The organism is Micromonospora sp. NPDC047738 (genome assembly GCF_040642675.1).
Classification (GTDB): Bacteria; Actinomycetota; Actinomycetes; order Mycobacteriales; family Micromonosporaceae; genus Micromonospora.
Map to the genome: position 1 here is coordinate 1 of NZ_JBEYSO010000019.1, position 56578 is coordinate 56578.

Annotated in this window: 51 protein-coding genes, 1 tRNA gene and 2 pseudogenes (1 of these 54 cut by a window edge); 27 read left to right on the top strand and 27 right to left on the bottom strand. The window is 72.2% G+C overall.

What is annotated here, in order from left to right; translation table 11 throughout:
- Positions 1-89: 89 nt before the first annotated feature.
- The 4 genes from ABZ783_RS25115 to ABZ783_RS25130 form a co-directional block, all read right to left on the bottom strand.
- Positions 90-2063, bottom strand: a complete 1974-nt coding sequence (locus ABZ783_RS25115) for a zinc ribbon domain-containing protein (RefSeq protein WP_357442131.1) — start codon at positions 2061-2063, stop codon at positions 90-92.
- Positions 2060-2677, bottom strand: a complete 618-nt coding sequence (locus tag ABZ783_RS25120; protein ID WP_357442132.1) for an IS607 family transposase — start codon at positions 2675-2677, stop codon at positions 2060-2062. The genes ABZ783_RS25115 and ABZ783_RS25120 overlap by 4 nt, the downstream gene beginning before the upstream one ends.
- Positions 2678-2821: 144 nt before the next feature.
- Entirely contained in the window at positions 2822-3400 is a 579-nt protein-coding gene (locus ABZ783_RS25125; protein WP_357442133.1) for a hypothetical protein, read from the bottom strand.
- A 172-nt stretch (positions 3401-3572) separates the two neighbouring features.
- Positions 3573-6086: a DEAD/DEAH box helicase gene (locus ABZ783_RS25130; RefSeq protein WP_357442300.1), complete on the bottom strand. Its 2514-nt coding sequence runs from the start codon at positions 6084-6086 to the stop codon at positions 3573-3575.
- 168 nt (positions 6087-6254) lie between these two features.
- Here ABZ783_RS25130 and ABZ783_RS25135 point away from each other — a divergent pair, with 168 nt between their 5' ends.
- From ABZ783_RS25135 to topA, 6 genes are all read left to right on the top strand, one after another.
- Entirely contained in the window at positions 6255-6611 is a 357-nt protein-coding gene (locus tag ABZ783_RS25135) for an STAS domain-containing protein (protein ID WP_046565834.1), read from the top strand.
- Positions 6608-7048 (top strand): ATP-binding protein, encoded by a 441-nt coding sequence (locus tag ABZ783_RS25140; RefSeq protein WP_198940586.1) that lies wholly within the window; start codon positions 6608-6610, stop codon positions 7046-7048. The genes ABZ783_RS25135 and ABZ783_RS25140 overlap by 4 nt, the downstream gene beginning before the upstream one ends.
- A 318-nt stretch (positions 7049-7366) precedes the next feature.
- Positions 7367-9751 carry a sodium-translocating pyrophosphatase gene (locus ABZ783_RS25145; protein WP_357442134.1) on the top strand — a complete coding sequence of 795 codons (2385 nt, stop codon included), beginning with the start codon at positions 7367-7369 and terminating at the stop codon, positions 9749-9751.
- Between the two features lie 124 nt (positions 9752-9875).
- Positions 9876-10415, top strand: coding sequence for a hypothetical protein (locus tag ABZ783_RS25150; RefSeq protein ID WP_357442135.1), 540 nt, complete (start codon positions 9876-9878; stop codon positions 10413-10415).
- Complete coding sequence (locus tag ABZ783_RS25155) at positions 10406-11014, top strand: hypothetical protein (protein WP_357442136.1); 609 nt, start codon at positions 10406-10408, stop codon at positions 11012-11014. The genes ABZ783_RS25150 and ABZ783_RS25155 overlap by 10 nt, the downstream gene beginning before the upstream one ends.
- Before the next feature lie 325 nt (positions 11015-11339).
- Positions 11340-14162, top strand: a complete 2823-nt coding sequence (gene topA, locus ABZ783_RS25160) for a type I DNA topoisomerase (RefSeq protein WP_357442137.1) — start codon at positions 11340-11342, stop codon at positions 14160-14162.
- A gap of 84 nt (positions 14163-14246) precedes the next feature.
- Here the strand turns inward: topA and ABZ783_RS25165 are convergent, their stop codons facing one another.
- The gene (locus ABZ783_RS25165; RefSeq protein ID WP_357442138.1) at positions 14247-15557 is read right to left on the bottom strand and encodes a D-arabinono-1,4-lactone oxidase; all 1311 of its coding nucleotides are present in this window, start codon (positions 15555-15557) and stop codon (positions 14247-14249) included.
- A gap of 225 nt (positions 15558-15782) precedes the next feature.
- Between ABZ783_RS25165 and ABZ783_RS25170 the strand changes: the two genes are divergently transcribed.
- Entirely contained in the window at positions 15783-16358 is a 576-nt protein-coding gene (locus ABZ783_RS25170; RefSeq protein ID WP_357442304.1) for a TetR family transcriptional regulator, read from the top strand.
- 221 nt (positions 16359-16579) lie between these two features.
- Here ABZ783_RS25170 and ABZ783_RS25175 read toward each other — a convergent pair whose 3' ends face one another.
- A complete protein-coding gene (locus ABZ783_RS25175; RefSeq protein WP_357442139.1) occupies positions 16580-17788 on the bottom strand; it encodes an amino acid deaminase/aldolase in 1209 nt (402 codons plus the stop codon).
- Between the two features lie 218 nt (positions 17789-18006).
- On the opposite strand from ABZ783_RS25175, the gene tmk reads away from it, so the two are divergent.
- The 6 genes from tmk to ricT all read left to right on the top strand — a co-directional run bounded on the left by tmk (position 18007) and on the right by ricT (position 24109).
- Positions 18007-20157, top strand: coding sequence for a dTMP kinase (gene tmk / locus ABZ783_RS25180; RefSeq protein WP_357442140.1), 2151 nt, complete (start codon positions 18007-18009; stop codon positions 20155-20157).
- Positions 20157-21488, top strand: coding sequence for a DNA polymerase III subunit delta' (locus ABZ783_RS25185; protein WP_357442141.1), 1332 nt, complete (start codon positions 20157-20159; stop codon positions 21486-21488). Before tmk ends, ABZ783_RS25185 begins: the two co-directional genes overlap by 1 nt.
- Before the next feature lie 122 nt (positions 21489-21610).
- Positions 21611-21940, top strand: coding sequence for a YbaB/EbfC family nucleoid-associated protein (locus ABZ783_RS25190; protein ID WP_357442142.1), 330 nt, complete (start codon positions 21611-21613; stop codon positions 21938-21940).
- A 1-nt stretch (position 21941) separates the two neighbouring features.
- Positions 21942-22247 (top strand): type VII secretion target, encoded by a 306-nt coding sequence (locus ABZ783_RS25195; RefSeq protein WP_357442143.1) that lies wholly within the window; start codon positions 21942-21944, stop codon positions 22245-22247.
- Entirely contained in the window at positions 22247-22915 is a 669-nt protein-coding gene (locus tag ABZ783_RS25200; RefSeq protein ID WP_357442144.1) for a hypothetical protein, read from the top strand. The genes ABZ783_RS25195 and ABZ783_RS25200 overlap by 1 nt, the downstream gene beginning before the upstream one ends.
- 354 nt (positions 22916-23269) lie before the next feature.
- Complete coding sequence (gene ricT, locus ABZ783_RS25205; RefSeq protein ID WP_357442145.1) at positions 23270-24109, top strand: regulatory iron-sulfur-containing complex subunit RicT; 840 nt, start codon at positions 23270-23272, stop codon at positions 24107-24109.
- A gap of 98 nt (positions 24110-24207) precedes the next feature.
- Here the strand turns inward: ricT and ABZ783_RS25210 are convergent, their stop codons facing one another.
- Positions 24208-25944: a metallophosphoesterase gene (locus ABZ783_RS25210; protein WP_357442146.1), complete on the bottom strand. Its 1737-nt coding sequence runs from the start codon at positions 25942-25944 to the stop codon at positions 24208-24210.
- 134 nt (positions 25945-26078) lie between these two features.
- On the opposite strand from ABZ783_RS25210, the gene ABZ783_RS25215 reads away from it, so the two are divergent.
- Positions 26079-26152, top strand: a tRNA-Thr gene (locus tag ABZ783_RS25215).
- A 559-nt stretch (positions 26153-26711) separates the two neighbouring features.
- Here ABZ783_RS25215 and ABZ783_RS25220 read toward each other — a convergent pair.
- From ABZ783_RS25220 to ABZ783_RS25240, 5 genes and pseudogenes are all read right to left on the bottom strand, one after another.
- Positions 26712-27224 carry an NUDIX domain-containing protein gene (locus tag ABZ783_RS25220; RefSeq protein ID WP_357442147.1) on the bottom strand — a complete coding sequence of 171 codons (513 nt, stop codon included), beginning with the start codon at positions 27222-27224 and terminating at the stop codon, positions 26712-26714.
- Between the two features lie 380 nt (positions 27225-27604).
- A complete protein-coding gene (locus ABZ783_RS25225) occupies positions 27605-27952 on the bottom strand; it encodes a hypothetical protein (protein WP_357442148.1) in 348 nt (115 codons plus the stop codon).
- A 411-nt stretch (positions 27953-28363) separates the two neighbouring features.
- Positions 28364-28813: pseudogene (locus ABZ783_RS25230) on the bottom strand (SRPBCC family protein); the annotation flags it as partial.
- Between the two features lie 76 nt (positions 28814-28889).
- Entirely contained in the window at positions 28890-29564 is a 675-nt protein-coding gene (locus ABZ783_RS25235; RefSeq protein ID WP_357442149.1) for a hypothetical protein, read from the bottom strand.
- Between the two features lie 133 nt (positions 29565-29697).
- Entirely contained in the window at positions 29698-30315 is a 618-nt protein-coding gene (locus ABZ783_RS25240) for a pyridoxamine 5'-phosphate oxidase family protein (protein WP_357442150.1), read from the bottom strand.
- A gap of 163 nt (positions 30316-30478) precedes the next feature.
- Here ABZ783_RS25240 and ABZ783_RS25245 point away from each other — a divergent pair, with 163 nt between their 5' ends.
- Genes ABZ783_RS25245 through ABZ783_RS25255 form a run of 3 tightly spaced genes read left to right on the top strand, consistent with a single transcriptional unit; the run spans position 30479 to position 32353 of the window.
- Entirely contained in the window at positions 30479-30703 is a 225-nt protein-coding gene (locus tag ABZ783_RS25245) for a DUF2231 domain-containing protein (protein ID WP_357442151.1), read from the top strand.
- Positions 30700-31239: an Hsp20/alpha crystallin family protein gene (locus ABZ783_RS25250; RefSeq protein ID WP_357442152.1), complete on the top strand. Its 540-nt coding sequence runs from the start codon at positions 30700-30702 to the stop codon at positions 31237-31239. The genes ABZ783_RS25245 and ABZ783_RS25250 overlap by 4 nt, the downstream gene beginning before the upstream one ends.
- A gap of 7 nt (positions 31240-31246) precedes the next feature.
- Positions 31247-32353: a glycosyltransferase family 9 protein gene (locus tag ABZ783_RS25255; RefSeq protein WP_357442153.1), complete on the top strand. Its 1107-nt coding sequence runs from the start codon at positions 31247-31249 to the stop codon at positions 32351-32353.
- Between the two features lie 58 nt (positions 32354-32411).
- On the opposite strand, the gene ABZ783_RS25260 is transcribed toward ABZ783_RS25255, so the two are convergent.
- Both ABZ783_RS25260 and rfaE2 read right to left on the bottom strand, forming a co-directional pair.
- Positions 32412-33296, bottom strand: a complete 885-nt coding sequence (locus tag ABZ783_RS25260) for a glycosyltransferase family A protein (RefSeq protein WP_357442154.1) — start codon at positions 33294-33296, stop codon at positions 32412-32414.
- Positions 33293-35149 carry a D-glycero-beta-D-manno-heptose 1-phosphate adenylyltransferase gene (gene rfaE2 / locus ABZ783_RS25265; RefSeq protein WP_357442155.1) on the bottom strand — a complete coding sequence of 619 codons (1857 nt, stop codon included), beginning with the start codon at positions 35147-35149 and terminating at the stop codon, positions 33293-33295. Before rfaE2 ends, ABZ783_RS25260 begins: the two co-directional genes overlap by 4 nt.
- Positions 35150-35281: 132 nt before the next feature.
- On the opposite strand from rfaE2, the pseudogene ABZ783_RS25270 reads away from it, so the two are divergent.
- Both ABZ783_RS25270 and ABZ783_RS25275 read left to right on the top strand, forming a co-directional pair.
- A pseudogene (locus ABZ783_RS25270) lies at positions 35282-35664 on the top strand (DJ-1/PfpI family protein).
- Positions 35665-35781: 117 nt separating this feature from the next.
- Positions 35782-37458 (top strand): MDR family MFS transporter, encoded by a 1677-nt coding sequence (locus tag ABZ783_RS25275; RefSeq protein WP_357442156.1) that lies wholly within the window; start codon positions 35782-35784, stop codon positions 37456-37458.
- A gap of 89 nt (positions 37459-37547) precedes the next feature.
- Here ABZ783_RS25275 and ABZ783_RS25280 read toward each other — a convergent pair whose 3' ends face one another.
- On the bottom strand, positions 37548-38039 hold the full coding sequence (locus ABZ783_RS25280) for an NUDIX domain-containing protein (RefSeq protein WP_073839077.1): 492 nt from the start codon (positions 38037-38039) through the stop codon (positions 37548-37550).
- An 83-nt stretch (positions 38040-38122) separates the two neighbouring features.
- On the opposite strand from ABZ783_RS25280, the gene ABZ783_RS25285 reads away from it, so the two are divergent.
- Positions 38123-39772: a fatty acid--CoA ligase gene (locus tag ABZ783_RS25285; RefSeq protein ID WP_357442157.1), complete on the top strand. Its 1650-nt coding sequence runs from the start codon at positions 38123-38125 to the stop codon at positions 39770-39772.
- A gap of 184 nt (positions 39773-39956) precedes the next feature.
- On the opposite strand, the gene ABZ783_RS25290 is transcribed toward ABZ783_RS25285, so the two are convergent.
- The 5 genes from ABZ783_RS25290 to ABZ783_RS25310 form a co-directional block, all read right to left on the bottom strand.
- Positions 39957-40970, bottom strand: coding sequence for an NADPH:quinone reductase (locus ABZ783_RS25290; RefSeq protein WP_357442158.1), 1014 nt, complete (start codon positions 40968-40970; stop codon positions 39957-39959).
- Positions 40971-41171: 201 nt separating this feature from the next.
- Entirely contained in the window at positions 41172-41921 is a 750-nt protein-coding gene (locus ABZ783_RS25295) for a MerR family transcriptional regulator (RefSeq protein WP_357442159.1), read from the bottom strand.
- A gap of 93 nt (positions 41922-42014) precedes the next feature.
- Positions 42015-42668 (bottom strand): HAD family phosphatase, encoded by a 654-nt coding sequence (locus ABZ783_RS25300; protein WP_357442160.1) that lies wholly within the window; start codon positions 42666-42668, stop codon positions 42015-42017.
- 31 nt (positions 42669-42699) lie between these two features.
- On the bottom strand, positions 42700-43557 hold the full coding sequence (locus ABZ783_RS25305) for a hypothetical protein (protein ID WP_357442306.1): 858 nt from the start codon (positions 43555-43557) through the stop codon (positions 42700-42702).
- Between the two features lie 139 nt (positions 43558-43696).
- A complete protein-coding gene (locus ABZ783_RS25310) occupies positions 43697-44359 on the bottom strand; it encodes an FKBP-type peptidyl-prolyl cis-trans isomerase (RefSeq protein ID WP_357442161.1) in 663 nt (220 codons plus the stop codon).
- A 239-nt stretch (positions 44360-44598) separates the two neighbouring features.
- On the opposite strand from ABZ783_RS25310, the gene ABZ783_RS25315 reads away from it, so the two are divergent.
- Positions 44599-44991: a PPOX class F420-dependent oxidoreductase gene (locus ABZ783_RS25315; RefSeq protein ID WP_357442162.1), complete on the top strand. Its 393-nt coding sequence runs from the start codon at positions 44599-44601 to the stop codon at positions 44989-44991.
- Between the two features lie 213 nt (positions 44992-45204).
- On the top strand, positions 45205-46170 hold the full coding sequence (locus ABZ783_RS25320; RefSeq protein ID WP_357442163.1) for a zinc metalloprotease: 966 nt from the start codon (positions 45205-45207) through the stop codon (positions 46168-46170).
- Between the two features lie 59 nt (positions 46171-46229).
- On the opposite strand, the gene ABZ783_RS25325 is transcribed toward ABZ783_RS25320, so the two are convergent.
- Positions 46230-47264, bottom strand: coding sequence for a Ku protein (locus ABZ783_RS25325; protein ID WP_073839084.1), 1035 nt, complete (start codon positions 47262-47264; stop codon positions 46230-46232).
- Between the two features lie 86 nt (positions 47265-47350).
- On the opposite strand from ABZ783_RS25325, the gene ligD (ABZ783_RS25330) reads away from it, so the two are divergent.
- Complete coding sequence (gene ligD, locus ABZ783_RS25330) at positions 47351-48292, top strand: non-homologous end-joining DNA ligase (protein ID WP_357442164.1); 942 nt, start codon at positions 47351-47353, stop codon at positions 48290-48292.
- Entirely contained in the window at positions 48282-49196 is a 915-nt protein-coding gene (gene ligD, locus ABZ783_RS25335) for a non-homologous end-joining DNA ligase (protein WP_357442165.1), read from the top strand. The genes ligD (ABZ783_RS25330) and ligD (ABZ783_RS25335) overlap by 11 nt, the downstream gene beginning before the upstream one ends.
- A 31-nt stretch (positions 49197-49227) precedes the next feature.
- On the opposite strand, the gene ABZ783_RS25340 is transcribed toward ligD (ABZ783_RS25335), so the two are convergent.
- Entirely contained in the window at positions 49228-49599 is a 372-nt protein-coding gene (locus ABZ783_RS25340; protein ID WP_357442166.1) for a DUF4267 domain-containing protein, read from the bottom strand.
- A gap of 88 nt (positions 49600-49687) precedes the next feature.
- Here ABZ783_RS25340 and ABZ783_RS25345 point away from each other — a divergent pair, with 88 nt between their 5' ends.
- Positions 49688-50260, top strand: coding sequence for a TetR/AcrR family transcriptional regulator (locus ABZ783_RS25345; RefSeq protein WP_357442167.1), 573 nt, complete (start codon positions 49688-49690; stop codon positions 50258-50260).
- A 76-nt stretch (positions 50261-50336) separates the two neighbouring features.
- Entirely contained in the window at positions 50337-51098 is a 762-nt protein-coding gene (locus ABZ783_RS25350) for a TIGR03089 family protein (protein ID WP_357442168.1), read from the top strand.
- Between the two features lie 6 nt (positions 51099-51104).
- On the opposite strand, the gene ABZ783_RS25355 is transcribed toward ABZ783_RS25350, so the two are convergent.
- The 3 genes from ABZ783_RS25355 to ABZ783_RS25365 all read right to left on the bottom strand — a co-directional run bounded on the left by ABZ783_RS25355 (position 51105) and on the right by ABZ783_RS25365 (position 52540).
- A complete protein-coding gene (locus ABZ783_RS25355) occupies positions 51105-51695 on the bottom strand; it encodes a hypothetical protein (protein WP_357442169.1) in 591 nt (196 codons plus the stop codon).
- Entirely contained in the window at positions 51692-52189 is a 498-nt protein-coding gene (locus tag ABZ783_RS25360) for a sigma-70 family RNA polymerase sigma factor (RefSeq protein WP_357442170.1), read from the bottom strand. The genes ABZ783_RS25355 and ABZ783_RS25360 overlap by 4 nt, the downstream gene beginning before the upstream one ends.
- A gap of 123 nt (positions 52190-52312) precedes the next feature.
- The gene (locus ABZ783_RS25365) at positions 52313-52540 is read right to left on the bottom strand and encodes a hypothetical protein (protein WP_357442171.1); all 228 of its coding nucleotides are present in this window, start codon (positions 52538-52540) and stop codon (positions 52313-52315) included.
- A 252-nt stretch (positions 52541-52792) separates the two neighbouring features.
- On the opposite strand from ABZ783_RS25365, the gene ABZ783_RS25370 reads away from it, so the two are divergent.
- A complete protein-coding gene (locus ABZ783_RS25370) occupies positions 52793-53668 on the top strand; it encodes a GNAT family N-acetyltransferase (RefSeq protein ID WP_357442172.1) in 876 nt (291 codons plus the stop codon).
- Between the two features lie 114 nt (positions 53669-53782).
- On the opposite strand, the gene ABZ783_RS25375 is transcribed toward ABZ783_RS25370, so the two are convergent.
- Together ABZ783_RS25375 and ABZ783_RS25380 are read right to left on the bottom strand one after the other, a co-directional pair.
- On the bottom strand, positions 53783-55099 hold the full coding sequence (locus tag ABZ783_RS25375) for a lysyl oxidase family protein (RefSeq protein WP_357442173.1): 1317 nt from the start codon (positions 55097-55099) through the stop codon (positions 53783-53785).
- Between the two features lie 639 nt (positions 55100-55738).
- A protein-coding gene (locus ABZ783_RS25380) for a DNA repair helicase XPB (RefSeq protein ID WP_357442174.1) crosses the window boundary here: on the bottom strand, positions 55739-56578 show its end. The gene runs 840 nt beyond the window's last position; the window shows 840 of its 1680 coding nt (coding positions 841-1680); its start codon lies off the right edge, out of view; the stop codon is at positions 55739-55741.

The following is a 56578-nucleotide window of genomic DNA, read 5'->3' on the forward strand; positions in this document are numbered from 1 at the left end:
ACCTCCCAAGAAGCTGGCGACGTCAGCGGGCGACCGGACCACCATTTTCACGCCTGCGTGGCGTCCGGAACAGGTCGGAATGACTCTGATCAGCTGAGCGATCCTGAGTCGGATCGGGTTTCCGGGATCGTTTCCCATCGTGGTGGGGTCGCGTGGGCATTCAGGTGGAATCCTGCGCCCAGTGCGGCTCCTCGTGGCCGGTGGCCGGCGGTGGTGGGTGTGCTGATCGTGTTCACGCCCTGGTGCCGGTGGGCTGCGCGAGGCAGCCGGGTCCGGTCCGTTGGTGCGTGTCCCTCCGGACGCTTGCCCGCTCGACCATGGGGCCGAATGGGGGAGGGTGCCCTGCGTCGCCTGGGCGCGGGGCGTGAGGTGCGGGGCCGGGTGGGGCCGGTCTTCGACCGATCCCTCCGGCTGGCATTAGAGGTGCTGGGGGTGACGACGGCGCCGGCTTCGAGGGTGTCCACGACCGAGCGGACCAGCATCTCGCTGGTCTTGTCGGTGACGGTCTTGCCCTGATGGGTCAGGCCACGGGCGGCGATACGGCGCCAGGCGCCGTGGTCGCGGTCGCCTTGCCAGCCGCAACTGGTGTTGGGGCAGATGGCCCACTTCCAGCCGGCCACGGTCGGCTTGTCGGGGGCTTTTCGGTGCCGTAGCGGGCTCAGGCACTGTGGGCAGTGTTTGGACGTGTTTCGGGCGGGGACGGTGACTACGGCGACACCGTGCTCGGCGGCGAGGTGCCGCATGCGGTCGCTGATCTTTCCGCAGACCTGCTGGGACAGGCGCGTGTTCAGGGTGGCGCCCATGCCCCGTGCTTCCATCGACCGCAGGTCTTCCAGGTAGATGACGGTCGCCCGGGCGGAGATGGCCTGGTCGACGGCCCATCTGGCGGCGGCCCAGGCGAGCGCGTTGTTCAGGTTTTGGCGGCGCTGAGACACGAGGCGGATTTCGGAGCGCAGCACCTCGTGTTGCTCGGTCAGGTGCTCGTCGGGGCGGCCGCCGAGCAGCCGCGCGTAGTGGTCGGCCTTGGCGTGCAGCCGCTCGCTGTGGCGGCGCAGGCGGTGCTGCTCGGCCAGGACCCCGGCGGCCCGGAACTGAGCCCCAGCCCCCAGCGCGGTGATCCGGCCATCCTTATCCAGTCGCAGGGCTCCGGCGGACAACAGGGTGTTCACACCCCAGTCCACACCGAGCGCCACCGTGTGACCGGCGCGTCGGGCCTCCGGCACTGGGTGGCTGTATGCCAAATCGGCGTACACCGTGCCGCCTGCGATACGCAGGGTCGGCAAGTGCAACACCGCGCCCGGGGGAACCGTGGGCGGCAGGATGATCGGGCACTCGACCCATGTCCAGTCTCGATACGCTCGGGGATCTGGGCGGGTGGGCAACTGCAGGCGGAGCAAAACCCTGCCCCGGTTGGTCTCGCTGCGTTCGATGGTGGCCTGCTGCTTGTCACATGCGGCCAGCAGCAGCATCCGCGGGACCTTCGGGACGCCTTCGAGTTCGAAGACGTCAACCGGCAGCCGGCCATGCGCGGCACGGAACTTGACGACCTGTCGGGTTCGGCCTTCGATTAGACTCGATGGCAGATGCCTGCCGCCAGGGATCGACGCCCGAACGTGCTCCCACTCGGCGTGGGTGCGATGACGTGGTTCGGCCGGCCAGGTCGCCAGGACACCGGCGGTCACGTCGGCCCGCCATTTCACCGAGCGGAGAGCACGCCCCGCCTGTTCCTGCGCCATCCGCGCGATCCGGTCATTGACCTTCACACCCTCCGGGGCGGTGGCCCAGCCCAGGCGCCGCAGCGCCATCCACGCGTTCGATGGAAGCTTCCGGCCACCAGCGTCCACGCCGCAAGCGAGCACCTCCACGTCCGCGGTGTTCCAGTGCTCGCTGATCAGCGCACCCACCATGCCCGCCACCAGGTCGGCACACCAGCCGACCCGTTGCACAAGCACCCCCTGGGACAGGACCTCGCCGGTCTCCTCGTCCACACCCGCGCGCACCAGGCTGCGGGCGCACACGGTACGGCAGGCCCCGCCCTCGGCCAGCGGCAGCCTCCGGCTCACCGGTCGCTGGCCTGGCATTGCCCGGACTCGGCCAGCAGACGACGCCGGTTCTCCGCCGACCGCATCCCGTAAAGGCGCCCCGCGAACGTCGTGACCACCGAAACAAAGTCCTCCAGCAACTCCTCCCGTCCGCCGAGCTTCTTCGGATGGAGCACTTCCAGGGTGGCGCCGTGCACGGCCAGCAAGTGTTTGAGCCAGCCGACACCGAAGCGCGCAAGCCGGTCCTCATGCGTCACCCGCACCACGGTGACACTTCCGTCGGCGACGGCTCGCAGCAGCCGGTTCAGGCCAGGCCGGTCCTCCCGCAGGCCCGACGCCCGGTCACGGAACACCTTCACGACCTCGCCGGTGGACGTAGCCCGCAGCTCATACTCCTGCGCCTCCCACGAGGACTCCTGCCCACTGGAGTCAGAGACCCGCACGTACAAGCCCTCCAACCGAAGGCGTGCACCGCCGCCGGTGGAAACCTTCATCGCCTCGACATCGATCGAGGAGAACCGACGCTCACGGCCCACCCACGTCACCGGAATCTTCCCCGAATCAGCCCACAGACGAAGCGTCACCGGGTGAACACCAAGACGCTTTGCGGCCTTCGCAAGCCGAAGAAGTTCCACGCGATCATCCTATGATCAATGAGGATTCTTAATCAATTGGTCAGTTTGCTGGCCGCGCTGATCCCCGAGCCGCGGCTGGGCTGGGCGGTACGGGAGCACCCGGGCCGCCCAGCCCGACGTCGCTCGACAGCCGGCGAGGCGGCGTCAGCGGGACTGCAGGGCGTCCAGGCCGACCGCCATGGCGATGACGAGCCGCCGGTCGATCTGCGGGTGCTGGATGTCGACGACGTACCGGTCGCGCAGGCCCCACTTCTTGTCGACCGAGAACACCGGCTGGCCACCGGCGACGAAGTCGAAGTGGTACGGCAGCCAGGAGAGCGAGTCGACGAACCGGCGCAGCAGCGCCACCGGCATGCTGCGCTCCTGCCCGGTGATCGGCGGCAGGCCGGGCTGCTCCACGTGCCAGGTGGACCGCAGCAGCGACTGGGCGAAGTCCTTGCGGAACAGGCCGATCGGGGTGCCGGCGTGGTCCGTCACGTCGTACGTGGCGCCGAGGTCGAGCCGCTGGCGGGCCTTGAAGCCGAGCAGGGGGTGCTGCTTGGCGTCGTCGGTGTAGATGGTCACCTGCTCCTTGAACGCGAGCCGCTTCTGCTGCGCGAAAGCGAGCAGCTCGCCTTCCGAGCCGTCCGGGGCCATGGCGTGGACCTCGTACTGGTTGACCATCATCCGGATCCGCTGCCGGACGATGAACTGGTGCTGGGTCTGCAAGCGGTCGAGCTGCACGTGATCTCCTTCAATAAGCAACGCCGGAGTCTCGCACAGCTCGGCCCTCGGCGTCCGCCCTCGCCGGGAGCGGCTGCGCGAGATCGCCAGTGACCCGGTGATCGCCGGCGTCTCCACCCCTGGCGCCCGACCGGCTGTGGTCGACCGCCACGAGGAGGCCAGGGCCGACGGGTTACCGCTGACCAGCCGCCGACCGCTCGTCCTGCCGAGGAAGGCCCACCCCGACGCCGCCCCGGCTCCCACCGGCCGCCGTCTCGGGCACCGCCTCGGCACCCGACTCAGCCGCAACGGCAGGTGAGGCACCGGCCTCATCAGAGGATCCAGCGACCGCCGCCAGGTTGGCGAGCACCACGTCGAGGACCTTGACGGCGTCCGGCTTGGAGAGCGGGTTGTTGCCGTTGCCGCACTTCGGGGACTGGACGCAGGACGGGCACCCCGCCTCGCAGCCACACTCGGCGATCGCGTCCCGGGTGGCGCGCAGCCAGGCCGCCGCCGTCCCGTACGCGCGCTCGGCGAAGCCCGCGCCGCCCGGGTGGCCGTCGTAGACGAAGACGGTGGGGGCCTCGGTGTCCGGGTGGACGGCGGTGGACAGGCCGCCGATGTCCCAGCGGTCGCAGGTAGCCATGAGCGGCAGCAGACCGATCGCGGCGTGCTCGGCGGCGTGCAGCGCGCCCGGGACGTCGGCGGCCTCGATCCCCGCTGCCGCCAGGGACTCGGGGGACAGGGTGAACCAGACGGCGACGGTGCGCAGTTCCCGGGCCGGCAGGTCCAGCGGCCGGGTGTCGATCACCTCGCCGGTGGCGATCCGCCGCCGCTGGTACGACACCACCTGGCTGGTCACGTCGACCTCGCCGAGGAAGAGCCCGACCGGCCCGGCGTCCACGTACGACCGGACCGACACCACGGACAGCGAGGTGGCGTCCCGGGCGTGGGTGGACCAGTCCGGCTCCTCGGCGTGCACCAGCGCGCACCCGTCCGCCAGGTCGAGCGCGTCGACCACGTACGAGACGCCCTGGTGCAGGTAGACCGCCCCGGAATGGAGGAGGAAGTGTGCGGAGCTGCCGTCGACCGTGCCGAGCAGCCGTCCGGTGGACTCCTCCACCACGCAGACCGGTGCCCCGTTCTCGCCGCGCAGGTCCACCTCGGGCCGCTCCCGGTGCCGCCAGTACCAGCCGGTCGGCCGCTGCCGCAGCGCCCCAGCGGCCACCAGGTCCTCGATCGCCTCCTTCGCGCCCTCCCCGAAGAGTTCCAGGTCGGCCGGGGTGAGCGGGGCCTCGAAGGCGGCGCAGGCGAGCTGTGGGGCGAGCACGTACGGGTTGGCCGGGTCGAGCACGGTCGCCTCGACGGGCCGCCCGAACAGCGCCTCGGGGTGGTGCACCAGGTAGGTGTCGAGCGGGTCGTCCCGGGCCACCAGCACCGCGAGTGCCTCGTCGCCGGAGCGTCCGGCCCGGCCGGCCTGCTGCCAGAGTGACGCCCGGGTGCCCGGCCAGCCGCAGATCAGCACCGCGTCCAGGCCGACCAGGTCGACGCCGAGTTCGAGGGCGTTGGTGGAGGCGAGCCCGAGGAGGTCGCCGTGCAGCAGGGCGCGTTCCAGCTCGCGCCGTTCCTCGCGCAGGTAACCGGCTCGGTAGGCGGCCACCCGGTCGCCGAGCCCGGGCACCGCCTCGTCCAGGGCGCGTCGGGCGTTGGCGGCGACCACCTCGGCACCGCGTCGGGACCGGACGAAGGCGAGGGTGCGGACCCCCTCGACGATGCTGTCGGCGAGCAGGTCGGCGGTCTCCCGCAGCGCGGAGCGGCGGACCGGGGCGAGGTCGGCGACATCGGAGGACGTATCCGAGGGGAGAAGCGGCGGCTCCCACAGCGCGAAGGTCACCCCGCCGCGCGGCGAGGTGTCCTCGGTGACGGCCGCGACCGGCAGCCCGGTGAGCCGCCCGGCCGTCGTCGCCGGGTCGCCCGACGTCGCCGAGGCCAGCACGAACACGGGAGTGTTACCGAAGCGGGCGCACTGTCGGCGTAGCCGGCGCAGCACGTGCGCCACGTGCGAGCCGAACACGCCCCGGTAGGTGTGGCACTCGTCGACCACGACGTACGCGAGCCGGCGCAGGAACCCGGACCAGTTCGCGTGCCCGGGCAGGATGCCGTGGTGCAGCATGTCCGGGTTGGTCAGCACGAACCGGGAGTGCCGCCGGATCCATTCGCGTTCGGCGCGCGGGGTGTCCCCGTCGTAGCAGGCGGGGCGTACCCCCTCCAGTTCGAGGCCGGCGACGGCGCGTAACTGGTCGGCGGCGAGTGCCTTGGTCGGAGCCAGGTAGAGCACGGTGGCACGGGGGTCGGCGAGCAGCGTGCCCAGCGCCGGAAGCTGGTACGCCAGCGACTTGCCGGACGCCGTGCCGGTGGCCACCACCACGTGCGTCCCGGCGTACGCCAGCTCGGCGGCCTCGGCCTGATGCCGCCACGGGGCGGTGACGCCGCGCCGGGCGAACGCCGCCCGCAGCTCCTCGGGGGCCCATGCCGGCCACGGCGCCGGCTCCCCGGCCCGGGCCGGCACCCGCTCGACGTGGGTGACCGGGTCGGCGGAGTGCCGGGCGCGCAGCCGGTGCAGCAGCTCGGCGGGCGGTCGCCCGGGGCCGCTGCTCGCGGACACGGTGGCTGCGGACGACGGCTTCTGGTCGTGGCGCGGCGGCACACGCGCCGAGCTGAAGCTGTCGTAGGTCACGGCCTGCACCTTCCGAACACGATCGGGAAATGAAACGCGGGGGGCCTGGGTAAGGGGGTTGAGCCTCGGCCGGTGACCCACCGGGGCGTTCGGGCGGGGATGGTTAGATGCCGTGGAGAGCTTACCGAGGAGGGACCGATGGAGCTGTCGCTGGCGACCCGCGCCGTGGGGGAGCACACGGTGCTCGAGGTCGGCGGTGAGGTGGACGTCTACACGGCGCCTCGCCTGCGGGAACGGCTCCTCGAACTGATCGACGGCGGGGCCCGCCGGGTCGTGGTGGACCTGGGCCGGGTGGACTTCCTCGACTCGACCGGGCTCGGCGTGCTGGTCGGCGCCCTGAAGCGGCTCCGCTCGGCGGGCGGCTCCTTCGCCCTGGTCTGCGACAAGGAGCCGCTACTCAAGATCTTCCGGATCACCGCGCTGGACCAGGTCTTCCCGCTGCATCCCACGGTCGACGCGGCGATCAGCGCCGATCCGACCGGCGCCGGCGCATGATGGCGACCGTCAAGCTCTCCTTCTCGCCCGCCCCGGTGCACGTGCGCACCGCCCGCCTGGTCGGCGTCGCGGTGGCCCGCCGGGCCGGCGTACGGGAGGACCTGCTCGACGAGGTGCGCCTGGCGATCGGCGAGGCGTGCACCCGGGCGGTGGCCCTGCACCGGCAGTACGGCCTGGCCGATCCGGTGCTGGTGGAGATGTCCGACAACGGGGCGTATTCGGTCCGGGTGGTGGACCGGGCCCCGATCGAGGCGGGCATCGGTCTCGCCGCGCTGCCCCCGGACGAGCTGGCCAAGGAGTCGCTCAGCGAGGACGCACTGACCACCGGTGTCGGCTTCGCCCTGCTCGCCGGCTTCGTGGAGGACCTGCAGGTGCGCCCGGTCGAGGAGGGCGTCGGCACCGAGGTCCGGATGGTCTGGCCGGTCGGCCGCTCCTGACGTTCGCACCCCCGCAGGCCGCGTTCCCGCCCAGGGAACGCGGCCTCGTCGTGCTGGCCGCCCCATATATCAGATTTTTTCGCATAGCACAGCGACGAAGATCATCGCGAAAGGGTGCCCCCTCGGTGTGAGCCGCAACACGTCGGAGGGCTACAGTACCCGGGTTGTCAGCAAGTGATCCGTCCCGCAGCCAGCGGGAATGGGTGTTCATCGCTGGTCCGCCGGGGTGGGTTGGCGCGCGCTTGCGAGTCCGCATCCAGGCGTCGGTCCGTGCGTCTCCACGGATCGGCGCGAGTTGTTCGGTACAGGAGGACATAGATGTCCGGGACCTTGGCCGCCGACGGCGGCGCACTGTCCCTTACCGGAGCCAACGTGACGTACGTCGTCATCGCCGCGGTCATCGCGCTGGTGGCGCTCGTCTTCGCGGCCGCCCTGACCAGGGCGGTGCTGGCAGCCGGTACGGGAACCACCAACATGCAGGAGATCTCCGGGGCGGTGCAGGAGGGCGCGTCCGCGTACCTGCTGCGGCAGTTCCGCACCCTGGCGATCTTCGTGGTGATCGCCGTCGTGCTGCTGTTCCTGCTGCCGGTGCACGACACCGACGGCAACCAGACCCTGGTGAAGATCGGCCGGTCGGCGTTCTTCGTGGTGGGCGCCCTGTTCAGCGCGTTCATCGGCGGCGCCGGCATGTGGCTGGCCACCCGGGCCAACCTGCGGGTCGCCGCGGCCGCGCGGGAGCGCGAAGGCGGGCGCGAGAGCGCCATGAAGATCGCCTTCCGCACCGGCGGCGTGGTCGGCTTCCTCACCGTGGGCCTCGGCCTGTTCGGTGCGGCGCTGGTCGTCCTGCTCTACAAGGGCGACGCCCCGACCGTGCTGGAGGGCTTCGGCTTCGGCGCCGCGCTGCTCGCCATGTTCATGCGGGTCGGCGGCGGCATCTTCACCAAGGCCGCCGACGTCGGCGCCGACCTGGTCGGCAAGGTCGAGCAGGGCATCCCCGAGGACGACCCGCGCAACGCCGCGACCATCGCCGACAACGTGGGCGACAACGTGGGCGACTGCGCCGGGATGGCCGCCGACCTGTTCGAGTCGTACGCGGTCACCCTGGTCGCCGCGCTGATCCTGGGCCGGGCCGCGTTCGGCAACGAGGGCCTGGTCCTGCCGCTGATCATCTCGACCATCGGCGTGCTGGTGGCGATCGTCGGCGTCTTCATCACCCGGCTGCGCGCCTCCGACCGCAACGGGCTGACCGCGATCAACCGGGCCTTCTACCTGTCCGCCCTGGTCTCCGCGGTGCTGGTGGCGATCGCCGTGTTCGGCTACCTGAAGCCGACCTGGGCGGACCTGCTCGGCGACAACTGGCGGGCGGCGCTCAACGTCACCGACGGCGAGCCGCCGTTCGGCCCCCGCGGGCTGGCCATCGGCGCGGTGGTGATCGGCATCGTGCTGGCCGCCGCGATCCAGGCGCTCACCGGCTACTTCACCGAGACCAACCGGCGCCCGGTGCAGGACATCGGCAAGAGCTCGCAGACCGGTGCGGCCACCGTCATCCTCGCCGGCATCAGCGTCGGCCTGGAGTCGGCGGTCTACTCGGCGCTGCTGATCGGCGCCGGCGTGTTCGGCGCGTTCCTGCTCGGCGGCAGCTCCATCACGCTGTCGCTGTTCGCCGTCGCGCTGGCCGGCACCGGCCTGCTCACCACCGTCGGCGTGATTGTCGCCATGGACACCTTCGGGCCGATCTCCGACAACGCCCAGGGCGTGGCCGAGATGTCCGGCGACATCGACGAGCACGGCGCGCGGACGCTGACCGAGCTGGACGCGGTCGGCAACACCACCAAGGCGATCACCAAGGGCATCGCCATCGCCACCGCGGTCCTGGCCGCGACCGCGCTGTTCGGCTCGTACACCGACACGCTGAAGACCGCGTTCGGCGACGCGAAGGTGGAGAACGTCGAGAACGCCATCACCAACCTGCTGAACGTGGCCAACCCGCGCAACCTGGTCGGCCTGATCGTCGGCGCGGCGGTGGTCTTCCTCTTCTCCGGCCTGGCCATCAACGCGGTCTCCCGCTCGGCCGGCGCCGTGGTGATGGAGGTACGCCGGCAGTTCCGCGAGCTGCCCGGGATCATGGACCGCACCCAGCGCCCCGAGTACGGCAAGGTGGTCGACATCTGCACCCGGGACGCGCAGCGCGAGCTGATGACCCCCGGCCTGCTGGCGATCATGGCGCCGATCGCGGTCGGCTTCGGCCTCGGCCCCGGCGCGCTGGCGTCGTACCTGGCCGGTGCCATCGGGGCGGGCACGCTGATGGCGGTCTTCCTGGCCAACTCCGGCGGCGCCTGGGACAACGGCAAGAAGCTGGTGGAGGACGGCGCCTACGGCGGCAAGGGCTCCGAGTCGCACGCCGCCACCGTCATCGGCGACACCGTCGGCGACCCGTTCAAGGACACCGCCGGTCCGGCGATCAACCCGCTGATCAAGGTGATGAACCTGGTCTCGCTGCTGATCGCGCCGGCCGTGGTGGCCTGGAGCGTGGGCGAGGACAAGAACACCGGCCTGCGGATCACGATCGCCGTGGTGGCCGCGCTGGTCATCGTGGCGGCCGTGGTGTTCAGCAAGCGCAAGGGCGTCGCCATGGGCGACTCCGACCGCGACGGCGACGCCGCGGGCAGCCCGGAGGAGCGGGCGGAGCCGGTCCGCGCCTGAGCGGGTACGAACTGGTGCCGGTTCCCGGTCGGCCTCGCGCCGGCCGGGAACCGGTCCGTTCGGAGGTCCCGGGCCGGAAACCTGACCGGTGGCACTTCCACCGGGAGGCCGTACGCTGCTTCGCATGCGTACCCGCGGGGCGGCAACCGCCGGAAAGCTCACGGTGGTCCTGGCCACGCTCAGCCTCGCCGTCGCCGGGTGCGGCGGTCCCAGCCCCCGGGCCTGGGCCGCGTCGGTCTGCCAGGCGCTCACCCCGTGGCGCGCGGAGATCAACAAGCTGACCAGCAGCACCCAGCAGCAGATGACCGCGCAGACCACCCCGGCGCAGGCCAAGGAGAACCTGGTCCGCCTCTTCGCCGGGGCCGAGCAGGCCAGCGAGACCGCCCGACGCAAGGTCGAGCAGGCCGGCGTGCCGGAGACCGACCACGGCGAGGAGATCTCCGCCGGGTTCCGCGCCTCGCTGAGCAAGATGCGGGACGCGTACGGCCGGGCCCGGGGCACCATCGACGGGCTGGACACCGCGCAGGCCGGGCCCTTCTACGACGGGGTGCGGGCCGCGGTGGACACGCTCAACAAGGAGTACGACGCGAGCGCGCTGGACACCAGCAAGCTCAACTCGTCCGAGCTCAAAGAGGCCTTCGACGAGGTCCCGGAGTGTCGCTGACGCACCCTCCCCCCGACCCGGTCCGCCAGCCCTCGCTGTTCTCCACCGAGGCGGCGGACCCGGCCCTGGCGGACCTGGCCGGTCTGCTCGCCGGACCGGGAGAGGTGGTGCGGATGGGCGGTACCGCCCGGGTCTCGGTGGTGGTGGACGCCGCCTGGCGGGTGCACGCGCTGGTGGCCGAGCTGGCGGCGCGGCGCGTGCCGGCGAGCTGGGAGCCGACCGAGGACGGGCGGCACCTGGTGCGCACCGCGTACGCGACCACGCTGGCCCCGCTCGCCACGGTCTGGCTGCGCGGCACGACGAAGCAGGTCCCGGCCGGCTTCCACCTCAACGGGCGCCGGCTGCGGCTCTGGCTCGCCGCCGCCGGGGCGGTCGACCCGGCCGGCTGCCAGCTCGGCCTGGGCCCGGCCGACGAGGAGTGCTGGCCCCGGGTACGCGCCGCGCTGGCCGCGGTGGGGCTGCCGGCGGCGTTCGTGGAGCCGGCCGACGGCGGACCCGCGTACCGGATCGCCGGCCGGCGGCGGATGGCCCGGCTGGCCGAGCTGGTGGGTGACCGCCCACCGGCGGCGCCGGCGGCCGGATGGCCGGCCGCCGGCTGAACCGGTGGCGCGCAACCCCGCCGGCTGTCCGATCCCGGACACCTCCGCGCGGTCGTTCGCACAGGAAAACGGAGGGTGCCTCCTCCGCCGTGGGTGCGTGATCGTCACAGTGACCCACTCGACGCCCTACCCACGGTGTACGGTGGCGCCGTTCGGCGGGTGCCGCCGCGCGAACCGGCCGGTGGGTCGCCCGAACTGAGTGTTTGCGGCCCACGAAACCCGGACCGCGGACGGCGCGTTACGTTGGACATCCGGACCACCGGTCGTCCGGGCGTGCAATGCGGCCCGAAACGGGCATAGAGCAGGAGTGAGGTCGGAGAGAGACGTGCCGAGCAACGCTGGAACCACCCGTCTGGTCATCGTCGAGTCACCGGCGAAGGCCAAGACGATCTCGGGCTACCTCGGCCCGGGGTACGTCGTGGAGGCCAGCTTCGGCCACGTCCGGGACCTGCCCCGCAACGCCGCCGACGTGCCGGCCAAGTACAAGGGCGAAGCGTGGGCGCGGCTCGGCGTGGACGTCGACAACGGCTTCCACGCGCTCTACGTGGTCTCGCCGGACCGCAAGCAGCAGATCAGCAAGCTGACCAAGCTGGCCAAGGAGGTCGACGAGATCTTCCTGGCGACGGACGAGGACCGCGAGGGCGAGGCGATCGCCTGGCACCTGGTGGAGACGCTCAAGCCCAAGGTGCCGGTCAAGCGGATGGTCTTCCACGAGATCACCAAGCCGGCCATCCAGGCCGCGGTGGCCAACCCTCGGGAGATCGACCGCGACCTGGTCGACGCGCAGGAGGCCCGGCGCATCCTGGACCGGCTGTACGGCTACGAGGTCTCCCCGGTGCTGTGGAAGAAGGTCATGCCGAAGCTCTCGGCGGGCCGGGTGCAGTCCGTGGCGACCCGGATCGTGGTCGAGCGGGAGCGGCAGCGGATGGCCTTCCGCACCGCGGAATACTGGGACATCCTGGCCACCCTCGCGGTGGCGAACCCCGGCGAGGGGCCACGGGCGTTCAACGCCACCCTGATCGCGCTGAACGGCGACCGGATCGCCACCGGCAAGGACTTCGAGCCGACCACCGGCCGGGTCCGGGCCGGCGCGGGCGTGGTGCACCTCGACGAGGGCGGGGCCAGGGGACTGGCGGCCCGCCTGGAGGGGCGGCCGTTCACCGTCACCCGGGTCGAGGAGAAGCCCTATCGGCGCCGCCCATACGCGCCGTTCATCACCTCCACGCTGCAGCAGGAGGCGGCCCGCAAGCTGCGGTTCTCGTCCCAGCAGACGATGCGCACCGCGCAGCGGCTGTACGAGAACGGCTACATCACCTATATGCGTACCGACTCGGTGAACCTGTCGGAGACCGCCGTCGCGGCGGCCCGCCGGCAGATCGTCGAGCTGTACGGCGAGCGCAGCGTGCCGCCGGAGCCGCGCCGCTACACCGGCAAGGTGAAGAACGCGCAGGAGGCGCACGAGGCGATCCGCCCCGCGGGGGACAACTTCCGCACCCCGGGCGAGGTGGCCAAGGAGCTGTCCGCCGAGGAGTTCAAGCTCTACGAGCTGATCTGGCGGCGCACCATCGCCTCGCAGATGACCGACGCGGTCGGCTCCAGCGTCTCGGTGCGGATCCGCGCGGTCTCCGCCGCACAGGAGGAGGCCGACTTCGGGGCGACCGGCAAGACCATCACCGACCCCGGTTTCCTGCGCGCCTACGTGGAGTCGAGCGACGACGAGAACGCCGAGGCCGAGGACGCCGAGCGGCGGCTGCCCACCCTGGTCAAGGACCAGCCGCTGACCGCCGAGGAGCTGGCCGCGCAGGGCCACCACACCCAGCCGCCCGCCCGCTACACGGAGGCGTCGCTGGTCAAGGCGCTGGAGGAGCTGGGCATCGGCCGCCCGTCGACGTACGCGTCGATCATGCAGACCATCCAGGACCGCGGGTACGTCGTCAAGCGCGGCCAGGCGATGATCCCGTCGTTCCTGGCGTTCGCGGTGATCGGGCTGATGGAGCGGCACTACCCGCGCCTGATCGACTACGACTTCACCGCCAGCATGGAGAACGAGCTGGACGAGATCGCCGGCGGCGACCACGCCGCGGTCGACTTTCTCACCGCGTTCTACTTCGGCAGCGCCAACGGCGCCGGCGACCGGGACATCGCCCACGCCGGTGGCCTCAAGAAGCTGGTGACGGAGAACCTCAGCGAGATCGACGCGCGCAGCGTCAACTCGATCCCGCTCTTCACCGACGAGGAGGGGCGCGAGGTCGTCGTCCGGGTCGGCCGGTACGGGCCGTACCTCCAGCGGGCCCTGCCGGGCGAGCAGCCCGCACCCACCGGTGAGGGCGAGGAGGGCGGCGCCCAGGGCGACCGGGCGCCGATCCCCGAGGGGCTGGCGCCGGACGAGCTGACCCCGGAGAAGGTGCACGAGCTGTTCCTCGGCGGCGCGGGCGAGCGAAAGCTCGGCGACGACCCGGCCACCGGCGAGCCGATCGTGCTGAAGTCCGGCCGGTTCGGCCCGTACGTGGCCAGCGGCGAGCGGAAGTCCTCGCTGCTGCGGTCGCAGTCGCCGGAGACGCTCACCTTCGACGAGGCGCTGAAGCTGCTCAGCCTGCCCCGGCTCGTGGGGGTGGCCCCGGACGGGGTCGAGGTGTTCGCCAACAACGGCCGCTACGGCCCGTACGTCAAGCGTGGTGACGAGTTCCGCTCGCTGGACTCGGAAGAGAAGATGTTCACCGTCACGCTGGACGAGGCGCTCGCGCTGCTGGCCGCCCCGAAGACCCGCCAGCGCCGGGCCGCCGCGCCGCCGCTGCGGGAGATGGGCGCCGACCCGCTCACCGAGAAGCCGCTGGTGATCAAGGATGGGCGGTTCGGGCCGTACGTCACCGACGGGGAGACCAACGCGTCGCTGCGGCGCGGGCAGACCCCGGAGGCGCTGACCCTGGAGGAAGCCTCCGAGATGCTCGCCGAGAAGCGGGCGAAGGGTCCGGCGCCGAAGAAGGCGGCGGCGAAGAAGGCGGCCCCGGCCAAGAAGGCGGCGGCGAAGAAGACCGCCGCCGCCAAGTCCACCGCCGCGAAGAAGACGACGACCGCCAAGGCCACCGCGGCCAAGAAGGCCCCGGCGAAGAAGGCCGCCCCCCGGAAAGCATCCACCTCCACGGAGTGACCTGTCGCCGCCGGCTACGGACCTGATCTCGGGAACGATTCACGCGGCGGGTGATCCGCCGATGTCATCAGGTCCGTAGCGGGTTCAGTCGCCGAGGATCTGGTTCAGGTAGGGGTTGGCGAAGCGGCGGTCGGGGTCGAGGCGGTCGCGGACGGCCAGGAAGTCGGCGAACCGCGGGTACGCGGGCGCGAGCGACGCCGCGTCCCGGTAGTGCAGCTTGCCCCAGTGCGGCCGTCCGCCCAGTTCCGTGGCCACCTCCTCGAAGGCCCGGAAGTAGGGCTCGAAGGGCATGCCCACGTACTGGTGGATGGCGAGGTACGCCGAGTCCCGTCCGTATCCGTGGGAGAGCCAGATGTCGTCGGCGGCGGTGAACCGCACCTCGACCGGGAAGAGCACCTTGAACGGCAGGTTGTCCACGATGCGCCGCAGCGCGTCCAGCGCGGCCGGCAGGACGGCGCGGGGCAGGGCATACTCCATCTCCACGAAGCGGACCCGGCGTGGCGTGCAGAAGACCCGGTCGGAGCGACCGGTGTAGGTGCGTTCGGTGAGCGCCCGAGCGGAGACGGCGCTGATCCCGGGGGCCAGCGCCGGCACGGCGCGGCCCAGCCGGCAGGCCCCGGCGAACACGGTGTTGGCCAGGAACTCGTCGTCCAGCCAGCCTCGCCAGCGGGGCAGCGGCCGGTCGTCGGCGGGCACCCGGTCGTTGGTCTTGACCTGCACCCGGGCGGTGTACGGGAACCAGTAGAACTCGACGTGGTCCTGCTGTTCGACGAGCCCGGGCAGGTCGGCGAGCACTGCGGACAGCGCCGCCGGCCGTTCGTGCGCGCGGAGCACGAAGGCGTCGACGCAGCGCAGGGTGACCTCGACCAGCACGCCGACCGCGCCGAGCCCGACGCGGGCGGCGGCGAAGACGTCGCGGTGCTCGTCGGCGGAGCAGCGCAGCACCTCCCCGGTGCCGGTGACCAGGGTCAGCCCGGTGACGAAGGTGGACAGGCAGCCGAGTTTCGCGCCGGTGCCGTGGGTGCCGGTGGCGAGCGCCCCGGCCACGGTCTGCGCGTCGATGTCGCCGAGATTGGGCAGCGCCAGTCCGTGGGTGGCGAGTAGGTCGTTGAGCGTGTGCAGAGTCATCCCGGCCGGTACGGTGACCAGTCGGCGGGTGGTGTCGACGGTGACGCCGGTGTCCAGTTCGGTCAGTTCGAGCCGGTGCCCGTCGGTGAAGGCCGTCCCGGTGAACGAGTGCCCGCTGCCCACCGCCCGGATCGTCCGGCCGGCGTCGGCGGCGGCGCGGATCGCCGCGGCGACCTCGTCGACGGTCCGGGGGCGCGCCACCAGGGTGGCGGTGCTGCGCTGGTTGCCGGCCCAGTTGGACCAGGCGGGTGGTGGCGTACCGGCCATGGACGCTCCTCGACATGAATATGAACTGACTTCATATCAGGAACGTTGTGCCTGGTAAATACCGCAAACGCGACACGCTCGTTGTACCGGTAGTCACGGTCTCGTGACTTGTAGATATGTTCTTCCGTCGAAGGGGGGTGGCGCCGAGTGTCCACACCAGCCGCCACGACCGGGCCGCTGCGCCGGGTGCCGGTGCAGGGTCGAAGTGTCGCGCGGGTCCAGCGGATGCTGGACGCCTGTGCCGAGCTCGTCGACGAGGTGGGGTACGAGGGGTTGACCACGACTCTCCTCGCCGAGCGCGCCGAGGTGGCGATCGGGTCGGTCTACCAGTTCTTTCCGGACAAGCGGGCGATCGTGCAGGCGTTGACCCTGCGCACGATGGAGTCCTATCTCCAGCGGCTCGACGAGCGGTTCGCCTCCGACGACCTGACCCACTGGTGGGACGGCGTCGACGCGGCGATCGACGAGTACATCACGATGCACCGCACCATCCCGGGGTTCCGTACCCTGCACTTCGGCGACGTGGTCGACCTGCACCTGCTCGATGAGCAGCGGGACAACAACGGGGTGATCGCCGATCAGCTCGCCCGCGTGCTCGCCGAGCGTTACGGTCTGGCCGACGTGCCCGACCTCCGGTTCCATCTGGAGATCGCGGTCGAGGCCGCGGACGCCCTGATCAAGCTGGCGTTCCGGCGCAAGCCGGAGGGCGACGAGCGGGTGCTTTCCGAGGCGAAGGCGCTTATCCGGGAGTACCTGCACCGGCAGGTCGACGCCCGGACCGAGGCCGCTCAGCAGAGCTGAGCGGACGCCGCCGGCCGGCGGCACAACGGGAAACACGCCCGGGGTGCGACCGGGTGGCAGGACGGGAAAGACGTCCGGGGTGCGACCGGGCGGCAGCACGCGAAAGACGCCTGGGGTGCGACCGGGCGGCACGAGGTACGGCGGGCGCCCGAGGTGCGCCGGGGCCCGCCGTCACCCGATCGAGGAGCCCAGGTCCTGCTTCACCAGGCCACGTTCCGTGACTAGAGGAACGCCCGGCCTTCGCCCCGGTAGGTGGGCACAGTGGCGACCACGCTGTCGCCGTCGACGAGATGCAGTTCGTTGACGTGCTCGCACAGCTCGCCGGCCTTGGCATGGCGGAACCAGACCCGGTCACCGACCCGCAGGGCCGTCGCGGCCGTGCCCGCCACCGGAGTCTGCACCTCACCCGCGCCTTCGGCGCCGAGCAGCCGTAGCCCGGCCGGCAACCACGGCCGGGGGAGCCGGCTGTCGGCGGCCGGGCCCGAGGCGATCCAGCCGCCACCGAGCACGGTGGCCACCCCGGGCGCCGGCCGGCGGACCACCGCGCAGGCGAAGAATGCCGCCGGGGTGGGGCGCCAGGCCCGGTACGCGTCGAAAAGCGTCGGCCCGTACAGGCCGGATCCCGCGGTGACCTCGGTGACCGCGGGGTCGGCGCTGGTGGCGGCCACGCTGCCGGTGCCGCCGCCGTTGACGAACTCGAGGTCGGCGTGCTCGCGTACCGCGGCGACCGCCGCCGCCCGGCGGGCCAGCAGTTCCCGGTACGACCCGCGCTGGGCGACCCGGATCGCGGTACCCAGCACCGCCTGCCCGGGCGGGGCGTCGCCGAGGCCGGCGATCTGCGCCTCGTACGACATCAGGCCGACCAGCCGGAAGCCGGGCCGGCCGGCGACGGCGCGGGCGAGCGCGCCGGCTGCCCGGGCGCTGTGCACCGGGGACCGCCGGACGCCGACGTGCACCCGCCCGCGGAGCGGTCGCCACGAGGCGTCCAGGTCGAGGCAGACCCGCACCGGTGGCCGGCGGCCGGGCGGGCACACCTCGTCGACCAGGTCGAGCTGACCGGCGTCGTCGACCATCAGCGTCACCGCGTCGGCGAGCGCCGGGTCGGCGGCCAACCCGGCGAGCGCGCCCCGGTCGGCGGTCGGGTACGCCACCAGCACCTCGTCGCTGACCCCGGCGCGGGCCAGCCAGAGCGCCTCGGGCAGGGTGAACGCCATCACGCCGCGCCAGCCGGGGCGCCCCAGCACCCGGCTGAGCAGTTCCCGGGCGCGGACCGACTTGCTGGCCACCCGGACCGGCTTGCCGGCTGCCCGGCGGGCGAGCGCGTCGGCGTTCGCGTCGAAGGCGGCAAGGTCGACGACCGCGTACGGCGGGTCGAGGTGGGCGGTCGCCCGGTCGAGGCGATCGCGAAGTCTGTCACTGTCGGTGGCCACGGCTGCACGCTAACTGTCTGGGAGTCAATGCGAAATACCCTCGCGTATGTCCGGGCTGCGGGCGGTGGCCCCGGCGGCCTAGGCTCGGCGAGCAGGCGAATGTCGCGGAGGGGGGCGCTTCTCGCCGCGACTAGAGTGTTGCACCGGGGATGCCCAACTCTGGGCCGGCACGTGGAGGTACGGCCATCAAAAGCCAGAAGAACGGCGAGTCGCCCGGCGTGTCGTCGCCCGCGCAGGCTGACCTGTCCGCAGCGGCCGCCATCCGCTCGGTGCTGCGCATCCGGCCGTTCCGCCGGCTCTGGATCGTGCTCGGCGTCGCCTCCTTCGGCGACTGGCTCGGCCTGCTCGCCACCTCGGTCTTCGCCGCCGCTCAGGTCTCCGGCGACACCGCCAAGGGCGCGGCGTTCGGCACGCTGATCGCGATCCGGCTGCTGCCCGCCCTGCTGCTCGGCCCGGTGGCCGGCGTCTTCGCCGACCGGTTCGACCGGCGTTGGACCATGGTCATCTGCGACGTCCTGCGTTTCGTGCTCTTCGCCTCGATCCCGCTCTACGCGCTGACCGGCGCCAGCGGCGCCCTGGTGGTCACCTGGGCGGCGATCGCCACCTTCCTGATCGAGACGATCACCCTGATGTGGATCCCGGCCAAGGAGGCCGCGGTCCCCAACCTGATCCCGCGCGCCCGGCTGGAGACCGCCAACCAGCTCACCCTGATCACCACGTACGGCATCACCCCGATCGGCGCCGCCATCGTCGCCGCGGTGCTCGACCGCAGCGTGCGCGGGCTGGTCGGGGGCGGGCTGCCGAACTGGGCCGAGCCGGCGCAGCTCGCGCTCTGGGTCAACTCGTTCTCCCGGCTCGCCACCGCGCTGGTCGTCGCCTTCGGGATCAGAGAGATCAGCCGGACCCGCACCGGCGAGCGCGAGCCCACCGAGCAGAGCATGGCGCGGCAGTTCGCCGAGGGCTGGACGTTCATCCGGCAGACCCCGCTGGTCCGTGGCCTGGTGCTCGGCATCTTCGGCGCGTTCGCCGGCGGCGGCATCGTGGTCGGCACGGCCAAGTTCTTCGCCGCCTCGCTGGGCGCCGGTGACGCCGCGTTCTACCTGCTCTTCGGCGCGATCTTCATCGGTCTGGCGATCGGCATCGGGGCCGGCCCGATGATCGTCCGGGACATGTCCCGGCGCCGCTGGTTCGGCATGAGCATCGTGCTGGCCAGCGCGTCCGTGCTGGTGCTCGCCTTCGCCATTCACCTGTCCATGGCGATCCTCGGCGCGATCCTGGTCGGTGCGGGCGCCGGCATGGCCTTCCTGGCCGGCACCACCCTGCTCGGCGGCGAGGTCGCCGACGAGCTGCGCGGCCGGGTCTTCGCAGTGGTGCAGATCGGCACCCGGCTGGTGCTGATCCTGGCCATCGCGCTGAGCAGCCTCCTGGTCGGCGTCGGCGGCTCGCGTCAGCTGACCATCGCCGACCTGGGCATCTCGGTCTCCTCGACCCGCCTGCTGCTGCTCGTCGCGGGTGCCGCCGGCATCTTCGCCGGGATCAGCGCGTTCGGCCAGATGGACGACAAGAAGGGCGTACCGGTCCTGGCCGACCTGTGGGGCTCGATCCGGGGCCGCCCGCTGATGCCCGCCGAGCCCTTCGTCTCCAGCGGTCTCTTCGTGGTCTTCGAGGGTGGCGAGGGCGCCGGCAAGTCCACCCAGCTCGCCGCGCTCGCCGAACGGCTGCGCGGCCAGGGGCGGGACGTCGTGGTCACCCGGGAGCCGGGGGCGACCGCCGTCGGCGAGCGGATCCGCTCGCTGGTGCTGGAGACCGCCGGCGCCGAGGCCCCGTCGCCGCGCGCCGAGGCGCTGCTCTACGCCGCCGACCGCGCACACCACGTCGCCACGGTGGTCCGGCCGGCGCTGGCCAGGGGCGCCGTGGTGATCAGCGACCGGTACGTCGACTCGTCCCTCGCCTACCAGGGCGCCGGTCGTACGCTGCCGGCGCAGGAGGTCTCCTGGCTCTCCTCGTGGGCCACCGGCGGGCTCAAGCCCGACCTGGTGGTGCTGCTCGACGTCGAACCGCACACCGGCCTGTCCCGGGTCGGTTCCCGTAACCAGGGCGCCGACCGGCTGGAGGCCGAGTCGATCGCGTTCCACGAGCGGGTCCGGTACGCGTTCCTCGACCTGGCCGCCGCCGACCCCAAGCGTTACCTGGTGCTCGACGCCGCCCGGCCGGTCGAGGAGATCGCCGAGGCGGTCGCCCGGCGGGTGGAGGAGATCCTGGGCGACCCGGCTCGCATCGTGCACCCCCGCCCGGCACAGGGCCCGGACACCACGGTCCAGCCCGAGTTATCCGACGCGGAGCTGGTGACCATGAAGCGCCCCACCTGATGGCGGACGTCTTCGCCGACCTGGTCGGGCAGGACGAGGCCGTGGCGACGCTGCGCCACGCCGCCGCCTCGGCCGCCGCCCTGCTGCGGGCCGCCGCCGTGCCGGCGGCCCGCCCGGCCGGGCCGGCGACCGGTGCCGGGCCGGGCGACTCCTACGACGAACTCGACGCGCTCGCCGAGGAATTCGAGCCGGCCCCCGGCGCCGGTCCGCCGGGCGGACCGGGCGAGGCGGCCAGCGGCGACCCCGGCGCGGGGATGACCCACGCCTGGATCTTCACCGGCCCACCCGGCTCGGGCCGGTCGGTGGCCGCGCGCGCCTTCGCGGCCGCGCTGCAGTGCGTGCACGGCACCGGCTGCGGCGAGTGTCCCGGCTGCCACACCACGCTGGCCGGCACCCATGCCGACGTCCGACTGGTGGTGCCCGAGGGGCTGTCCATCGGCGTCGGCGAGATGCGCGCCCTGGTGCTCCGGGCGGCCAGCACGCCGTCCGGCGGGCGGTGGCAGATCGTCATCATCGAGGATGCCGACCGGCTCACCGAGGCGGCCGGCAACGCGCTGCTCAAGGCGGTCGAGGAGCCACCGCCACGGACCGTGTTCCTGCTCTGCGCCCCGTCCACCCACCCGGACGACATCTCCGTGACCATCCGGTCCCGGTGCCGGGTCGTACCGCTGCGCCAGCCGCCGGCCGGCGCGGTGGCCGAGGTCCTCGTACGCCGGGACGGCATCGCGCCCGACGTGGCCGAGTGGGCGGCGGCGGCCGCGCAGGGGCACGTGGGCCGGGCCCGACGGCTGGCCCGCGACCCGGAGGCCCGGCAGCGCCGCGACGCGGTGCTCGCCGTGCCGCGCCGGCTGACCGGGGTGGGTGCGGCGTTCGACGCCGCGTCCGCGCTGATCGAGGCGGCCGAGGCGGAGGCCGCGGCGGCGGTCGCCGAGATCGACGAGGCGGAACGGGCCGCGCTGCAGACCGCGCTCGGCGCGGGCGGCACCGGCCGGGGCGCGGCGGGGGCCATGCGGGGTGCCGCCGGCCAGCTCAAGGACCTGGAGAAGCGGCAGAAGTCGCGGGCCACCCGGGCCCAGCGCGACGCGCTCGACCGGGCTCTGGTGGACCTGGCCGGCTTCTATCGCGACGCGCTCGCCGTGGCGCTGCGGGCACCGGTCGCCCCGGTGCACACCGACACCGCCGCGCTGGCCGAGGCCGGCGCGCAGAAGTGGGACGCCGAGGGAGCGCTGCGTCGGCTGGAGGCCGTGCTGGAGTGCCGGGCGGCGATCGAGGCGAACGTCAAGCCGCGGATCGCGGTGGAGGCGATGATGCTCGCCCTCTGGAAGGGCTAGGCGAGGTTTCCGGCGCTGTCCACAGGGCATCGACAGGCGCGATTGACGTGCGGTACGGTCCGGTGTGCCGCGGTGACGGTGGCGGCACGCTCAGTGAGGGGCCAGCCGGGAGGAGTCCACCGATGCCACGGGGCGAGATCGACGAGGCCTGGATCGAGGAAGCGGTCCGGCGCTACCGGCGCATCGAGACCCTCCAGGCCGAGTTCGACCAGGCGGTGTCGACGGTCGAGGTCACCGTCCGCTCGCCCGACGGGCTGGTCGAGGTGGTGGTGACCGCCGGTGGGCGGATCACCGGCGTGCGCTTCCTCGGCCCGCTGCACCAGCGCAACCCCCGGGACGTCGCCGGTTCGGTGCAGGCCGCGGTCACCGCCGCCGCCGACGCCGCGCAGTGGGCCCGGGAGAAGCTGCACAACGAGACGTTCGCGGCGTACCGGCCGCTGGCGGGAGCCTGACATGGACACCCTGCACGCCCTGGCCGCCCGCCTGGAGGAGGCCAGCGCCACCCTCGCCACCCTGGCCCGCACGGTGACCGCGACCGACCCGCCGCACCCCGCCTTCGGCGCGCACGCCGAGGGCCGGCCCGGCGAGATCGGTCGGGCCCTGCACCGGCAGTGGACCGGCGCCACCGGCGACCGGGCCCGCGAGGCGGGCGCCGCCGCGACCCGGCTGTCCGCCGCCGCGGCCGCGCTGCGCAGCGCCGCCGACCGGTACGCGGCCACCGACGAGTCCGCCGGGCGCCGGCTCCGCTGGGAGGCCTGATGGACGCCCTGGACCGTCTCGCCGAGCCGGGCCTCGATCTGCTGGCCCGGGTCGACACGCTGCTCGCCGGCGGCGCACCCGAGGGGCACCCGCTCTGGCCGCTGCTGCGTCGCATGCAGGTGCTCCCCGGCGCGGCCGTGCGCGAGTTCCTTGAGCTGCATCCGGCGCCGTTGGCCGACGCCGGTCACGCCGTGCGCCGGCTCGTCCGGGGATACGACGACGCCGCCGCCCTGCTCGCCGACCCGGTCGCCTGGTCCGGGCCGGCCGCCGCGGCGTACGACGAGGCCCGCGGCGCCTTGCTCCGCCACCTCGACGAGGGGCCGGAGAGCCTGGTCGGGCGGCTGGAGTCGACCGCCGGATACGCCGACGCGCTGGCCGACTGGGTGGAGGGGAGCCGGCTCGCCCTGGCCCGGGCCCTGGCCGACGTGCTGCGCTCCACCGAGGCGGTCACCGTGCACGCCGCCGGACGGCCGGGTGTGGACGGCGGGCCGACCGGGGCACTGGCGGCGGCGGAGATCGCGGTCCGGGTGCTGGGTGTGCTCGGGGTGGCATACGACGGCGCGGAGACGCTGCTGCGCCAGTGGGCGCCGAGCCTGGCCGAGACGACCTGGCGGGAGCGGGTGTCCGGGGCGCCCCGCTACGGCGGCACCACCCGGATCGGCCACTGAGCGAGCGAACCAGCAGGCTCAGTGCGTGGTGCCTCATGACGGCGCGCAGCGAAGCGGAGTGTCGGCATGAGCCCCCGGCGCAAGTCCACGGCGCCGCGCGCCGTACCGGCCGTGGCCGGGCTCCGGCGGCGACGCCGTGGCTTCCCCTGCACCCCCCGCAGGTCTGTCTTCACTCAACGCGGTCGGTCGCCGTTTGTCCTCCGGTGGCCTCATCTTTCAGCCGTCCGGGCGAGGATCAACCACACGGCGGGTTGGCACCGGCTCGGTCGAGCCGACAATGGATCGCTGCGCCGGGTGACCGGACGGCGACCGCTGGGCGGCCGGCAAACCGCACGGCGTCGTAGGGTGGTGGCCATGGGCATGCTCTGCGCGGTCAGTTTCAACCGGTACGGGCGCCTCTACTACCTTGACCCGGGCGAGCTGCGCCCGCAGGTGGGCGACAAGGTGCTGGTGCCCACCGACGAGGGGCCCGAGGTGGCCGAGTGCGTCTGGGCCGCGCAGTGGGTCGACGAGGACACCGCCGGTGCGCCCAAGCTGGCCGGGCTGGCCCAGGATGAGGACCTGCGCCGCGACGAGCTGCTGCGCCGGCGCAAGGCGGACGCCAAGGTGGCCGCCAAGCGGCTCATCCGGGAGCACGGGCTGCCGATGAAGGTGGTGGCCGTCGACCACGTGCTCGGTACGCCGGACACCGGCAGCGACCGGACCACCGTCTACTTCACCGCGCCGCACCGGGTCGACTTCCGTTCCCTGGTGCGCGACCTGGGGGCGACGCTGCACTGTCGGGTCGAGCTGCGGCAGCTCTCCGCCCGCGACTCGGCGCGCGTCCAGGGCGGGATCGGCTCCTGCGGTCGGGATCTGTGCTGCGCCACCTTCCTCACCGACTTCGAGCCGGTGACCATCCGGATGGCGAAGGACCAGGATCTCCCGCTCAACCCGCTGCGAATCTCCGGCGCGTGCGGCCGGCTGATGTGCTGCCTCAAGTACGAGCATCCGCTCTACCAGCGGTTCCAGGAGTCCGCCCCGGCGATCGGCACCCGGGTCTCCACCCCGGAGGGGGACGGCAAGGTGGTCGGCCACAGCGTCCCGCGGGACTCGGTCACCGTCCGCCTGGACGCCGACGGCTCCCGCTGCTCGTGCAGCCGCGCCTCCGTCTGTGCCCCCCGCCAAGCCCACGACCAGCACTACACCCCCTAACCCCGCCGTCTGGCCCGTATTGATCATGAGGTTAGCGGCGATGTCGATCTCTTTCGGCGTCGCTAACCCCATGATCAACACCGCTTGGGGGTGGGCGGTCAGCGGAGGACGATGGGGGGTTCGGCCAGGCGGGGGGTCAGCGGGGCCTGGGGGGTCAGCCAGGAGGCGGTGGGGGACTGGTCCGGGTTCAGCTGCCAGGCGTGGCAGACCTTGTCCACGGCGATCGGATAGATGGTCAGCGTGCCGTCCGGGTCGATCCGGAACCGGAGGAACGCCTTCGAGTCCTCGATGCCCTGGCCGGCGAAGAGTTCGTTGACGTTCACTCCGAACGCCCCGGCCACCAGCAGGTAGAGCGCCACCAACTGGCTGGCGACCAGCCCGATCACCGGGCCGTACAGGACGGCTGCGGCGACCGCCGGCAACGGCCACGGCCAGTCGTAGAAGGGCAGCTTCAGCCAGAGCCAGGTGCCGCCGGCGGCCAGCGCGATGTGGGCGAGCCCGTGGCTCACGCCGAGGATCCAGTGCCGGGCGTGCCGTTTCCCGCCGGCGCTCGGCGGCTTCGCGAAGAACGCCGCGCTGAGCATGGTCACCACCAGCATGATCACCAGCGGGACGCTGAGCAGCCGCTGCTCGGTCGTGCCCACCTGGTTCGCCGTCACCCCGGCCATCGCCAGCATGAGCAGGGTGTGCAGCGTACCGAGCAGGGTCGCGAAGCCCGGGTTGCGGAACGGCAGGCGGGCGAAGATGCCCCAGCCGTAGCGCCGCGAGCGGGCCTTCTCCGGGTAGCGGGCCGCCAGGTCGTACTCGCGGGTGCGGCTGGCGCGGCGGGACAGCGTGTCCCGCGGCGGCACCTCGAGCCGCTCCGGGAGCATGTGTGTCGGGTAGAGGTAGGCGCCACCGGACCCGCAGGTGATGAGCTGCCGCTCCGGGCCGGTGTAGCGGGCGTAGTGGTGCAGGTCGCCGGAGATCAGCAGCCGCACCTGCGCCCCGGTGGGGGCGATGATCGTACGGATGAAGTAGTCGATCGAGTCGTACGCCGTGGGATGGTCCGCGGCCTTGACCCAGGTGGGCGCCGGGACCGCCAGGATCACCTTCGACCTCGGGGTGAGCTTCCGGGCGACCTCGTCGAAGTAGGTGAGCTGCGGGTCGTCCAGGTAGGACCCGGACTGGTCGTCGATGCCGAGCAGCCACCAGTCGGCGGGCAGCTCCACGGCGAAGTACGAGCGGGACTGACCGGTGCCCCAGCCGGCGAAGTGCCGGTCCCGGGACCGGACGAACAGCCGCAGGAAGGCGGTCAGGCCGTCGTACCAGTCGTGGTTTCCGGGGACGGCGAAGAGCGTCGGCCGCTCGGGCGGCGCCAGCGGCAGGGCGGCCTGATACGGCCCCTTGCACCGGTCCTCGTACGCCTCGTAGGCCGCCGACGGGTAGACCTGGTCGCCCCCCATCACCAGGGTCTGTGCCCGCGACAGCCGGTGCCCGTCGACCTCCAGCTCCGGCTGGGCGAGCAGGTACGCCACCGAATACGTCGCGTCGAAGCCGTCACCCAAGTCGGCCACGTAATCCAGCCAGAGCCCGCCGTCCGGCCCGACCTGCCGGAACGTGCCGTCGCCGAACGCGTTCTGCAGCTCACGCTTGTCCAGGTACGCCCCGAACAGCATCGCCAGCAGGGTACGCAGGCCGGTGCTGATCAGCAGCAGCGGCGCCAGCCACGGGACCGGCTTACGCGGGGTGAACCCCAGCTCCAGCGGGTCGAGGCTGCGCGGCCGGCGGGTTGCCCGCTCGCCGGGATGAGCTTCGGGGAGCGGCGGCTGCGGCGGTACCTGATCATCGCTCACCGCCGCAGGGTAGTCCCGACCGGGTGCGAGCGCTGTCCGGCGAACGACCGAACTTCTCCTCGATGTCCGGTTCGGCGAGAGTGGGGATCCCGTTCGGCTCCGGGCCGGGGTGTGCCGTACACTTGACGATCGTTGCCGCCTTAGCTCAGTCGGCTAGAGCGACGCACTCGTAATGCGTAGGTCGACGGTTCGATTCCGTCAGGCGGCTCGGTACGGAAGCCCAGGTCAACGGCCTGGGCTTCGCCGTTTCCCAAGGTCGACAACCTCGCCGCCGGCTGTGCCAGTCCGCAAATAGTCCGCATCCCGCGCGGCGACCGCCTCGTCCAGCCGGCTGGCGACCGCGTCCAGGGCCAGCGACAGCACCCGGTGCGCGTACTGGATGTTGCCGGGGCGAGGCCGGACGCGGTGAGCCGTTGGGCCCAGGCCGCCACCTCCGCGTACGAAACTGCCGAAAGCGGGATGCCGTCCCAGGAGCGAACCCTGGCCCATGTGCCCTGATGGCCTGCTACTGGGCACGCATCCCGCGCTGATCTTCGGGGCCAGCAGTCATGATGTGGCGACCTACGGATTTGAGGACCTCCAGTTCTACCGGGAGGTTGCCCAGCCGTCACCGAACAAGAGGCCCACGAGATCGGACTGGTCGGCCTCGGGCGTTGGGCCCAGCGAATCGGCCTCAGCACGCACAACCTGACTGTGGTGGCGCTGTTTGCCAGGGGCATCGCATAGTCGGACCACTCGACGCTGCTCCGTGGTTTGGTGCCTGTTGTCTAGTCCCACCACCTGCTTGACGAATCCGTCCCAGCACATGCACGACAGTCGGCCTTGGTTGCTCGGTCGTCCTGGTTACAGTCGGTGACATCTGAGTGCCTGCGGGCGCACTCAAACTCAGGCAGAGAACGAACCATTGCCGCCAAGACGCCATGCACGAGGGGAAGGCCGCCCAGCTCGCTGATCTCGACCCATGCGATGTCGTCATGCTCGTCAGGTGCACGGTTGGTGGGAGAGCCAACCCAGTCTCCAATTTGCCAGACGCCCACGTGAAGAGCGTCCTCACCACTGCCGGCATGCAAGACGCCCAACCGTGAAGCGGACTCCGCCACAATGCGAACACCGAGCTCCTCGTGCATCTCACGCGCGAGGGCTTGTAGTTCCGACTCACCCGCTTCGACTTGCCCCCCGGGCAGATCCCAGACATTTGGGTATGCCCGTTTGGTCGGCCTGCGGTGTACCAGCAGGACCGCGCCGTTTTCAACGAGTGCGCCTGTGACGACGACATGCATGGCGGGATTAGAGCAGAGGGATAGGACAAGCTCGCTCCAGCCAAAGGGGACCCCCAGAAGTCCGGATCTGCCGCGGTCCGATCGCTACGGGGCGTGGCAGCCTATCGCCGGCGGTTCGGCCATGCCACGATGCGCGCCCGTGCCGCGGACCGTGAAGGCTTCCGCGGCTCGGTGACGATGAGGACCAGGGCGTGCCCATCCCTCGGGGTGCCGGATCCTCTACGCCACCCGGCCGGCGTCAGGGCGCTGCGCGTCGGCAAGCCGATGGCCTCCGGCCACCCTTGACCCCGACCGGGCGTCGCAGTCTTTGGCACCGAGGCGGGGGATGGGAGCAGCGTGGCGGCGGCCTGGCGGATGCCTGCGAGGAGACCGCTAGCGCCTTATTCGCCTTCTACGGTGAGATGCGTGTCGCTCGGTTGCCACAGAGCCGTCTGAGCGGCCTTGAGCAGTTGGGCGACCCACTGCTCCACAACGGGGTCATCGAGTCGGTCAGCCACGAAACACAACTCGTCGATCAGCGTTTGAATCATGGGCCGGTTCAGCCGGACTGGATCGGAACCTCCGAGCAGCGGCAGCAGGTGCAACTCGTAGCCCTTCGCCACGTGTGACAAGCGCCAGAACACTCGCTCGGGCACACAGAGGCCGTCGGCCGGGTTATCGCGGTAGACCGCCACGATCGGATCATTGGCGTATGTGTCGGGGTCGATCCGATCGGCGTAGTCGCTCACCATGGCATCGTCGCATCCCAAGATCGGACGTGCAGGCGAGCGGTCCGCATCTAGTCCGCAAGTGGGCGACGGACGACGGGGGAGCGGTGCGAGATGTCGAGAGGCTTTTCCCTGCTAGGCGTCGATCAGCCCAGGTCGGCATGCCGGCCAACTTGATCTCGTAATGCCTAGGTCGATGGTTCGATTCCGTCAGGCGGCTCCATAGAAGGGCCCAGGTCACCGGCTTGATCGCCGATCATGACCTGGGCCCTTTACTCGCCGTCACGAGGCCGAGCAGCCAAACGTGTCCGACCGCCGGGCTCGCTCCGGCAAGGAGGTGAATGGTCAGCGTTTGGAGGCGCGGGGGCTGCCGTCGTCACCCAGTGAGGACGCGGCGTATTCCACGCCGGACGTGCCGAGCGTACGGCCCTCGTCGATGGTGCCGCGCCAGGCGCCCGTCGCGGTGCCTCGGCTCTCGATGTACGACTTGAACTTCTCCAGGTCGGCCTCGGCCCGCTTCTCCACGATGCGCAGCTTGTCGCCGGACTGCTCGACCAGCCCCTCCGGCTCGTACTCCATGCAGAGCCGGACCTGGGTGCGGCCGGTGCCGATCGGCTGGAAGTAAACCGCGCCTGCGTTGGTGGCGCCGCTGGTGGCCGCCCAGGCCACCTTCCGGTCCGGCACCTGCTCGAGGACCGTGGCGTCCCACTCGCGCTTCACGCCGGCGATCTCGGCGATCCAGTGCATCCGCTGGTCGTCGAGCTGTCGCACCTCGTGCACGCCGCCCATGAAGCGGGGAAACTCCTCGAACTGCGTCCACTGGTTGTACGCGGTGCTGACCGGCACGTCGACTTCGATGGACTTCTCGACCTTGGTGGTCATGGATTCCTCCTCGTCGTTCTGACGTCCGTACTCAGATCCGTACCCATCGGAGAGGCGCTGAATCGAGACGGCCGGCTCAGCCGTCCTCGCGCTCCGGGTTCTCCAGCCGGAAGAAGTTGCTCTGCTTGCCGTCGGAGCGCTCCTCCTGGTAGATGAAGTTCAGCCGCCGCTCGTCGAACGCGCGGAGCCACTCCGCCCAGCTGATCTCGCGCAGCCGCTCGTCGCGGCCGTTGGCCGGGAAGTCGAACCGCAGCACCCCCGGGTGCCCGTCGTGCTCGGTGCCGTCGACGGTGACCGGTACGCCCTTGCGCGCCTCCGCCCAGCGCCGGATCACGTCGTGGTCGGTGGTGACCAGGCTGCGGCCGGGCCGCTCCGGCTCGTCGTCCACAGAGGTGATCTCCTGGGCGTACCGCAGCGATTTCGAGCTCTGCGAACCGGTCCGGACGCCGCCCGGCGAGGTCTTCTTGCCCGCTGCGGAGCCGGCGCGCGCCGTGGAGCCGCCGGCCCGCGCCGACGTGCTCTTCTTCGCGCCGTCACGCATGCTGCTCACCAGCGCCTTGACCAGGTCGCCCTTGCGCAGCTCGGCGGTGCCGGTGACGCCGCGTCGGCGGAGCCGGTCGCGGAGCTGGTCCACGGTCAGCCGGCCGATCTCGCTCTCGTTGACGTCGGGGGTGTTCGGGGTCTGGTTGCCCGGCGGGTTCGTGGTCGCGGTCGAGCCGCTGCCGCGCCCCAAGCTGTTCTTCGTGGGCATCGCACCTCATCCTCTCTCGACCCGTGCTCCAGGGGTTCCGGCGCCGCGTTGACGCGGTGGGCCGTCCCTGGATCAGTACCCCCAGCCGCCCGTCGAAACGTGAGCCGCCGGTACCCCGGGGTGAGAGGCGGGATCAGGAGTAGATGGTCTGCACGTAGTGGGGTCCGTAGTGGCGTTCGAGGTCGGCGAGGCTCTCGGCCGGGGCCTCCACCTCCTTGACCAGCCGGGCCCGGGACGGCAGGACGTCGGGCTGCCACGTCTCCGGCTGCCACAGCTGGGAGCGGAGGAACGCCTTCGCGCAGTGGTAGAAGATCTGCTCGATCGCCACCTCGACCGCCAGCACCGGGCGGTGTCCCTTGACCACCATGTCGGCGAAGTACGGCGCGTCCCGGACCAGCCGGGCCCGCCCGTTGATCCGCAGCGTGTCGGTGCGGCCGGGGACCAGGTAGATCAGCCCGACGTGCGGGTTGGCCAGGATGTTGCGGTAGCCGTCGGCGCGCCGGTTGCCGGGCCGCTCGGGGATGGCGATGGTCGCCTCGTCCAGCACCAACGTGAAGCCCGGCGGGTCGCCCTTGGGGGAGACGTCGCAGCTGCCGTCCGCGCCGGCCGTGGCGACCAGGCAGAACGGCGAGGCGGCCAGCCACTCCCGGTCCCGCGCGTGCAGCACGGTGCGCTCCTTGGTCAGCGCCCGCTGGTTCGGCGTACCCAGCAGCTCGCGCAGTTCCTCCGGTGAGGTGATCTCCACGGTCACGTATTCCTCCCCCGTCCGTTGACGTCGGCGGCATTTTCGGCCCGCGACCGGCCGGTTTCCGCCATGGTCAGCCTAGGCGTGCGCGCCGAACGCGAGGTTTGCCCCCGGGCCGGCCGGGTACGGCTTGACCCGCAGCCGCCCGGATGCGACCGATGGAGGCCCGATGGAGAGCCGATTGAAGGTGCTCGGTCACCCCGTGCACCCGATGCTGGTGATGTTCCCGGTGGCGCTCCTGGTCACCGCGCTGATCTTCGATGTGTTGGCCCTGCCCACCGGCGCCCGCGCCAAGCGGGTCGGCCTCGCCCACGCGGGCGCCACGGAGGCCGACCCGAACGTGCCGAGCTCGCTGCGCCCCTCGACACCCGAGCGGATCGGAGACATGCGATGACCGAACAGTCCGGTGGACGTGGGTTCTGGCGCGGCCGCCAGCAGGGCTGGGACCCGATGGGCGAGCTCCAGTCGCTGCGCGCCGAGTTGCGCCGCCTGGTCGGTGGCCGGGCCGGCCCGCCGGAGGTAGAGCTGGGCGAGGCGGCCGACGGCTGGGAGGTCGTCGTCCGGCTGCCGGGCGTGGCACCGGAGGAGGTGGCGGTCGAGCTGGACGACCGGGAGCTGTGCGTACGGGCCCGCTCGGAGGCGGAGGTCAACGCCGACCACGGCATCCAGGGCGGGTTCGAGACACGCGGCTTCGAGTACCGGGTGGACCTGCCGTCCCGGGTGGATCCCGACCGGATCGACGCGGTGATGGACCACGGTCTGCTCCGGGTGCGGCTGCCCCGGGCGGCCCGGCCCACGCCGCGCACCATCACCGTCGGCCGCACCGGCCCCCGCCCCGCCACCGTGGGTACGCGGACCCTGGCCGACCCGGCTGCGGACCGGGAGCTGCACCACCCGGACACCACGGTCGACGAGATCGACCGGCCGTAGGGGTCGCGTGGCCACCCCGTCGGTGCTCGGCCCGGTCGGCGAGCGCGTACCCGACGTCGAGCGGATCGCTGTGCTGCGGGCGAACGCGCTCGGTGACTTCATCTTCGTGCTGCCGGCGCTGGAGGCGCTGCGGGCCGCGTACCCCGGGGCGGAGCTCGTGCTGCTCGGCGCGCCCTGGCATGCGGTGCTCTGGCGCGACCGCCCCGGCCCGGTGGACCGGGTGCTGGTGGTGCCGCCCGCGCCCGGCATCCGCGACGCCGGGCCGGACGAGCCGCCGGCGGAGCTGGCGGACTTCCTGGCGGCGGCTCGCGCGGAGCGGTTCGACCTGGCGGTGCAGCTGCACGGCGGCGGGGCCAACTCCAACCCGCTGGTCGCCGGGCTGGGCGCCCGGGTCACCGCGGGGCTGCGCGCCGAGGCTGCGCCGCCGCTGGACCGCTGGATCCGGTACGTCTACTACCAGCACGAGGTGATCCGCTACCTGGAGGTGGTGGCCCTGGTCGGTGCGTCGGCCACCACGATCACCCCGGCGCTGGCGGTCACCGACGCCGACCGGGCCGAGGCCCGGCAGGTGCTCGGCGAGCCGGAGCGGCCCCGGGTGGCGCTGCACCCGGGCGCGACCGACACCCGGCGGCGCTGGCCCGCGGACCGCTTCGGCGAGGTCGCCCGCGCGCTGGTCGGCGACGGGTACGAGGTGCTGGTCACCGGCACTCCCGCCGAGCGGGAGACGGTGGACGCGGTGGTCGTGGCGGCCGGCGTTCCGGTCCGCCCGCAGGTCGGCACGCTCAGCCTGGGCGGGCTGGCCGCCTGCTACGCCGGCTGCGCGCTGGTGGTGTCCAACGACACCGGGCCGTTGCACCTGGCCGCCGCGGTCGGCGCGCCCACCGTGGGCGTCTACTGGATCGGCAACCTGATCAACGGCGCCACGCCGCTACGGGCCCGGCACCGCCCGATCGCCTCCTGGACCACGCACTGCCCGGTCTGCGGCGTCGACTGCACCCCGGGGATCTACCCGCACCGCCCGGGCGACGGCGACTGCCCGCACCGGGACTCGTTCGTCGCCGACGTGCCGGCCGTCGAGGTGGTCGAGGCGGCCCGCGAACTGCTGGCGGGCTGACCGGCGCGGCGCGCCGGGTCCGCCGACCGGCGAGCGGCGGGCCGGGGCGGGCGAGGGGTCAGGCCGGCTGCGGGGTGTCCGAGGGCTGGTCGATGAGGACGACCTCCCACGCCTCCACGTCCCGCTCGGTGACGGTGGTCGGCGACTCCAGGTGGAAGGCCCCGCTGGGGAGCACCCCGGCACCGCCGTGCCGCTCCAGCACTGCGAGCTGGGCGGCGACGTCCTCGCCCTGGTGCTTCTCGTGCAGCCGGCGCCAGAACTCGAAGCCGCCGGAGTCGATCAGCTTCGCCCGGTCGTAGAGCACGCAGCCGCCGATCCAGGAGACCTTGTACGCGCGCCAGGCCCCCGCCGGCAGCCGCAGCTTCTCGGTCACGTGCAGCAGGTTCGCCGCCGGATGGATGGCCGCCCGGTCCCACTCCGGCGTGCCCGGGCGGATCCGCTCGGGGACCGGCCGGCCCGGCCACTCCTCGTAGTGCGCGTGGGTCTCGGGGCGGACGTCGTCGGCGTAGGAGAGGCCGTGCACCGCGTTGCCGACGAACCCGCAGCCCAGCTCGCGGATCGCGGTGAGCAGCCGGGCGAGGGTGCCCGGTTCCAGCCAGACGTCGTCGTCGAGGCAGAGCACGTACCGGGCCGTCGACTGGCGCAGCAGGTACGCCCGGTGTTCCGCCAGCCCGCGCCGGGGCAGCCGCCGGGTCAGCAGCACCGGGTGGCCGCGGTGGCGCAGCGCCCGGACCATGGTGGCCGCCGCCGGGTGCGCGTACGCCGGGCCGTCGTCGGACTGGTCGCTCACCACCACCCCGAAGTCGGGTACGCCCTCCTGGGCGGCCAGCCCGGAGAGGGTGACCGCCAGCTCGGCCGGCCGGTTGCGGGTAGGGATCAGCACGTCCAGCTGCCGCGGCCGGCGGAAACCGTCCGGCGTGCCGGGGTCGAGCGGTCGGTTCACGCCGGCCTGCCCGTGCTCCGGCCGACGGTGGGCGTGACCGACTGGGCCCGGATCCGGTCGATGATCGCCGAGGTGGACCGGTCCGGCACGTATCCGAGGGTGCGCACCTGCCCGCCCAGCCGGCGCACCAGCGGAGCCTCCGGGACCATCTCGGGCGGGTAGTCGCCGCCCTTGACGTAGACGTCCGGGCGGACCGCCTCGATCAGCGCCGCCGGGGAGTCCTCCTCGAAGACCACCACGTGGTCGACGCACTCCAGCGCGGCCAGCAGGGCGGTCCGGTCCTCGACCGGGTTGACCGGCCGGTCCGGCCCCTTGAGCCGCCGTACGCTCTCGTCCGAGTTCACCGCCACGACCAGTAGGTCGCCGAGCGCCCGGGCCTGGGTCAGGTAGCGGACGTGCCCCGGGTGCAGCACGTCGAAGCAGCCGTTGGTGAAGACGATCGAGCGTCCGGCCCGGCGGTGCTCCTCGACGATCGCGGTCAGCTCCTCGGCGCCGACCAGGCTGGGATGGCCGGTCTGCTCCGGCCCGCTGCCCAGCGCGTCGAGCAGGTCCTCCCGCCGGCACACGCAGGTGCCGGTGTCGGAGACGGTGATGGTGGCGGCGAGCTGGGCGAGCTGGGCGGCGGTGGGCAGGCTCGCGCCCGCCGCCAGCGCCAGGGTCATCGCCGCCAGGTACGCGTCTCCCGCACCGACGGCGTGGCTGGCCGGGACCGGGGTGCTGTGGCTGCGCCGGGGCTCGCCGTCGGCCCCGCCGACCACCGCGCCCTCGGTGTCGAGGGTCACCGCGACCACGTCCGCGCCGGTGTGCGCGCGCAGCTCGGCCAGGCGCGACTCGGCCAGCATCGCCCGGTCCACGCCCTCGCCGGCCGCCGCGTTCACGGTGACGCCCGTGCCGGTCACGCTGAGCCCGTCCCCGGTCAGCGCGACGCGCTCCTCGCCCGGGGTCGGCTCCCCGGTCGGTCCGGGGCCGGCCGCGCCGGGGTGGCCGACCGACGGCGCACCGGAGGTGGGGTGCGGGGTGCCGGCGGTCCGCTCGCCCGCCCCGCCCGGTGCCGCGCCGACGACCAGCTCGGACGGGCCGTCGGCCGGGTCGGCCGGGTGGTCCAGGTGCAGGTCACCGGCGGTGGCGCCGCGCGCGGCGGTACGGCTGCCGCCGCCGAAGCCGACCGCGGCCCGGGCCAGCAGCCGGGTGGCCTCGGCGAAGCTCGGGGTCACCACGGTCGGGTTGAGGCCGCGCCAGTCGGCGAGGTCGTGCGCGTCGAGGGCCACGGTGGTGTAGCGGTCCCGGTTGGCGACCAGCCAGGCGCGGACCGCCCGGGGCAGCGCGCCCAGGCCGTAGTCGCAGACGACCAGGGTGAGCGGCCGGCCGGCGGCGACGTCCTTCAGCTCCTCCGTGGCGCAGTGCAGCGCGGTGAGCAGCCGGGCCACCCCGTCGTCGTCGAGCGCGTCGTCCGGCTCACCGGAGTCCTCGCGGAGCAGGATCTGGTTGCCGGCGAGCATCCGCCGCTTCACCGGCGTCGGCCGTCCGGTCTGGTTGACCGTACGGTCCCAGACGCCCGCGCGGTCGAGGCAGTCGTGCAGTTCGTCGCCGGCCGCGTCGGCGCCGACCGGCGACACCAGCACGGCCCGGCCGCCGAGGGCGGAGACGTTGACCGCCGTGTTCGCCGCGCCACCCGCGGCGGACGTACGGCGGCGCAGGGTGAGGACCGGGGCGGGGGCTTCCCGGCAGAGCCGTTCGGACTCCGCGAACCGCCACTCGTCCAGCATGGCGTCCCCGACGATCAGCACGGGACGCCCCTGCCAGCTCTCCACGACGGTGGCGAGCCGGCGCTCTTCGGCTGCTGCTCCTGCCATGTTCCCTCGGGTCCCCCGAGCCGCTCCCGTCAAACCTGCCCTTGCGGGGTCCGGGGGCCACGCCGGGCGTCCGGTTTCGCCCGCTTGAGCCCGGGCACGGATTGAGGGGACCGCTGGAGAGGAGAAACCACCATGGCAGCGACGCTGCAGGGCAAGCGGATCGCGTTCCTGGCCGCCGACGGCGTGGAGGAGGTCGAGTACACGAAGCCCCGCGAGGCGGTGGAGCAGGCCGGCGCGCGGGTCGAACTCGTCTCGGTGCGGCCCGGTTCGTGAGGTCGTTCTTCAGCGCCGGCAAGCCGGTCGGGGTGATCTGCCATGGCCCGTGGACGCTGGTCGAGGCGGACGTGGTGCGTGGCCGCCGGATCACCTCGTGGCCGAGCCTGCGCACCGACCTCGCCAGCGCCGGCGCGGCCTGGGTCGACGAGGCGGTCGTCACCGACCACGGCCTGGTCAGCAGCCGCAACCCCGAGGACCTCCCGGCCTTCTGCGCCAAGATCGTCGAGGCGTTCGCCTGACCACCCGTCCTCGTCGATCATGAGGTTGGCGGCGGTCGAGGAGATCGACATCGCCGCCAACCTCATGATCGGCCCGTCTCGGGGGCATGTTCTGCGGGACGTGGGAAAGAACCCGGGATGACTGCCCAGGCCAACGGTCGTCCCGTGCTGCACGCCCGCCAGGTCCGCCTGCTGATGTTCGGTCTGATGACCGGCATGCTGCTGGCGGCGCTCGACCAGACCATCGTCGGTACGGCGCTGCCGACCATCGTCGGCCAGTTGGGCGGGATCAACCACTACTCGTGGGTGGTCACCGCCTACCTGCTCGCCTCCACCGCCTCCACCCCGCTGTACGGGAAGATGGCCGACCTCAACGGCAGACGCCCGGTCTTCCTCTTCTCGATCGGCACGTTCCTGCTCGGCTCGCTGCTGGCCGGGCTGTCCCAGAACATGACCCAGTTGATCGTCACCCGGGGCGTGCAGGGGTTGGGCGCCGGCGGCCTGATGACGCTGGCGTTCACCATCATCTCGGACGTGGTCTCGCCCCGGGAACGTGGCCGCTACCAGGGCCTGTTCGGCGCGGTCTTCGGCATCTCCTCGGTGGCCGGGCCGCTGGTCGGTGGCTACTTCGCGGAGACCAACTGGCGCTGGATCTTCTACATCAACGTGCCGCTGGCGATCCTGGCCATCGTGGTCTGCTACCACGTGATGCGGCTGATTCCGTTCGAGCGGCGGGAGCACGCCATCGACTGGCTCGGGGCGGCGTTGCTGGTCGCCGGGGTGAGCAGCCTGCTGCTGGCGCTGAGCTGGGGCGGCAGTCAGTACGCCTGGGGCTCCGGCGTGATCATCGGGCTGTTCGCGGCCGGCGCGGTGCTCGGCACCCTCTTCGTGCTCCAGGAGGCCCGGGTGCCCGAGCCGATCCTGCCGCTGCGGCTGTTCCGTACCCGAACGTTCACGCTGGCCAACGCGGCGGGCTTCGTGCTCGGTCTGGTGATGTTCGGGTCGATCATCTTCATCCCGCTCTACCTCCAGATCGTCAAGGGCGCCTCGCCGACCCGCAGCGGCCTGCTGATGCTGCCGATGATGGCCGGCATCATCGTCACCTCGGTGTTCACCGGCCGGGCGATGAGCCAGATCGGCCGCTACAAGTGGTTCCCGGTGGCCGGCTCGGCGGTGCTGGTCGCCGGCATGCTGCTCTTCCGGCAGCTCCAGGTGGCCACCTCGCTCTGGGCGGCCTTCGGTTACATGGTGGTGATCGGCGTCGGGCTGGGCCTGTGCATGCAGTCGCTGATCCTGGCCGTGCAGAACGCGGTGCATCCGCGGGACCTGGGCGCTGGCACCTCCTCGGCGACCTTCTTCCGCTCCCTGGGCGGCTCGTTCGGTGTCGCCATCCTCGGCGCGGTGCTCTCGTCGCAGCTCACCCACCAGCTCGCCGACCGGCTGCCGCCCGCCATCGCGCAGCTGCCGCCCGCTGAACGGGCCGTCGTGGCGGCCCGGGGCGGTGCCCACATCTCGATCAACGAACCGGGGACCATCCTCGCCCTGCCCGCACCGGTCCGGGCCGCGATCCAGGCCGCGTTCGTCGATTCGCTGCACCTGGTCTTCCTGACCGCCGGACTGATCGCCATCATCGCGGTGCTGGTCACCCTGGCCCTGCCGAACCACCAGCTGCGCGGCACCGGCCCGCAGGGCGCCACCGGCGGCGCGGATCCGCTCGGCGGCAAGGCCGCTGCCCCCGGCGGCAAGCCGCTGACCAAGGAGTCGAAGGGCGAAGCCGCCGCCGAAATGGAGGCCAAGTCCCAGACGATGCTCTGACGGCGCCCTGTTGGTCAAGGAGTTAGCGTCGGCTACCGGCTCCGGCCCGACCCTAACTCCTTGATCAACGCCTGCACGGCGGGCGGGGGTTACTTGAGGATCAGGCGGTTCGTTTGTTCGAAGACGTCCAGGTCGGCGAGGGTCTCGATGACGCTGGCGGAGAGCGGGGTGGGCAGCTCCTCCGGGTGGAAGAAGCCGGCGTCGTCAGTCTCGTCGGTCACCCGGGCCAGCTCGCCGTCCCACTCGTCCACGCGGAACGCGGTGGTGAAGACCTGGTACGTGTGGCCGTACATGTTGGTGTGGGTGCGGTCGGGCCCGGTGTAGAGGGCGAAGGCGCTGACCCGCAGGGCGCGCAGCCCGGTCTCCTCGCGGACCTCCCGGACCGCGCAGTCGGCGATCGACTCGCCCAGCTCCATGGCTCCGGCCGGCAACGCCCACTGGCCGTTGTCCGAGCGCTGGATCAGCAGCACCCGGGCGGCGTTGTCCCGGACCACGGCGCGGGCCCCGACGAACATCAGGGTGCGGTCACCGGCCAGGGCGCGCAGTTGCCCCACGTACGAGTCGGCCCAGGAGATGCTCACCCGGACAATCTACGCAGTTTCCGCTGCCGGCTCGGCAAATCCGGGGCTTCCGTGGTGTGACCGGCGACACTAGTTTGCTACCCATGCGTAGCACGATGATGGATGCCCCCCTCCAGGTCGCCCGGATCCTCGAACACGGCTCCACCGTGCACGGCACGGCGGAGGTCGTCACCTGGACCGGCGCCGAGCCCCGTCGGATGACGTACGCCGAGGTCGGGCGGACCGCCGCCCGGCTCGCCCACGCGCTGCGCGACGAGTGCGGGGTGACCGGCGACGAGCGGGTCGCCACGTTCATGTGGAACAACAACGAGCACCTGGTGGCGTACTTCGCCGTGCCGAGCATGGGCGCGGTGCTGCACACCCTCAACCTCCGGCTCTTCCCGGACCAGGTCGCCTACATCGCCAACCACGCCGAGGACCGGGTGGTGCTGGTCGACTCGACGCTGATCCCGCTGCTCGCCCGGGTGATCGGGCAGCTGACCACGGTGCGGCACGTGGTGGTGGTCGGCGGCGGGGACCCGGCACCGCTGGTGGCGGCGGCCGGCGACCGGATCGCCGTACACCACTGGGACGCCCTGCTGGCCGGCCGGCCGGACAGCTACGACTGGCCCGAGGTGGACGAGCGGGACGCGGCCGCGCTCTGCTACACCTCCGGGACCACCGGCAACCCCAAGGGGGTCGCCTACTCGCACCGCTCCATCTACCTGCACTCGCTGCAGATCTGCATGCCGGAGGGCTTCGGGCTCGGCCCGACGGACCGGGAGCTGGCCATCGTGCCGATGTTCCACGCGATGTCCTGGGGCCTGCCGTACGCGGCGTTTCTCTCCGGCGCCTCGCTGATCATGCCGGACCGGTTCCTCCAGGCCGAACCGATCGCCGCGATGATCGCCGCCGAGCGCCCCACCCTGGCCGGCGCGGTGCCGACCATCTGGACCGACCTGCTGACCTACCTGGACAGTCACGACGTGGACACCTCCTCGCTCAAGGAGGTGATCGTGGGCGGCTCGGCCTGCCCGCCGGCGCTGATGCACGCCTTCCACGACCGGCACGGCATCGAGGTCATCCACGCCTGGGGGATGACCGAGATGTCGCCGCTGGGCTCGGTCTCCCGGCCGCCGGCCGGCGCGACCGACGAGACGGCCTGGCGCTACCGCTACACCCAGGGCCGGGTGCCGGCCGGGGTCGCCGCGCGGATCGTCGGCCCGCTGGGCGAGCCGCTGCCCGCCGACGGGACCTCCGTGGGTGAGCTGGAGGTCCGCGGGCCGTGGGTGACAGCCCGGTACGTCGGGGACGAGACCCAGGACGAGGAGAAGTTCCGGGACGGCTGGCTGCGGACCGGGGACGTCGGCATGCTCTCGCCGGACGGCTACATCACCCTCACCGACCGGGCCAAGGACGTGATCAAGTCGGGCGGCGAGTGGATCTCCTCGGTCGAGCTGGAGAACGCCCTGATGGGGCACCCGGCGGTGCTGGAGGCGTGCGTGGTGGGCGTACCGGACGAGCGCTGGGACGAGCGGCCGCTGGCCACCGTGGTGGTCCGGGAGGGCGCCTCGGTCACCGCCGAGGAGCTGCGGGACTTCCTGGCGAAGTCGGTGGCCCGCTGGCAGTTGCCGGAGCGCTGGGCGTTCATCGACGCGGTCCCGAAGACCAGCGTCGGCAAGTTCGACAAGAAGGTGGTGCGTTCCCGCTACGCGGAGGGCGGGCTCGAGGTGCGCGAACTGGCCGCGCCGTAACACTTTCCGGCGTAGCGTCGCTGGACGGGTAGAGACTTCCTCGTAAGGACATCTCTCCCCAGAGGGCGGCCCCGGCGTTCGCACCGCGCCGGGGCCGCCCGTCCATGCGGGGCGACCCGCACGTCCATTCTCGCGAAACTTGTTCGCCTCTGTCCCGATGTCAGAGAAATCCGTTTCGCGTTTATTACGCCTCGGCCGTGGCGATCAGCACCTTACCGACCGCGCCGTCCTCCACCGCCTTGTGCGCCGCCTGGGCCGCCGACATCGGGTAGCGGTGCAGCGGCAGCCCGGCCTCCTCGCCCACCCGGATCGCCCCCTGCGCCACCGCCGCCGTCACGTCGGTCACCGCCTGCGCCTTGGCCGCCTTCGGCGCCGTGTAGATCAGCACGAACTGCCAGCGGGCGTTCGGCACCATCAGCGGCCGGATCGGCAGCGTCACCTCGGACCCGCCGTCGTCCGCGTAGACGCAGACCGCGCCCCCGGGCCGCAGGATCTGCACGTCCGCCGCCGCGTTGACGGCCGCGGCGACCTCGACGATGGTGTGCACCCCGTCGGGCGCGATCTTGCGGACCTCCTCGACCACGTCCTGCTCGCGGTAGTTGATCACGAAGTCGGCCCCGGCCGCCGCCGCGAGCTGCGCCTTCTCCGGAGTGCTCACCGTGGTGATCACGCAGGCGTCGGCCCAGCGGGCGAGCTGGATGGCCGCGTTGCCCACCGCGCCCGCCCCGCCCTGCACCAGCACCACATGGTCGCTGAGCGCGCCCGCGTGCAGCTTGTCCGGCATGAACTCGCCGGCGGTGAGGCACCGGTGCGCGGTCAGGAACGGGATGCCGAGGCAGGCGCCCAGGTCGAAGGAGGCGGAACCGAGGCGTACCGCGTGCCGGACCGGGACCACCGTGTATTCGGTGGCGGTGCCCCAGGGCCGCTGCCAGGCGGCCTCCCAGAGCCACACCCGGTCACCGATCAGGATCTGGTCGACACCCTGGCCGACCGCCTCGATCACCCCGGCACCGTCCTGCCCGGGGATCTGCCACCCGGCCGGGAGCGGCCACTGCCGGCGGGCCTTCCAGTCCGTCGGGTTCACCCCGGACACGGCCACCCGCACCAGCACCTCGCCGGGGCCCGGCTCCGGGATCGGGCGCTCGGCCACCTGGAGCACCGAGACGTCGCCGTTGCCTTCGTACACGATCGCCTTCATCGCCGTCCCCTCACCGCCGACACGTGCGCCACCGGCTGCGCTACCCGGACGCACCCTGATCATTCCGATCGGACGCGCCGGGGAAAACGTACAACGCGGTGGTCGGCGGCAGGAGGGGTGTGCTGCGGGACATGCCGGCGGTGCAGGCGCGCGGGACGGTGGGCCGGCCGGGTCCCGATCGGTCGGCCCACCCCAGGCGGCTCAGCCCGCCGCGACCGACCGCTTCACGTAGTCGATCAGCTCCGGCGACGGGCCGCCCCACTCACTGGTGATCTCCGCGCGCTGTTCCGCGTACATCCGGTAGAGCGAGTCCCGCAGCCCCGGGTCCCCGCCGTGGAACGCCTCCAGCAGCTCCATCCACCGCTTCGCCAGCGCCCGCACCCGCGGGTCCGCCGGGTCGGTCCCGGCGTCCAGCTCCGCCTGGACCTGGGCGATCAGCCGGGGCCATTCCTCCTGTACGTCGCGGATGGCCGCCTCGCCGATCTGCTCCCGCCGCTGCGCCAGCACGGCGAGCTGGTCCTCGGTGAAATAGTTCCGGATCGTGTCCTCCACCCTGGTCACCTCCTCGATCACTGCGAGCAGGTCGACGGGCGCGGCACCCCCGGCGGCGCGTACGGCGGGCACCAGCATGGCCAACCGGTCACGCAGGCCGCCCAGCGCGGCGAGCTGCCGCTCCACGTGCGCCAGGTGGTCGTCGAGCAGTTCGGCCAGCTCCGGGCCGCCGCCACCGCCGCCGTCCAGCAGCACACCGATGGCCTCCAGCGGCAGGCCCAGCTCGCGCAGCGCGACGATCCGGTACAGCCGGTCCACGTCCCCCTCGGCGTAGAGCCGGTGGCCGGCGGACGTCCGCGCGGACGGCCGCAACAGCCCCACGTGGTCCCAGTGGTGCAGGGTCCGGACGGTGAGCCCGGTACGCCGGCACAGCTCGCCGATCCGCCAGGTGGACGCCACGTCCCACTCCCTCTCGCATCGCCGCACCCTGCGGCGACCGGAATCCGACGCTAAGACCTGACGTCGCGTCAGGAGCAAGTCGTCCCGCGGGCTTCAGTCGAGCCGTTCGACCACCGCTGGGGTGAGCGCGTCGATCGAGGGCAGCAGCACCGCCGCCAACGCCTCGGCGTCCCGGTCCAGCGGGTACGACCCGTGCGGCACCGCCACCACCCGCATCCCGGCGGCGGCCGCGGACCGGACCCCGTTCGAGGAGTCCTCGATCGCCACGCACCGGGCGGGATCCACGCCGAGCCGCGCCGCCACGCCCAGCCAGACGTCCGGCGCCGGCTTGCCCCGGGCGGTCTCCTCGGTCGACAGGGTCGCCCGGAAGGCGTCGGCCAGGCCCGTGGCGGCCAGCGCCGCCGCGATCAGTCGGGTGGGGGAGGAACTGGCCAGCCCCAGCGGCCAGCGCGTGGCCAGCCGGCGCACCACCGCGTCGGCGTCGTCGATCAGCGGTACGTGTGCCGCGTACCGCCGGGTCATCTCGGCCACCACCTCGGTGGCGACCTGCTCGGCGGTGCGGTCCACGCCCAGCTCACCGCTCAGGTAGGCGGCCCACTCGCCGGTGCTCATCCCCATCAGCCGGCGCTGGGTGTCCGGCTGCCAGGCGCCGCCGTGCGCGGCCACGTACGCCCGCCGGACCTCCTCCCAGACCGGCTCGGAGTCCACGATCACGCCGTCCAGGTCGAAGAGCACCGCGTCCACCATGAGCCCATCCTGCCGGACCCCGGCGGGCCGGTCAGCGGGCCGGGGCGGTCGCCTCCCCGGTGGAGGCGCGCGGGGCGGGCAGGCCGATCGGGCTCTGCCGGGGAATGATCGTGTGGCACCGGCTCGCGATCGGTTCGAGCAGCTCGCGCAGCCGCGCCGTACGCTCCGCGCCCAGCGCCCGCCACGGGCCGAGCGCGGCGCGGTCGGTGGCCTCCTCGACCGCCCGGAACGTCGCGGTGCCGTGCTCGGTCGGCGCCCGGTCGGCGGTCAGCCAACCCTTCTCCACCAGGCGCTCCTCGGCGGTGGCCCACTCCTCGTCGGTCCAGCCCCGGGCCATCTGGTGGAACTCGCGGGACTGGTCGAGCCGGCACCGCCAGGCCACCACCTCGACCGGATCCAGCCCGGTGGTGACCAGCGCCGCCACGTGCCCGTCGCCCCGGTGCTCGCGCAGCGTCGTGGCGGCCTGCCAGAGCCGGGCCAGCGGGTATTCCCCCCGGGGCAGCGCGGCGTTGACCGCGCCCAGCACCCGGCCCGCCGTCTCGACCCGCCCGGCCGCCTCCTCCAGCAGCCCCGCCGCCTCGACGAGGTGCGACTCGGGCAGCTCGTAGGTGAACTCGGCCAGCGCCTGCACGGCACCGGTGAGCCGGGCGCGCAGCGCCTCCTGCGGGGTGGCCAGGCGCCACACCGAGGGGAGCGCCCGGGCCACCATCGGCGGCGCGAAGCTGAAGAAGGCGGCAACCACCACTGGCGCGTCCACCGGCCCGAGCGGGGCGGCCCGGCCGGCGAAGTAGCCCCGCCAGTAGCCGCGCAGCCCCACCGCCTCGTACGCGGCGCGGGCCCGGGGGTGGAAGTAGGTCACCGCGTGGACCGGCTCGAAGTGGGTCCACATCAGCCGGGCCAGTCCGGGGTCGTCCAGCGCCGCCACGTGCACCTCCGCGTCGGTGGGCAGGTCGCCGCGGGCGGGTGGACCGCCCACGGTGACCATGAACCTACTGCCGCTGGGTGACGGGAAGGAAGCCTGCTGTGACCTACTGCGCGGCGATCACGTCAACGACGAAGCGCAGCGGGCCCGCCGGGCGACCGCCCGACGCGTCGTTGCCGTACGCCAGCTCACCCGGGATGTCGAGCTGCACCCGGCTGCCCACCGGCACGCCGACCAGGCCCTGGTCCCAGCCGGGGATGACCTGGCCGACGCCGATCCCGAAGGTGGCCGGCTCGCCCCGGCCCCAGGAGGAGTCGAACTCCTTGCCGTCCTTGTAGAACACCCCGACGTAGTTGGTGGTGATCTGCTGGCCGGCCTTCACCGCCGGGCCGTTGCCCTTGATCAGGGTGGTGACGGTGAGCTTCTTCAGCTCGCCCTTGCCCGCGCCGACCGTCGGCTTGGTCTTCAGCGCCGGGTCGGCGTCGGCGGGAAGCTGCGGTGCGGCGGCGGCGGTGGGCTCGACCGGGGCGTCGGCGCTGGCCGACGGGGCGGCGGCGGTGGACTTCGTGTCGTCGTCCCCGTTGTTCAGCCAGACGATGCCGCCGATCAGCGCGGCGACCGCGAGGACACCGACAAAGGCGCCCAGCATCGACTGCCGGCGGCGCCGCGCCTCGGCGGCCTTCTTCGCCGCCAGCTGCGCGGCCAGACGCCGCTCCGCCTTGGTGCCCGGGCCCTGGCCCGCCGACCGGTTCTGCACACGCTCGCTCACGTCGACTCCCCTGCTGGGTGGGTGGTGCGGCTCGTCGGCCGCTGTCGAGACCAGCGCACACGGTACCCGCCCGGACGCCTGCGGTGCTCCTACGGCCGGCTCCGATTCCGACAGCTCGGCCATCCATGGGCGCCAGCGTGAAGTCGGTGACGAACGACGCGACCGGGCGGTGGGCCGGCAACGGGCGTGGCGGCGGCGAACGACAGCGACACCGGACTCATCGGAGTACGTTCACGACCATGGCGATCCTCACCGAAGTAGACCTTGCCCTGCTCGCCGAGCCGCAGCTCGCGCATGTGGCGACCATCGAGCCCGACGGCACCCCGCACGTCACCCCGGTCTGGGTGGACACCGACGGCGAGCACATCGTGTTCAACACCGCCAAGGGCCGGAAGAAGTACCTCAACATCGCGCGCAACCCGGCGGTCGCGATTTCCGTGGTGGACAAGGCGGACGACTTCCGCACGCTCTGGGTGAAGGGCACCGCCGAGTTGATCACCGAGGGTGCCGACGAGCACATCGACCGGTTGGCGAAGAAGTACCTCGGGCAGGACACGTACCCGTTCCGGCAGCCCGGCGAGGAGCGGGTGATCGTCCGGGTCACCCCCACCGGGAAGCTCGGCCGCGGCTGAGCCCACGGAGGGCCCCTTCTCAACGCCTCCGGTAGAGCAGAGGCCCTCCACCAACATCGCCGTTCGGCCGGGAGACCAGCTGAGTGCGCACTTGGGTCTGTTGTTCACCGCATCGACGTGTTCTCATACGGGACGACGACGTCACTGACCTCGTGGCGGCGTCCCTTGTCCATTCCGCTCTGCCTCCATCCCACAGGCGTGAAGGGTGCAACGATGCGCAGAAGATCATCTTTCCAGCTGGCGGTCCTGACCGCTACCGCGGCGACGTTCCTGGCGGCCGGAGGCGCCTCCGGGGCGGTGGCCACGGCAGCGCCCGCGACCGCCTCCCCTGGGGTAGCGGCGTGTGAGCCGGGTGCCGAGGGGCACAGCGCCGCGCGGGTGAAGGAGGGCGCCACCGCCCAGGAACCGGAGCTGTACTCGAAGAACGAGGCGAACGCCTACGGCGTGCTCAAGGATTCGCCGCGCCTGCCCAACGGCAGCGTCACCATCCCCACGGTCTTCCACATGATCTCCGACCACCCCCTGAGCGCGGCCGAGACGGACCGGTTCAACACCATGATCGCCGCGCAGATGAAGGTGCTCAACGATTCGTTCGGAGGCAGCACGGCGCCCGACGCCTCCGACACGCCGTTCCGGTTCTCGCTCGTCGACACGACGTGGACGGTGAACAGCAACTGGTACACGGTCGTGCCGGGCAAGAACGAGCGCGACATGAAGAAGGCGCTGTACACCGGCGACGCCCGCACCTTGAACGTGTACGCGGCCAACATCGGCGGCGGGCTCCTCGGCTGGGCGTACTTCCCGAAGGGCTACAACAACGGCCGGGACTACATCGACGGCGTGGTGATGCTGGACGAGTCGATGCCGGGCGGAACGGCCGGCAAGTACGCCCTGGGTGACACGCTGACGCACGAGGTCGGGCACTGGCTGATGCTGGAGCACACCTTCGCGCACGGTTGCTCCGCCTCCGGCGACTTCGTCGCGGACACCCCGCGCGAGGCGGCGCCGCAGTTCAACTGCCCGGTGGGCGCGGACACCTGCACCGCACCCGGGCTGGACCCGATCCACAACTTCATGGACTACACGCAGGACTCCTGCATGAACATGTTCACGGCGGGCCAGGCGGACCGGATGAGCGACGCCTGGGTGGCATTCCGGGCCGGTGGCGGCAAGCAGTAACCAGGGCTTGGTGCCGGGGTTGACGGGCCGCCTTCAGCGGCTCGTCAACCCCTTCGCCGTCAGGCGGTCTTGCGGGGGGCCGCCTTCTTGGCGGCCTTCTTGGCCGGCGCCGCCTTCTTCTCCGCGGTCTTCTTGGCCGCCGCCTTCTTCGCCGGCTCGGCCTTCTTGGCGGCGGCCGCCTTCTTCGCCGGGGCCTTCTTCGCGGCCGCCTTCTTCGCCGGCGCCTTCGCGGTCTTGGCCGCCTTGGCCGCCTGCTGCGCCGACCGGGCCGAGGTGATCGGGGTCGGCTCGCCGGCGCCGCCGGCGGGTGCCTCGCCGCGGGCCGCCCGGGCCCGCTCGACCGACGCCTTCAGGGCGGCCATCAGGTCCACCGCGGCGGCCGGCGCGGCCTCTTCCTCCTCCGGCTGGACCACCTCACGGCCCTCGATCTTGGCGTCGATCACCTCCTGCAACGCCGCCCGGTAGTCGTCGGTGAAGGCGTCCGGCTCGAAGTCGCCGGCCATCGAGTCGATCAGCGAGCTGGCCATGGCCAGCTCCGGGGGACGGACCTTCAGGTCCTCGTCCAGGAACCCGAAGTCGGGGGTACGCACCTCGTCCGGCCAGAGCATCGTGTTGAGCAGCAGGACGCCCTCGCGTACCCGGAGGGTGGCGAGCTGCTCCCGCTGGCGCAGGGCGACCTTGACGATCGCCACCCGCTCCGAGTCGGTCAGCGCGTCGCGCAGCAGCACGTACGGCTTGGTGGCCGAGCCCTCCGGCTCCAGGAAGTACGCCTTGTTGTAGAGGATCGGGTCGACCTGCTCGGCGGGGACGAACTCCAGCACGTCGATCGCGTGCGAGGTGGTCAGCGGCAGGTCGGCGAAGTCCTCGTCGGTGAGGATGACCATCTCGCCGCCGCCGATGTCGTACCCCTTGGCGATGTCGTCGTAGGTGACCTCCTCGCCGCAGACCTGGCAGGTGCGCTTGTAGCGGATCCGGCCGCCGTCGTCCCGGTGCACCTGGTGGAAGCGGATGTCCTTCTCCTCGGTGGCCGAGTAGACCCGCACTCCGATCGACACCAGGCCGAACGACACCGCTCCTTTCCAGATGGCTCGCATCCCCGCGCTCCTCTCCCTGGTTCTGACCAGAATTGCAAACGATCGAACGGCACGCACGCCCTTCCGTGCGCAACTACAGTGATCAGGTGCCCGGCGCGCCGTTGAAGCCGATGCTCGCGATGACCGGGCATCTCCCGGCCGGTGCCGGCTGGGCGTACGAGTTCAAGTGGGACGGGGTCCGCGCGCTCGCCGACATCTCCTACGGCGACCAGCACCTGTACGCGCGTTCCGGCGTGGAGATCACCACGGCGTACCCGGAATTGATCATGCTGAAGGAGCAGGTCGACGACGCGCTGCTGGACGGCGAGGTGGTCCTCTTCAACGAGCTCGGGCAGCCGTCGTTCACCGCGCTGGCCGAGCGGATGCACGTGCGGAACCCGACCAAGGCGGCGCGGCTGGCGGCCAGCATGCCCGTCACGTACATGATCTTCGACGTGCTGCGGCTGCGCGGCGACGACCTGACCGGCCGCACCTACCGGGAGCGGCGCGCGGCGCTGGAGTCGCTCGGGCTCGGCGCGGCCCGGTGGGCGGTGCCGCCCGCCTTCGCCGACGGCCCGGCCACTTTTGCGGCGGCCGGCGAGCACGGGCTCGAAGGGGTGATGGCCAAGCGGGTCGACGCGGTCTACCGGCCCGGGGTGCGCTCGCCCGACTGGGTGAAGGTCAAGCTGGAGGTGACCGGCGACTTCGTGGTCGGCGGCTGGCGGCCCGGCGCGCGCAAGATCGGCGGCCTGCTGGTCGGGGTGCCCCGGCCGGACGGACGGCTCACCTTCCGGGGCCGGGTCGGCGGGGGGATCGGCGCGGCCCTCGAGCGGGACCTGCTGCGCGAGCTGGAACCGCTGCGCAGCGCCGCGTCACCGTTCGCCGGGGACGTGCCGCGCGAGGATGCCCGCGGCGCGATCTGGGTAACCCCGCGGGTGGTGGTCGAGGTCAAGTACGGCCAGCGCACCCCCGACGGGCGGCTGCGCTTCCCCCGGATCCTGCGGCTGCGGCCGGACAAGCCACCCGAGGAGGTCGACGATGCCAGCTGACCGGTTGAAGGTGGACGTCGAGGGACGCGCGCTGGAGCTGTCCAACCTGGACAAGATCCTCTACCCGAAGGCCGGCTTCACCAAGGGCGAGGTGATCGACTACTACACCCGGATCGCCCCGGTGCTGCTGCCGCACCTGCGTGACCGGGCGCTGACCCGGATCCGGTACCCCAACGGGGTGGAAGGCGGCTCGTTCTTCGAGAAGAACGCCCCGGCTGCCACCCCCGGCTGGGTACGCACCGAGACGCTGCCCGCCCCCGGGTCGAGCAAGGGGCGGGAGACCATCGACTACGTGGTCTGCGACGAGCTGCCCGTGCTGGTCTGGCTGGCCAACCTCGCCGCCCTGGAGCTGCACACGCCGCAGTGGAAGATCGGCGAGCACCCGGACATGATGGTGGTCGACCTGGACCCGGGCGCCCCGGCCGCGCTGAAGCAGTGCTGCCAGGTGGCGCTGCTGATGCGCGACCGGCTCGCCGACGACGGCATCGAGGCGTACCCGAAGACGTCCGGCAAGAAGGGCATGCAGCTCTGCTGCCCGATCGCCGGTACGCAGGATTCCGATTTCGTCTCGGGTTACGCCAGGCGGATCGCCCAGGAGCTGGAGCGGGCGCACCCGAAGCAGATCGTGTCGAAGATGGCCAAGAACCTGCGTCCCGGCAAGGTCTTCATCGACTGGAGCCAGAACAACGCGGCCAAGACGACGGTGGCGCCGTACTCGCTGCGCGCCCAGGCGGTGCCGGCGGTGTCCACCCCGCTGACCTGGGACGAGGTCGAGGCGGGCGCGGCGGGCAAGCGCCCGTCGACCAAGCCGTACACGGCGGGCGAGGTGCTCAAGCGGGTGGAGCAGCAGGGCGACCTGCTGGCCCCGCTCCTCGACGGCGGCCCCGAACTGCCCGGGGGCTGAGCGGCCCGGGCAGTTCGGGTCAGCGGTTGCCCTACAGGGCGAACAGCAGGGCGGCGTCGAGGAGGACGACCACGGCGGTGGCGAAGTGGATGCCGAAGGCGATCGCCTTCGTGCCGCCGTGCCGCAGCACGATCAGGGTGTCCCCCAACGGGTTGAGCGCGACGATCAGCATGAACCAGGCGACCGCGTCGGCGCTGGTGAAGGCGATCAGGGCGAGGCCGAGCAGGCCGTAGGTGAGGTCGCGCAGGCCCTTGATCGTGAGATACGCGGGGTCGCCGTCCGGCGCGGCCGGCACGCCGTAGCCGGCGGCCGAGGCGCGGGGCACCAGCAGGAACCGGGCGCCGATGAAGACGCAGAAGAGGCTGAGGACGACGGCGAGCCCGTAGGCGAGGGGACTGAGCATGTTCGGCTCCATTTGCTAGCAGCGCTAGATGCGAGAGCGAAGCTAGCAGAGCGCCGGCAGATTGGCTAGCGGTGCTAGAGTTTCGGTCATGGGGATTCAGGCCCGCCGGGAGCGGGAGCGGGCGGAACGGGAACGGGCGATCGTCGCCGCGGCCCGGGAGCTGGCCGAGTCGGAGGGCTGGGACGCCGTCACGACCCGCCGACTCGCCGCCGAGATCGAATACAGCCAGCCCGTCCTCTACAGCCACTTCAAGGGCAAGGACGCCATCATGGCGGCGGTCGCCGTGGAAGGCTGCGCTGATCTGGCCGCCGAACTCGCCGCCGCCCGGGCCGCCGCGACCGACCCGCGGCGGGCGGTGGCCGAGATCGCCAGGGCGTACGTCGCGTTCGCCGAGCGCCGGCCCGCGCTCTACGACGCGATATTCAACCTCCCCACCGATCTGCCCTTCGCCACCAAGGACGTGCCGGTCGAGCTGGCCCGGGCCTTCGCCGAACTGGCCGAGACCCTGCGCCCGGCCGCTGGCGACGACGACCTCGAGGCGTTCACCGAGACCTTCTGGAGCGGGCTGCACGGCCTCGCCACGCTGATGCGCAACGGCCGGCTCCGGCGCGCGGACCACGAGCGGCGGCTGGCGATCCTGGTGGACCGGTTCACCCGCTGAACCGACCCGCCGGTCGAGGGCGGTCGGGCCGGCGGTCGGCTGGTTAGGGTGAGCGGATCGGCAGGAGGAGTTTCCGATGGCTGTCCACACGCCCGCACCCGTCCCGGCCAACGCGCCATGGGAGGTCGGGCTCCCGCTGCTCACCTACTGCGACGACGCGACCGGGGAGCGGGTCGAGCTGACCGCGCCGCAGCTCGGCGGCTGGGCCGCGCGCAGCGCCAGCCTGCTGCGGGACGGCTGCGGGCTGGGCCCCGGCAGCCGGATCGCGGTGCTGCTGCCGCCGCACTGGCGTACCGCCGCGGTGCTGATCGGCGCCTGGTCGATCGGGATGGCCGTGTCGTTCCGGCCGCGGGCCACCGCCGGGCTGCCGGTCCTCGAACCCGGCGGCGACCAGCCGTACGACGCGGTGTTTGTGACCCCGGAGCGCCTCGACGACTGGCTGGAGGACGTGCCACTCGGCACGCATCGCTACCTGGTCCCCACCGGGCCGGCGCCGCTGGCCGAGGTGCCCCTCGGCTGGCTCGACTGGTCCATCGAGGTGCTCCGGCACACCGACACCCCGCCCGACTACACCGCCGTCCGCCCGTGGGACCCAGCCAGCCCCGACGGCACCAGCTACGGGGAGTGGCGGCAGTTGGCGTCGGCGATCGCCGAACAGCTCGACCTGCGGGCCGGTGATCGGCTGCTGGTCGACGCGACCGAGCACGAGCAGCCGGTGAAGTGGCTGCTCGCCCCGCTCGCCGCCGGCGCATCCGTGGTGCTCTGCGCCAACCTCGACCGGTCGAAGCTGGCTGTCCGGATCGAGGCCGAGCAGGTCACCCGGGTGCTCTCCACGTAGCTCTGATCACTTACAGGTCATCCGGTTCTTCCAGGCCAGGCCGATCACCACCGGGCCGTTCGTCGACGGGTCGTGGTACGAGATCGCCACCACCGCCCCTCTCGGAATGGCCGACGGGTTGATCGTCAGGACAGTGCTCGCGTCCGCCTCGCTCTGCGAGGGGAAGATCCGATCATCAAGTCTGGGCGCGGGCACGGACTGGCAGATTGAGCCGACCCTGACTTCCGCCGGCACGCCGGCTTCGGACAGCGCCTTTCGAACCGCGTCCGGGTCGGCGAACTGCTTCTTCGACAGACTGAGAGTCACCGTCCCGTTGGGCTCGCGGACCACGGAGAAGGCGACCAGTTGCGTCGGAGCCATGCTGGCTGGCCGCTGCGCGGACGGCGGCCCGGCGGACGGCGGCGCGGCGGGTCCCGAGCCGGTGAGCGCCGGTACTGCCAAGGCCAGCCCGGCGAGCATCGCCCCGGCCGCGGTCACTGCGGCCAGCCGCCGTCGGCGCCGCGAGGTGCCCGCGGCGATGATGTCCTCGGCCGGCCTGTCCATGTCGAGGCCGGACAGGCCGTCCGCCACGGCACGCAGTACGTCTTGATCTCTCACTGCTTGATCTCCAGAGTCTCGGCGGGTACGAACTGGCCGCGCAGCGTCGCGACGGCCCGGGACAGGTGAGCGGTGACAGTTCCCGCGGCGATGCCGAGCACCTGAGCGGTGGTCTCGGTGTCCAGGTCCAGGAACACCCGCAGCGCGATCACCTCGCGCTGGCGGGCGGGCAGCCGCCGCAGCGCCGCCATCAGCGCCGCGTCCACGCCCCCGGCGTCCGGGCCGACCGCCACGTCGTGCCCGTCGGCCAAGGCGACCTCGCGGCGGCGGCGCCGCCAGGCCGACACCCGCACGTTCAGGGCGGTGCGCACCACCCACGCCTGGGGAGCCGGGTGCCGGCTGACCTTCCGCCAGGACATCCAGGCCCTGGTGAACGCCTCCGCCACCAGGTCCTCAGCGCCCTCGCGATCGCCCGTGCCGGCCACCACCGCCCGCACACAGGCGGCCCGGTGGACCCGATAGAACTCTGCGAACTGTGCTTGCTCGTGTCCCACGTCCCGTACACGCCTGAGCCCGTCGGGCCACTTACCCTCGGCCGACATCTGCCCGGACAGAGTTGCCGGACGAGGCTCGACACCCGCATCGACGCCGAGCAGGTGACCCGAGTGCTGTGCGCACTACCTTTCGGCCCTGGTGCGCCGAGCGGTACGCCATTTGGCCGTATAGGGCAGCACGAACAGGTACAGGCCGGTGGACAGGAGCAGGAAGAGCGGGAGCAGCGGCACGTAGGACACCCAGACGACGGGCTCCTCCTGTGCCAGCGCGACGAAGGTGACGATGACCGTCACCGTGAAGACGATGGCCAGCCAGCGGTGGATCTGCCGGACCCACTTGTTCCAGTTCAACGGAACCTCCTCGGAAGACGAGCAACCCCGCCCCCTGCGCCTGCCGGGGGCGGGACATCCATGGCGGGTCACGCTAGCTGCGGCTCGGTGACCTGGGCTTCTCGATTCCTGACCGGTCTGGCCACCTGTTCCGGTCGCCGTGCGGGGCAGCGCGCCGGCCCGACGGAAACTCGTTGACAGTGGCGCGGGCCGGGATGCCTACTTGCCCACCGGGCGTCGTGCGGCCGGCGACAGGCGAAGGGGCAGTGGATCATGGCAGAACTGGGCGGAAATGCGCTGACCTGGAAAGAGTTCGGCGAGGAGCACCTCGTCGCGCTGACCGGACTGGCCGAGGCGTGCCTGGCCGCCGACGGTGGGCTGCCGCTGTTCGCCAGGCCGCCGCTGCTGCGGGCCAGGCTGCTCCAGACCCGTACCCTCGGCGGCTGGCAGGACGGCAGCCTGGTCGCGGCCGTCGGCGTCGGCACCGGCGAGCAGCCGGCCACCAGCACCGGCCTGGTGCATCCGGCCTGGCGGGGGCGGGGCGTGGGCAGCCGGCTGCTGAACTGGGCGGACGAGCAGGCCGGCGGCGCGGACCTGCTGCTGACCACCGAGTCCTGGAGCCCGGGCGCGGAAGCCCTCTTCACGGCGCGCGGCTTCGAGCTGACCTTCACCGAGTGGGTGCTGCGGCACGACCTCACCACCCTGCCTGCGGTCGCGCGGCCCGACGGCGTGACCACCGAGCCCGTGACCTGGGATATCGGCCCCGAACTCTTCGAGACCTACCGGGCGTCCTTCGCCGACCGACCCGGGTTCGGCAATCCCGCCGCCGAGGAGTGGCTGGGCGACCTGCGGGACGACGACGAGTACCGGCCGGACCTGTCGCTGATCGCGCGCGGTCCCGACGGCACGGCCGTCGGCTTCCTCAACGTCGTCGACAACTGGATCGACCAGGTGGGCGTCGTGCCCGGCTGGCGGCAGCGACGGGTCGGGGCGTATCTGGTGGCGACCGCGCTGCGGTCGCTGGCCGGGGATGGTGCCCGGGAGGCGTGGCTCTGCGTCAACGACAACAACCCGGCCGCCGCGCTGTACCGGCGACTCGGGTTCCGGGACGCCGGCCGCCGCGCCCGCTACCTGCGCCGGCGCGCGTGACCGCCGCCGAGGCCGCGATCGGCTCCGCATCGGCGATGTGGCGGTATCGAGGCGGGCTGGATGCCGCCACATCGGCGATGTGGTGTGTGGGTCAGGCCCGCAAAGGCGGTGTAATCACGGGCAGGCCGGGCCGACGCCGCGCAACTGGGCCTGCGGCTGGCTGGTCGCCAGCCCGGAGAGCGCCACGATCACCGACGAGCAGTTGTTCGTCTCGTCGGACTCGCTGAGCTTGCTGTCCGGGTCCACCGTTGTGAACAGGACGTACGTCCCGTCCGCCAGCCCGTACGTGTCGATCATCTGGTCCGGGAGGTACCAGTTGTAGCGGTCCGCCCAGCCCGGCGACATGCCCATGTCGAAGTAGTCCCGGCCGCCGCTGGTCGACTTCGGGTCCAGGCAGGCCGGTGCCGGGTACGACAGCGCCGCGTCCCCCTTGGTGCCCCAGCCGACCAGGTCGGTGTCGGCGATGCAGAAGCTGACCTTGTCCGCGACGGCGGCCGGCGCGCTGCCGACGACCCTGCCCGCCCGATCGGCCAGCCACAGTTCGGACTGTGCGAACCCCTTGAAGTGGTAGTGCCCATGGATCGGGTGGAACTCCACCTGCCCGGCCGACAGGTCCTGCCAGGTCGAGTCGGACCGGTAGACCCGCTGCCACACATCCTCGTCCTGCATAACGCCCGACTGGCGGGAGTAGTGCAGCTCCACCGGGCCGGTCCCGGCGTTCTGCAGCACCTGGTCGAACCGGAGGCACTGGCGGGCGCCCTGCTCGCTGCGCTCGCTGTCGAAGCACGACTGCCCCGGCTGGGCGGTGTCCCCGAAGATGGTGCCCGGGTTGTCGTAGGTGACGTTCTCCTGCGGCAGCGACCTGAGGTCGGGTAGCAGGTCGCGTACCGGCTGGACCGTCGGCCGGTACTCGACCTCGGCCAGGCCCTGGTAGGCGATGACCCGGTCCGGGTCGACCGCGCCGAAGGTGACCCCGTACGAGACGTACACGTCGTAGGAGCCGTTGCGCGCGGACGGGATGATGACCGACTGGGCGGTGCCGACCCCCGCGGTGGACTTCGCCACGAGCGTCTGGCCCCGGTAGACGAAGAGGCCGAGGCCGCCTTCGGTGGCGCCGTCCCACCGGATCGCCACCTGTACCCCGCCGGGGCGGGTCCAGGTGCCGGGCGGTAGTGCGACCGTGAGTCGCAGCTTTTCGCAGTGGACCGTCCGGCACTCGGGGATCTGCCGCGTGCCGGGTCCGTCGCTGCGGACCGTGCCGGCCCAGTACGAGGCCGGACCGTCCGACCTCAGTTTCACCTCGCCGGGACTGGCGGCCTGCGCGGCCCGCGGCAGCGCGGTGCCGGCGAGGACCAGCAGACCGGCCGCGAGCAGCGCTCCGGCCCGCCGGGTGCGGGCTGCGGAAAGACGCCCTGATACCGAGGTACGCATACGCGCATCCTCCTCAATATAGGTGACTGTGAAACGCCACGCTATACGGAGCGCACATGCTCTGGCATCAGCCCGTGATGCCATCCGGCATCGGGCGGGCGGTCAGCGCCTCATTCCACGCTCGGCAGCTTCGGCCCGGAGATGTCGGGCCCTCAATGGGCTTGGAGCTGAGCGGTTGATGCCCTCACTGGAAGAGCCGGCCGGGCCTTCTGGAGCGGCCCCGCTTGGTGATTATGGAGTCCCTGCGCCGGCGGCGCACCATGATCGAATTGGCCTTCCGCTTCAACCCTTTGAAGATTCGGTCCCTCATCGCGCACCTCTCTTTCCGCGTACGTCGGATCGGCCATGGCGATTCCGCGCCGAACAAGCGGCAGTGGCGCGGGGGCTACCGGCCTCATCCGTCGCCTGTCCCAGCCCGCGTACCCGGCGTGACAGCAGCCATTCGTCAATGCCGGCCTGCGCCGCCTCGCGACCTGCCCGAGCGAAATGACCGGTTCCGGGGGCGCCGCGCCGACAAGGACGTGTTCGTCGCCGAGCAGGGGAAGCGCAGGCAGGTGAGTCGTTTACGACATCAACTCCACAGCGGGCACGAGGCAACCTCGCTCCCCGCGCGTTAGGCCCGAGGCGAGCAAGAACGGGTCAGTCGAAGGTGGGCAGCGACGGGCCGAGGACGTCGTCGGCGTCCACGATGGTGTACGCGTACCCCTGCTCGGCGAGGAAGCGCTGACGGTGGGCGGCGTACTCGGTGTCGATGGTGTCCCGGGAGACCACGGTGTAGAAGTGCGCCTGCCGGCCGTCGGCCTTCGGTCGCAGCACCCGGCCGAGGCGCTGCGCCTCCTCCTGCCGGGAGCCGAACGTGCCGGACACCTGGATCGCCACCGCCGCCTCGGGCAGGTCGATGGAGAAGTTGCCGACCTTCGAGATGACGAGGGTGCGCACCTCGCCCGAGCGGAAGGCGTCGAACAGCCGCTCCCGCTCCTTGTTGGTGGTCGAGCCCTGCACGATCGGCGCGTCCAGGTATTCGCCGAGCTGGTGCAGCTGGTCGATGTACCCGCCGATGACCAGGACCTGCTCGTCCGGGTGCCGGTCGACCAGCGCGCGAACGACCGGCAGCTTGGTCCGGGCGGTCGCCGCCATCCGGTAGCGCTCCTCGGCCTCCGCCGTCGCGTACGCCATCCGCTCCGCGTCGGTCAGGGTGACCCGTACCTCGGTGCACTCGGCCGGGGCGATCCAGCCCTGCGCCTCGATGTCCTTCCACGGCGCGTCGTACCGCTTGGGTCCGATCAGGCTGAACACGTCGCCCTCGCGGCCGTCCTCGCGGACCAGCGTCGCCGTCAGGCCGAGCCGGCGGCGGGCCTGAAGGTCCGCGGTGAACCGGAAGATCGGCGCGGGCAGCAGGTGCACCTCGTCGTAGATGACCAGACCCCAGTCGCGGGCGCCGAACAGGTCCAGGTGCGTGAAGGCACCCTTGCGGCGCGA

Coding starts and splice junctions, on each gene's coding strand:
- ABZ783_RS25135 (WP_046565834.1), top strand. CDS start 6,255: ATGGAGCTGTCGCTGGCGACCCGCGCCGTGGGGGAGCACACGGTGCTC.
- ABZ783_RS25140 (WP_198940586.1), top strand. CDS start 6,608: ATGATGGCGACCGTCAAGCTCTCCTTCTCGCCCGCCCCGGTGCACGTG.
- ABZ783_RS25145 (WP_357442134.1), top strand. CDS start 7,367: ATGTCCGGGACCTTGGCCGCCGACGGCGGCGCACTGTCCCTTACCGGA.
- ABZ783_RS25150 (WP_357442135.1), top strand. CDS start 9,876: ATGCGTACCCGCGGGGCGGCAACCGCCGGAAAGCTCACGGTGGTCCTG.
- ABZ783_RS25165 (WP_357442138.1), bottom strand. CDS start 15,557: ATGGCCGGTACGCCACCACCCGCCTGGTCCAACTGGGCCGGCAACCAG.
- ABZ783_RS25170 (WP_357442304.1), top strand. CDS start 15,783: ATGCTGGACGCCTGTGCCGAGCTCGTCGACGAGGTGGGGTACGAGGGG.
- ABZ783_RS25185 (WP_357442141.1), top strand. CDS start 20,157: ATGGCGGACGTCTTCGCCGACCTGGTCGGGCAGGACGAGGCCGTGGCG.
- ABZ783_RS25190 (WP_357442142.1), top strand. CDS start 21,611: ATGCCACGGGGCGAGATCGACGAGGCCTGGATCGAGGAAGCGGTCCGG.
- ABZ783_RS25195 (WP_357442143.1), top strand. CDS start 21,942: ATGGACACCCTGCACGCCCTGGCCGCCCGCCTGGAGGAGGCCAGCGCC.
- ABZ783_RS25200 (WP_357442144.1), top strand. CDS start 22,247: ATGGACGCCCTGGACCGTCTCGCCGAGCCGGGCCTCGATCTGCTGGCC.
- ricT (WP_357442145.1), top strand. CDS start 23,270: ATGGGCATGCTCTGCGCGGTCAGTTTCAACCGGTACGGGCGCCTCTAC.
- ABZ783_RS25220 (WP_357442147.1), bottom strand. CDS start 27,224: ATGCATGTCGTCGTCACAGGCGCACTCGTTGAAAACGGCGCGGTCCTG.
- ABZ783_RS25235 (WP_357442149.1), bottom strand. CDS start 29,564: ATGCCCACGAAGAACAGCTTGGGGCGCGGCAGCGGCTCGACCGCGACC.
- ABZ783_RS25245 (WP_357442151.1), top strand. CDS start 30,479: ATGGAGAGCCGATTGAAGGTGCTCGGTCACCCCGTGCACCCGATGCTG.
- ABZ783_RS25250 (WP_357442152.1), top strand. CDS start 30,700: ATGACCGAACAGTCCGGTGGACGTGGGTTCTGGCGCGGCCGCCAGCAG.
- rfaE2 (WP_357442155.1), bottom strand. CDS start 35,149: ATGGCAGGAGCAGCAGCCGAAGAGCGCCGGCTCGCCACCGTCGTGGAG.
- ABZ783_RS25275 (WP_357442156.1), top strand. CDS start 35,782: ATGACTGCCCAGGCCAACGGTCGTCCCGTGCTGCACGCCCGCCAGGTC.
- ABZ783_RS25285 (WP_357442157.1), top strand. CDS start 38,123: ATGCGTAGCACGATGATGGATGCCCCCCTCCAGGTCGCCCGGATCCTC.
- ABZ783_RS25290 (WP_357442158.1), bottom strand. CDS start 40,970: ATGAAGGCGATCGTGTACGAAGGCAACGGCGACGTCTCGGTGCTCCAG.
- ABZ783_RS25300 (WP_357442160.1), bottom strand. CDS start 42,668: ATGGTGGACGCGGTGCTCTTCGACCTGGACGGCGTGATCGTGGACTCC.
- ABZ783_RS25305 (WP_357442306.1), bottom strand. CDS start 43,557: ATGTGGACCCACTTCGAGCCGGTCCACGCGGTGACCTACTTCCACCCC.
- ABZ783_RS25315 (WP_357442162.1), top strand. CDS start 44,599: ATGGCGATCCTCACCGAAGTAGACCTTGCCCTGCTCGCCGAGCCGCAG.
- ABZ783_RS25320 (WP_357442163.1), top strand. CDS start 45,205: ATGCGCAGAAGATCATCTTTCCAGCTGGCGGTCCTGACCGCTACCGCG.
- ABZ783_RS25325 (WP_073839084.1), bottom strand. CDS start 47,264: ATGCGAGCCATCTGGAAAGGAGCGGTGTCGTTCGGCCTGGTGTCGATC.
- ligD (WP_357442165.1), top strand. CDS start 48,282: ATGCCAGCTGACCGGTTGAAGGTGGACGTCGAGGGACGCGCGCTGGAG.
- ABZ783_RS25340 (WP_357442166.1), bottom strand. CDS start 49,599: ATGCTCAGTCCCCTCGCCTACGGGCTCGCCGTCGTCCTCAGCCTCTTC.
- ABZ783_RS25345 (WP_357442167.1), top strand. CDS start 49,688: ATGGGGATTCAGGCCCGCCGGGAGCGGGAGCGGGCGGAACGGGAACGG.
- ABZ783_RS25350 (WP_357442168.1), top strand. CDS start 50,337: ATGGCTGTCCACACGCCCGCACCCGTCCCGGCCAACGCGCCATGGGAG.
- ABZ783_RS25370 (WP_357442172.1), top strand. CDS start 52,793: ATGGCAGAACTGGGCGGAAATGCGCTGACCTGGAAAGAGTTCGGCGAG.
- ABZ783_RS25375 (WP_357442173.1), bottom strand. CDS start 55,099: ATGCGTACCTCGGTATCAGGGCGTCTTTCCGCAGCCCGCACCCGGCGG.